Raw genomic sequence first — 55,998 nt, forward strand, 5'->3', positions numbered from 1 at the left:
GAAGCCGTCGAATCAGCGACGGCTAATTCAGCCAATCATCGTCATCGTCGTCCGCATTCGGGCCAATCGTGCCGTCGGCGCGGACGACGATGCGCGTCCCATTCTCGTGCTCGGCGACCGGGCGACCCTCTAGCCAGGTGAGCGTCCAGAACCCTTCGGGCACTGCGGCATCCTCCAGCTGCGAGACGAACGCTGGTGGCAATCCAGCAGGTGCCGGGGTGCCGGTGCGCCATCGCGAGCCAATGCGCATTAGCGCTCTGCCGTCATCGACTGCACCGGCATCTCGTAGACGCCGTAGGGCTGCGACTCGCCGAGTTCCTTACTGAACTTCACAGCTTTGCTCGCGCTTTCGGGGAGGAGCCAGCGCAGGCGCTCGGCTCCCGCGGCGGCGGCACGCTCGTGCAGGGCAAGGATGATTGCCTCGAGCGCCTCACCGTCGTACTCCACTCGTTCGACGAAACAGGCGTGCACGTCGAGCAAACGCGAGCCATCGAGTGCCGAGAACGTCGGCGACGAGATCGCGAAACCCACGAGGTTGCCCGAGCGCCCGACGACGATCGATTCGAGTCCGGCGATGGCGTGCGCATCCCCCGCGAAACCGAGCTGATGCCAGGTGCGCAGCGCGACTTCATCGCGGTACGACATCCCAAGCTCCTCGAGCGAACCGGCGTAGAGGCCGACCCAATCGAAGAAGTCACCATCGGCCAGCGGCCGCACTTCTGGGGTGGCGCGCACCGCGCTCTCGCGCCGCAGGCTTCGCGCGCTTCGGCGTGAGAGTGGGGGAGGAGTTTGCGTCATGCTGTTCGTTCCATCTGGACGTGAGGCCGTCAGTGTACGTGCCGGTGCTTGGAGTTCGAAGAGGTATCGCCCAATCGATATCGCTACGCCTTGACCGGCGGTTCGCCGAGCACGACGTCGCGCACCTCGAGGGCCTCGCCGGCGACCACGGTGAGCTGCTCGATGCGGCCCACCGCCTTGAGGTCGTCAGCAATGGCTTCGACAAGTTCGATATCGGCCTCGGCGGCCGCGATGGTCACGCTGAGAATCGGGGTCTTCGGCGAAACCTTTTCGGCCGTCTTGGCACCACGAATTGAGGTGAGCGCCTCCGAGGCCAACGCGAGCGCGCGTGCATCCGACACCTCGGGCAACTCGGCAACCGTCGGCCACGCGGCCTGGTGCACCGAACCCTGCTGCCACCACGACCACACTTCTTCGGTCGCAAACGGGATGAACGGGGCAAAGAGGCGTACGAGCGTCTTGATCGCGAGTCGGGTTGCGGCAACGGCCGACTGACGGGCTGCGTCATCGGTGCCGTACGCGCGCTCCTTGACGAGCTCGAGGTAGTCGTCACAGAACGCCCAGAAGAACGACTCGGTGGTCTCGAGTGCGCGAGCGTGATTGAACTCGTCGAGCGCACGCGTGGCCGACTCGACAACGCTGCGGAGTTCCGCGAGCATCGCGAGGTCGAGGGGATGCGTTACCGCCTCAGCCGTCGCGCCCTCAGCGTTGTAGCCGAGCACGAGCTTGGCGGCATTGAGCACCTTGATCGCGAGGCGACGGCCGATCTTGATCTGCGTCGGGCGCTGCGGGTCGAACGCCGCGTCGGTTCCGAGTCGGCTCGAGGCTGCCCAATAGCGAACTGCGTCGGAGCCGTGCTCATCGAGTAGCCCCGCGGGCGTCACCACATTGCCCTTCGACTTCGACATCTTCTTGCGGTCGGGGTCGACAATGAAGCCGGAGATCGTCGCGTGCTTCCAGGGCAGCTGGTCGTCTTCGAGCTGGCTGCGCAGCACGGTCGTGAACAGCCACGTGCGGATGATGTCCTGGCCCTGCGGGCGCACATCGAACGGCGACACGAGCTTCCAGAGCTCTTCGTCGCGCTCCCAACCACCAGCGAGCTGCGGGGTGAGCGATGAGGTCATCCAGGTGTCCATCACGTCGACCTCGCCGACGAATCCACCGGCCTCGCCTCGCTGCGACTCGTCGTAGCCGGTCGGAGCATCCGACGACGGATCGACCGGCAGTTGTTCGGGCGACGCCACGATCGGTGCGTCAAAATTGGGCTCGCCGTGCTCGTCGATCGGGTACCAGATCGGAATCGGCACGCCGAAGAAGCGCTGGCGCGAAATGAGCCAGTCACCCGAGAGCCCCTCAACCCAATTTTCGTAGCGCACACGCATGAACTCGGGCACGAAATCGAGCTCAGCGCCGCGCTCGAGCAGCTTCGCTCGCAGGGCCTCGTCGGTCGCGCCGTTGCGCACGTACCACTGACGGGTCGACACGATCTCGAGCGGGCGGTCGCCCTTCTCGAAGAATTTCACCGGGCGCACCGTCTTCTTTGGCTCACCCTCGAGTTCGCCCGAGGCCCGCAGCGCCTCAACCACGGTCTGCTTGGCGCTGAACACGGTCTTGCCGACCATCTGCTCGAACACCTCGACACCACGCTCGTTCGTGATCACCTCAGGGCGCTCCGCGAGGATGCGGCCGTCTTCACCGAGAATCGAGCGGTTCGGCAGCTTGAGTTCGCGCCACCACACCACATCGGTGACATCACCGAAGGTGCAGATCATGGCAATACCCGAACCCTTGTCTTTCTCGGCGAGGGGGTGCGCGAGCACCGGCACCTCAACGTCGAAGATCGGGGTGCGCACGGTCGTACCGAACAGCGGCTGGTAGCGCTCGTCATCGGGATGCGCGACCAACGCCACGCAGGCGGGCAACAGCTCGGGGCGGGTGGTCTCGATAAAGACATCACCGTCGTTACCGTGGAATGCAACGCGGTAGTAGGCGCCCTCTTGGTCGCGGTCTTCCAACTCTGCCTGGGCAACCGCGGTGCGGAAGGTGACGTCCCAAAGCGTCGGGGCCATGTCTTGGTAGGCCTCGCCGCGCTCAATATTGCGGATGAACGCGAGCTGCGAGGCGCGTCGGCTCGCATCGTCGATGGTGCGGTAGGTCTGGGTCCAGTCAACTGAGAGGCCGAGCTTGCGCCAGACATCCTCGAAGGTCTTCTCGTCTTCAATGGTCAGCGCTTCGCACAGCTCGATGAAGTTGCGGCGTGAGATTGGCTGCTGGTCGGCGGCCTTGATGCTCTTGCCGTCGCCGCCCTGGTGCGGCGGTTCGAAGCCCTCAACGTAGGGCAGCGTCGGGTCGACGCGCACACCGTAGTAGTTCTGCACTCGGCGTTCGGTCGGCAGGCCGTTGTCGTCCCAACCCATCGGGTAGAACACGCGCTTGCCCTGCATGCGCTGGTAGCGGCTGATGACATCGGTGTGGGTGTAGCTGAACACGTGGCCGATGTGCAGCGAACCGGATGCCGTGGGCGGGGGAGTGTCGACCGACCAGACATCTGCGCGGCTCGCGCCCTCGCGATCGAAGCGATAGGTGCCCTGGGTTTCCCAAGCCTCACCCCACTTGTCCTCTAGTCCCTCGAGTGCGGGACGATCGGGGAGGTTGGGCTGCTGGTTGGCGTGGGTCATCGTGGCCTTTCGCTGTGCGCGGCACCGAGTCGAGGGTGCCTTAGATGTGAACCACATCATCCTAGCCGCCCCAGCACATTGGACGCGTACCGATTCTCGTCGGCAGAACGCGCATGCTCAGGGGGCTGTGAGGTTGGCTTAATACGGTCGGGCAAAGAGTCGAGTCGCAGTGTGGCGGCTCGCGCGTAGGAGGTCACCATGCCGACGTACGAGTTCGTCTGCCCCGGGCGGCATCGCACCGATCGTGTGTTCAGCATGGCTGAAGTCCCCGGCACCATCGACTGTCCCGAGTGCAGCATCCGCGCACGCCGGGTCATTGGTGCCCCGCATCTGGGCCGCAGTGGCGCCGCGGGATTTGCCGCGATTGACACTGCCGCCAGATCGGCCCATGAGCCCGAAGTCGTGAGGTCCACGCATCCGGGCACCTCTGCGGTGGCGAGTGTGACGCACAACCCACTGCATCAACGATTGCCGCGCGACTGAGCGCGGCGTGCGGTCGAGCAACGATGCTCCACCGCCGAGAGGAGTTCTGCAACCATGCCCATGAGTATCTTCCCGCTTGACTCGAACAAGCCCTTCACCGAGCAAGCGAAGCTCGGCCACAATCGGTGGCATCCCGAGATTCCACCGGTCGAAACGGTTCGCCCGGGCGACGTGTTTCGGGTCGACTGCCGCGAGTGGTTTGACGGCGCCATTCGCAATGACGACAGCGCCGACGACATCTTGAATGCACCGTTGCTCGGCGTGCACAAGCTCAGCGGACCAATTCGCGTCGAGGGTGCGAAGCCGGGTGACCTGCTCATCGTCGACATTCTTGACGTCGGACCGATTCCACAGGAAGATTCCGGGCCGCTCGCGGGCCAGGGCTGGGGGTACACGGGCATTTTTGCGAAGCGCAATGGCGGCAGCTTCCTCACCGATCAGTTCCCAGATGCGTACAAGGCGATCTGGGACTTCACCGGACAGGTGGCGACGAGTCGGCACATCCCCGAGGTCGCGTTTGAGGGGATCATTCACCCGGGCCTCATGGGCACTGCTCCCTCAGCCGAACTGCTATCGAAGTGGAATGCACGCGAGGGCGCACTGATCGCAACAGATCCGCATCGGGTACCGCCTCTTGCCCTCCCGCCGGAACCGCAAGAAGCGGTGCTCGGCGGTATCCCCGAAAGCGACTTCGACCGGGTGGCTGGCGAGGCAGCTCGAACCGCCCCGCCGCGCGAGAACGGTGGCAATCAGGACATCAAGAACCTGTCGAAAGGCACCCGGGTGTTCTACCCGGTGTTTGTCGACGGCGCGAATCTCTCGGTTGGTGACCTGCACTTTTCGCAGGGCGACGGTGAGATCACCTTCTGTGGCGCGATTGAGATGGGCGGGTTCATCGACCTGCGTGTTGATGTGCTCAAGAACGGAATGGAGACCTACGGCGTGGCAGAGAACGCGATCTTCATGCCGGGTCGGGTTGAACCGCAGTTCAGTGAGTGGCTGGCATTCTCAGGCACCTCGGTGACGCTCGAGGGGGAGCAGCGCTACCTCGATTCACACCTGGCTTATCAACGAGCCTGCCTGCATGCGATCGACTACCTCACGAAGTTCGGCTACAGCCCGGAACAGGCCTACCTCTTGCTTGGTGCAGCGCCGATCGAAGGCCGGCTCTCGGGCGTCGTCGATATTCCGAACGCCTGCGCGACGGTGTACTTGCCGACGGCGATGTTCGACTTCGATGTGCGCCCGAGCGCTTCGGGCCCGCATCAGGTGACCCAGGGCATCCCGGCACCGCACGCGCCAGCGTAACTCGCGCGGGCGACACGACTCACATAAACACTTGGGGGCACCTCGTGCGAGGTGCCCCCAAAGTGATTACGTGCTTAGTCGATTGCCTTGAAGCCACCGCGCACTTCACCGAGCTGGATGAGCAGCTCGAAGGGAACGCGCGAACCGATCTCCTTGAAGTAATCGGTGGTGGTGTTGAGTTCCGACTTCCAGCCCTCGACCGGCACCGAGAAGAGCCTCTCGAGTTGCTCCGGGGTGATCTCGAGGCCTTCGACGTCGAGGTCTTCGACCTTCGGCAGGTTGCCGATCGGCGACTCGACGTAGTCAACCTTGCCTTCGAGGCGACGGATTGCCCAGTCAATGGCGCGGATGTTCTCGCCGAAGCCCGGCCACAGGAACGAACCGTCGTCGTCGCGACGGAACCAGTTCACCTGGAAAATTGCCGGAGCCTTGTCGCCGAGCTGCTCGCCCATGTCGAGCCAGTGGTCCCAGTAGTCACCCATGTGGTAGCCCGCGAAGGGCTGCATGGCGAAGGGGTCGTGACGCAGCTCACCGAGCGTGCCCTCAGCAGCAGCGGTGCGCTCCGAGCCGAGGGTCGCGCCCATGAAGCAACCGTGGTCCCAGTCCTTCGACTGGTAGACGAGGGGCACATTGGTGCGGCGGCGGCCACCGAACAGGATGATGTCGACGGGCACACCGTCAGCAGCTTCCCAATCGGGTGAGATGGTCGGGCACTGGTCGGCGCGCACGGTGAAGCGAGCGTTCGGGTGCGCGGCGGGGGTCTCCGACTCGGGCGTCCAGTCGTTGCCCTGCCAGTCGATGAGGTGTGCGGGCGTCTCATCGGTCATGCCCTCCCACCAGACATCCCCGTCGTCGGTGAGCGCGACGTTCGTGAAGATGGTGTTCTTCGCAATCGTCTCCATGGCAACCGGGTTGGTTGACCAGCCGGTACCCGGGGCAACACCGAAGAAGCCGTATTCGGGGTTGATCGCGTAGAGGCGGCCGTCGTCACCGGGGCGCATCCAGACAATGTCGTCACCGACGGTCTCGACCTTCCAGCCGTCGACCTTCGGGCGCATCATTGCGAGGTTCGTCTTCCCGGTCGCCGACGGGAAGGCGCCGGTGATGGTGTACTTCTTGCCCTCGGGGCTCGTGGCCTGGATGAGGAGCATGTGCTCGGCCATCCAACCTTCGTCGCGGGCCATCACCGAGGCGATACGCAGGGCGAAGCACTTCTTGCCGAGGAGGGCGTTGCCACCGTAGCCCGAGCCGTACGACATGATTTCGCGGGTCTCGGGGAAGTGCGCGATGTACTTCGTGTAGTTACACGGCCACGCCACGTCGGGACGGTCGTTGCCATCGGCGTCGGTGAGCGGGTAGCCCACCGAGTGCAGTGCCGGCACCCACTGACGGTCGGGCGTGATGTAGTCGAGGGCAGCCTTACCCGAACGAGTCATCAGCGCCATCGACACGACAACGTAGGGCGAGTCGGTGATTTCGACACCGTACTGCGTGATCTTGCCGCCGAGCGGACCCATGGCGAACGGCACGACATACATGGTGCGGCCGAGCATCGAGCCATCGAAGAGGCTCTTGAGTTCCTGGCGCATCTCAACCGGGTCGCGCCAATTGTTCGTGGGGCCAGCATCGGCCTCGATCTGCGAGCAGATGAAGGTGCGGCTCTCGACGCGGGCGACATCTGCGGCGTCGGAGCGAGCGAGGAACGAACCCGGACGAATATCTTCGTTGAGGCGGATGAGCGAACCCTGCTCCACCATCTCAGCGGTAAGGCGGTCAAACTCTTCCTGCGAGCCATCGCACCAGACCACGCGGTCGGGCTTGGTGAGCTGCGCCGTGGCCACCACCCAAGCGTTCACGTCGGCGTTCGCCGACAACTGGGGGATGTCGTCAATGTTCACGGGTGAGTGAGAAGTCATAGCGTGGCTGCTTTCACGTTCGGGCGGGCTGGCGGCGGAAACCCCTAAGCCGATATGACGCGCGCATCGCTGCACGCGGTCGCATGGCGAAGTTATCTGTCAGTATCCCACGCGTTCACTAACCCTTTCTCCACGGGATGCGTGGGGGATAGCCCCCGCACACGCTCCGGCGGGCCTCCTGCCACGGTGTTGCCCGCACTGACTAGCGTGAAGCTATGTCCCATCGTTTCGTGCAGATTCTCGCTGCGATCCCGCAACTTGTGCTCTACGGGTTGGTCGCGTTGCCGATGCTGCTCGTCTGGGTCACGGTCGCAATATTGGGCGTCAGCACGGCGCTCGTCGGCATCGGATTCGTGCTGCTCGCCATCAACGGATTCGTGCTGTTTGGCCTGGCCTGGCTCGAAGAGCGCCGGGTGGCGTGGACGTTCCGGCTCAATATTCCAGAGCATCGGATGCGTCGCTCGCAGCGCACCGACGGCTGGCGCGTCATCGACACCATCGGTCAGCAGTGGCTCGATAGTCGCTCGTGGATCGCGCTCGTACACGGCAGCATCATCGGCATTCTTGGTGTGCTCTCGGTACTCGCCGTTATCGGCCTCGGCATGTCGGTGGGTTGGATGACTGCGCCAATTCGCGGGGCAGATTTTTGGGTGGCGTTCTTCGATGTGCGCATCGCATCCTGGCAGGCGGGCCTGCTGGGCCTGCTCGGATTCGTACTCGCCGGTGGCACGCTCTTTGGCCTTGGTGCCGCCCATCGCGCAATTTCGCGCCAGCTGCTCGAGCCGAATCTCGAAGGCGAGTTGCGCGCGGTGGCTACTGAGCAATCGCAGCGTCGCACCCAGGCGATGAACGCCGCCGAAATCGAGCGCACGCGCATCGAGCGCGATCTCCACGACGGCGTGCAACCACGTCTGGTTGCGGTGGCGATGACGCTCGGTATGGCCAAGCGCAAGCTTCGTACCGACCCGGATGCGGCCGAGCGGCTCATCGACGAAGCGCACGCCTCGACGAAGACGGCGGTGACTGAACTTCGGCAACTTGTGCGGGGCATCCACCCCGCAGTGTTGCAGGACCGCGGGCTCGACGCGGCGCTCTCCGCGCTCGTTGGCCGCAGTGCCATTCCGGTCGAGATTCAGGTCGACCTGCACCGCCGTTACCCGAGCCAGGTCGAGGCGGCCATGTATTTCGCCGTCGCCGAGTCACTCACGAATGCCGCCAAGCACTCGGGGGCGAGCGCCGTGCGGGTACTCATCACTGAGCATGCGGGCAGTATCTGGGCGCGCATTGACGACAATGGCTGTGGCGGTGCGAGGATGCGACCAGGCGGCGGTCTTGACGGCGTGCAGAGTCGAATCACCGCGATTGGCGGCACGATCGAGGTGACGAGCCCCGAAGGCGGCCCCACCACTATTGATGTTTCGGTACCTATTGAAGGGATCAGCTGATGCGCATCCTCATTTGTGAAGACAACGTGCTCCTGCGTGAGGGCCTGCAGCGCTTGCTGATTGAAGCCGATCACGAGGTGGTCGCGGCGCTACCCGATACCCGAGGGCTCGGCGAAGCGGTGCGCGACCAGCGGCCCGATCTCGTCATCCTCGATGTGCGGCTCCCGCCCACCTTTACCGATGAGGGCATTCGTGCGGCGCTCGCCCTGCGCAAACACTGGCAGCAACTCCCCATCCTGGTGCTCTCGCAATATGTCGAGGAGCGCTACGCCACCGATCTCATTGCCCAGAGTGCTGGCGCGCTCGGCTACCTCCTCAAAGACCGCGTTGCTGATGTCGATGAGTTCCTCGACTCGATCGACGAGGTTGGTTCAGGTGGCACGGTGCTTGACCCCGAGGTCGTGAGCCAGTTGCTTGGCCGCCGTCAGCGCGATAGCCGCCTCGACGAACTCACCCCGCGTGAGCGTGAGGTGCTCGAACTCATGGCCGAGGGCCGCTCGAATGGGGCGATCGCGAAGCACATGTTTATCTCGGAAGGTTCGGTCGAAAAGCACATTTCGCAGGTGTTCCAAAAGCTTGGGCTGCAGCACGGCGCGAGCGGGAACCGTCGGGTACTTGCCGTGCTCGCGTTCCTCGGCGTGGAAATGCCCGAGGATGCGGACGACGCCGGGGGAGGAAGCGCATGATGACGGCATCCACACTCGAAGCTGAAGCGCCGATCACCGCGACCGAACCGCCTCGCAATGACCTCGTGCCGCACCAGCCGCACAGTTGGGTCGCCATCCTGTGCATCGTGCTCGGTCTGTTCCTGGCCGTGGGACTCGGCATTGCCGCGTTCATGAACGTGGGGTTCAACTCGCAGCGCACCATGGTCTCGGCAACTGCCGTTACTGAAGCCACCGAGAAACTCCTCATCAGTGGTGGTCGCGGCGATCTCGTCGTGCAGTTCTCAGGCACCGAGAATGTTGCCTCGTTTACCTCAGAGTCGCGTTCGGCCACGGGTCAACCGATCATGGAGTTGATCACTGAAGGCGACACGATGGTGCTGCGTTCGACTGGGAATGACAGCGGACTCGGCGGCGTATTCGATGCCGTGACCGGCACGCTCACGTTGCCAGCGACGCTCCAAGGCGTGCTTGACCTCCAAGTCGATCTCAACGGTGGTGCGGTCCTTATTGACGGCCCGGTTGCCGCGCTCCACGGCACGATGAACGCCGGTGTCCTGACTGTGCTCAATCATGTGCGTGACGTCAATCTCAGCACGAGCATGGGCACAGTCGACCTTGCTGGCGGCGGATCCAATGTCACGCTCGATATCTCGGCCGGATCGGCCTACCTGGATGGCGACTTTGACACCATCAACGTCACAGCAGATGCCGCCGACATCCACGTCGACGGACAAACGCACCTCGCGTTCACCGCGCAGATGAACCTCAGCGAACTCTCGTTGCGCCTGGGGCCCACCCCACCGGCTGACATCACCATCAGTTCTGAGACCGGATCGGCGTTTCTTGACCTGCCTCCGGGCACCTACCAGCTGGCGCACAACGAAGGCGCGGCAGTGACGACGACCATCGATCCGTCGTTCAACGTGAATGGCGGCGCAGACTCACCGCGGATCACCCTTGAAACGTCGTGGTCCGACGTGACGATCATGCCCTGGTGACCGCGGCTGACTGCCGCGGCGATTACTGGCCGCGGCAGTAGTCGCTCACTGCGGTGAGCGCGTTTCCGATTTCGGTGACCTGCTCACTCAGCGGACCGAGCTGCTGCAGCAGCGAGTTGTCCTGAATCGCAGAGTTGAGCGTCGACAACAGCGTGTCGAATGCCGACTTCACCCCGTCGAGCTTGGTGCGCAACTCAGGGTCGCTCGTCGCATCCGCAAGCCCACCAATGCGGTTGACGAGCCCCGAAATGCGTTCCACCGCAGCCGGTGCATCCGTCGCGAACTGATTCGCCACCTCGCCGATCTCGTCACCAATCGCTTGCAACTCCGGCGTGATCGTCTCGCAGGTAATCGACCCCGAGGGCAACGGCGTGGCGGGAGCGGCCTGCGTGGTGCTGGTCGTCGTCCCTGGGCCCATGGGGGCGCATCCGGCCAAGAGCGCCGCGGTCACGAGCGCGGTGGTCATCAGGATGCTGGTGTGGCGAGTGCGCATGAGATCTCCTGGTGCGTTCAAACTGCAGGGGCATTCAATCTGCAGGTGGTTCGGGCGTGCCCCGAGTCTTGTGCTCTCGGCTGAACCAAGCCTGACCAGGTGCCGAAAAGCTGCCGAAACGGCGTAAGATGTGCGCAGCGACGATGATCCGCCATCAACGGGGAGTCTTCGGAAGAACGGTGCCGCAGGGTGCTCAGTAGAACCGAACGGGGCTGGCCCGTCACAGCCAACGAACGAGCGGCCACCGGAAAAGGTGGCAATCGGGGTGGTACCGCGCGAAAGCGTCCCTGAACGAGACCACGCCCAGGGCCAAAGCCCGGGCACGAATCGCAGGAGCCCGCATCCCATGACCTACCCGAGAAGCGCGTTCGGACCCGGAGCCGACGCCGTCAACGCCTCGCCCTCGTTCCCGCGCCTCGAAGAGCAGGTGCTCGAATTCTGGCGCGCCGATGACACCTTCCAGGCGTCAATTGATCACCGCGAAGGTGACGACGAGTGGGTGTTCTACGACGGCCCACCCTTCGCCAACGGTCTGCCGCACTACGGCCACCTGCTCACCGGCTACGCAAAGGATGTCTTCCCGCGCTACAACACCATGCGCGGCAAGCAGGTCAAGCGCGTCTTCGGCTGGGACACCCACGGGCTGCCCGCCGAACTCGAGGCAATGAAGCAGCTCGGCATCAACACCAAGGACGAGATCGAGTCGATGGGCATCGGCGAATTCAACGCCGCCGCCAAGGAATCGGTGCTCCGCTACACGCAGGAGTGGCGCGACTATGTCGAACGCCAGGGCCGCTGGGTCGACTTTGAGAACGGCTACAAGACGCTCGACCTCGGCTACATGGAGTCGGTGATCTGGGCGTTCAAGCAGCTCTTCGACCAGGGTCTCGCCTATGAGGGCTTCCGTGTGCTGCCGTATTGCTGGCACGACGAGACGCCGCTGTCCAACCACGAACTGCGCATGGACGATGACGTCTACCAGGATCGTCAAGACAACACCGTCACGGTCGCCTTCCCGCTGCGCGGCGGTATCGCCGAAGAACTCGACCTTGAGGGCGTGCGCGCGCTCGCCTGGACGACCACGCCCTGGACGCTCCCGACGAACCTCGCGCTGGCTGTTGGGCCGCAGGTGGAGTACGCGCTCATCTACGCCGGCCCGAACGGTGCCGCCGACGGTGGCGAGGCCGGCCGCACCCGCTATCTGCTCGCGACCGAACGCATCCCTTCTTATGCGAAGGAACTCGGCTACGAGTCGGCCGACGCCGCCGGCGAAGCGATCCGCGACACGATCCGCGGCCGCGAACTCGAAAACCTCGAGTACGAGCCGCTCTGGGACTTCTTCACCGACGACGCGAAGTGGGGCACCGGCCGTGCCTTCCGCATCCTCGTTGATGACTACGTCACCACCTCGGACGGTACCGGCATCGTGCACCAGGCCCCCGCCTACGGTGAAGACGATATGCGAGTGGCTTCGGCCGCTGGCATCCCGACCATCATCTCGGTGGATGCGGGTGGCCGCTTCCTCGACACCGTGCCGCCGGTCGCCGGGGTGCAGGTGTTCGAGGCGAACCGCACGCTCATCCAGCTGCTCAAGGCCGATGGTCGCCTGCTGCAGCAGAAGTCGTACGTGCACTCCTACCCGCACTGCTGGCGCTGCAAGAACCCGCTCATCTACAAGGCGGTGTCGAGCTGGTTCGTCAAGGTCACCGATTTCCGCGACGAGATGATTGAGCTCAACGAGCAGATCGAGTGGGTGCCCGAGAACGTCAAGCACGGCCAGTTTGGCAAGTGGCTTGAAGGTGCCCGCGACTGGTCGATCTCGCGCAACCGGTACTGGGGTTCGCCCATCCCGGTGTGGCGCAGTGACGACCCGAACTACCCGCGCGTCGATGTCTACGGCTCGCTTGACGAACTCGAGCGCGATTTCGGTGTGCGCCCGACCGATCTGCACCGCCCCGCGATCGACGAGCTCGTGCGCCCGAATCCCGACGACCCAACCGGCAAGTCGATGATGCGTCGCATCCCTGATGTGCTTGATGTCTGGTTCGACTCGGGTTCGATGCCGTTCGCGCAGGTGCACTATCCGTTCGAGAACGGCGAGTGGTTCGACACGCACTCGCCCGCCGACTTCATCGTCGAATACATCGGCCAGACCCGTGGCTGGTTCTACGTCATGCACGTGCTCTCGACCGCGCTTTTCCACCGTCCGGCCTATCGCCGCGTGGTCTCACACGGCATTGTGCTCGGCTCCGACGGTCGCAAGATGTCGAAGTCGCTGCAGAACTACCCCGACGTCAACGAGGTCTTCGATCGCGATGGCTCGGATGCGATGCGCTGGTTCTTGCTCGCGAGCTCGGTGCTGCGCGGTGGCAACCTCGTCGTCACCGAAGAGGCGATTCGTGAATCCACGCGCCAGTTCCTGCTGCCGCTGTGGTCAACCTATTACTTCTTCACCACCTACGCGAATAGCGCCGGGGGCCCGGGGGAGAGCTACGAAGCCCAGTGGCGCACCGATTCGACTCACCTGCTCGACCGCTACATCCTGGCGAAATTGCGCGACACGATCGAGGCGGTGACCGTCGACCTCGACGCTCTCGATGCCTCGAACGCCACGGCGCGCCTGCGTGACTTCGCCGACCTCCTCACAAACTGGTACGTGCGTCGCTCGCGCGACCGCTTCTGGGTGGGCGTTGACGCCGAGGCCGATAGCCGCGACGCGTTCGACACGCTCTACACGGTGCTCGAAACGCTTTGCCGCATCGCCGCACCGCTCGCGCCGTTCGTCACCGAAACCGTGTGGCGCGGACTCACCGGCGAGCGCTCGGTGCATCTCGCCGATTGGCCGAACCCGGCCGACTTCCCGGCCGATGCTGAACTCGTTGCCGCCATGGACGGCGTGCGCGAGGTGGTGTCGGGCGGCCAGGCACTGCGCAAGCAGCACCACCTGCGGGTGCGGCTGCCGCTGCAGTCGCTCACCGTGATCACGACGCGGGCGGCCGAACTTGACCCGTTCGCGAGCATCGTGGCCGACGAACTCAACCTGCGCGAGGTGCGCTTCGTGCCGCGCACTGATGAGACCGCCGCCGAATACGGCGTCTCCAAGGTGCTGCAGGTCAACGCGCGTGCTGCGGGCCCCCGTCTCGGCAAGCAGGTGCAGCAGGCGATCAAGGGCTCGAAGTCGGGCGATTGGCAAGAGGTCGACGGCGTGGTGACCGCCGGCGGCATTGTGCTCGAGCCGAGCGAATACGAACTGCGGCTCGAAATCGCCGATGCCCAGGGCGACGATGTGCTCGACCTCCTCGGCGACGGCTCGATCCTCGTGCTCGACACTGCAGTCTCACCGGAACTTGCCGCCGAAGGCGTCGCTCGCGACGCGGTGCGCGCGGTGCAGGATGCGCGCAAGGCTGCTGGCCTGGAAGTGAGCGACCGCATCCGCCTCGCCCTGCGTGCCGACGACGCATCGGTCGCTGCGCTCGAATCGCAGGCTGCTCTCATCCAGGGCGAAACGCTTGCGCTCGAATATTCGGTGACCGGCGGTCTTGCCCCCGAAACTGAGCGAGCGGGCATCCCGCACTCGTATGGTGCGCTCGAAATTGAACTGGAAAAGGTGCAGGCATGAGTGGTCGGGATGCATTCGGTCGCGACGACGAGCGCGACGAAGAATTTGACGGCAACGAGCGTGAGGGCGGAGCTGTTGACTCGAGCGAGATGACGCCGGAGGAACTCATCGCGCTCCTCGGCGGCAGCCCCTTCGACCCGACGCTCGACCCGGAACTCGCTGAACTCGACGAACTCGACGACGACGATCTCAGCGAGTTCGGTGGCGCCGCGCCCGACGAGGCGCTCTCAGAGCGCGAACTCGCTGAACGCCGTCGCGCCCTCGACACCGATTGGGCAGCCGAGGCCGAGCGCGTCTATGACGAACTGCTCGAGCGCGTCGGCGAAGCACAGCCCGAGCCGCGCCTCGAAGCCACTCGGCGTGCTTGTGAACTCCTCGGCGATGTGCACGATGGCTGGTCGATGGTGCACATCACCGGTACGAACGGAAAGTCGTCAACGGCGCGCATCACCGAGTCGCTCGTGCGGGCCCACGGGTTGCGCACGGGACTCCTCACGAGTCCGCACCTCGTGCGGGTCAACGAGCGCATCTGCCTCGACGGCGAGCCCATTTCCGACGAACGCCTCGTCACAGTTTGGCGCGATATCGAACCCATCCTCGGGCTCGTCGACGCCGAACTCGAAGCTGCGGGTGACCCGCCGCTCACCTTCTTCGAAGCGCTCACGGCGCTCGCCTATGCGGCCTTCACCGACGCGACCATTGACATCGGCATCGTTGAGGTCGGCATGGGCGGCGAGTGGGATTCCACCAATATCGCCGATGGCGATGTGGCGGTGTTCGCACCGATCGCGCTCGACCACCAGGGCCGACTCGGTTCGACTCTGGCCGAGATTGCGCGCACGAAGGCCGGCATCATCAAACCGGGTGCCGAAGTGGTCACCGCCGAACAGGCCCCCGAAGTGCTCGACGAGCTTCGCCGTGCCTGCGAAATTCAGGCTGCAGAACTCTTCACCGAACCAACCGACTTTGGGGTCGCATCCGACCAACTCGCGGTCGGCGGGCGACTTGTCGAAGTGCGCGGCTTGCGCGGCACTTACCCGCCGTCGGCCGTGCGACTTTCTGGCGACTACCAGGCCCACAATGTCGCGCTCGCCGTCGCCGCCGTCGAGACGCTCCTTGGGGAGCGGCTGAACGACGAGGCGCTCGCGGCGGGCCTGCTTGACGCGAAGTCGCCCGGCCGCCTCGATCTCATTGGCACTGAGCCGAGCGTGCTCATCGACGCCGCCCACAACCCGCACGGTGCCGAGCACCTCGCCGTCGCCCTGCGTGAGTCGTTCGCATTCGACGACCTCGTCCTCGTGCTCGGTGTGCTGCGTGAAAAGAACGTCGAGGGCATCATCAAGCCGCTCGCTGAGATTGCCTCGCGCATCATCATTACCGAGTCAGACTCGCCGCGAGCGATTCCAGCGTGGGAGCTCGCCGAACTCGTTCGCGATGCCATCGGTGACGAGGCCGCCGAAGCGAAGCGTGTCGAGGTCGTGGAGCGTTCGTATGACGCCTTCGACCTCGCGCGTCGCGAGGCCGTAGAACTTGGGATGCGAGGCTCAGCAGGTGTGCTCATCACTGGCTCAATCACCCTGATCGGTGAGGCCGCGGGGATCGCGGAAGAAGATGGCTGGCGCACTGGCGGGGGCGACTCACCGCTCTCAATCGGCGCTGGACCGGAGGGGAGCCAATGAGCCGCCGCCGCTATCGCTCGATGATTGAACAGCTCGGTTCGATCCTGGTTGCGTTCGAACTCGTTGCTGTGCTCTGCGCTGGACTGGCACTGTTCGGATTGAGCGTCTTGCCGCCGGCACTTGCCCTCGGTGGCACCGCCGTGTTCATGCTGCTCCTCGTTATCAGTGTGCGCACGCTGCGTCAGCCCTGGGGTAAGTGGTTCCTGCTCGCGCTGCAGATCGCCCTCACGCTCACCGGTTTTCTCCACGGCTCGATGTGGTTTGTCGGCGGTGTCTTCCTCGCGGCGTGGATCTACTGCTTGCGCCACGGCATCCGCATTGATGCCGAACGCGCCCCGATCATTGCCGAATATGAGCGGGCGCTTGCCGCCGGCGAAATTGACGAGTCGGGTGCGCCGATGAGCGGCGCATCCGTTGATCACGACGACGCACGGTAGCGTCGTGGGTAGTGCGCCACGAGCGCCGCACTTAGATAGGAGCCACTATGACTAACGCAGTCGAAGCCACCCTCGTACTTGTAAAGCCTGACGGCGTTCGCCGTAACCTCACCGGCGAGGTGCTCGCCCGCATTGAGCGCAAGGGCTACACCGTCACCGGCCTCAAGATGGTCAACGCCGATCGTGCGCTGCTCGAGAAGCATTACGAAGAGCACATTGAGAAGCCGTTCTTTGGTGCCCTCTGCGACTTCATGGAGTCGGGCCCGATCGTCGCGGTGCGCGTTGAGGGCAACCGCGTGGTCGAGGGCTTCCGCTCGCTCGCTGGCGAGACGAACCCCACTGCGGCGCGTCCGGGCACCATCCGTGGCGACTTCGGCCGCGATTGGGGCACCGTCGCGATCGAAAACATCGTGCACGGTTCCGACTCGAGCCTCTCGGCTGAGCGCGAGCTCGGTATCTGGTTCGCCGAGTAGACGTACCGGCCAACTGGAGCAAAAACGGGGGTCATCCGGCGCATAGCGCCGGATGACCCCAGTTTTTGCACCGATCGGCCGACGCATCGTTCACCAACGGTGCTTGCGCAGCTTGACGAACTCGAGAATCTCGCGTTCACACGCTTCCCAACGCTCCATGATGTCGCGCGAGGTAAACCGCAACACAATGTAGCCATTCGCGTGCAGGGTGCGATCCTTGCGCCGGTCGCGCTCATAGTCAGCCGGGCTCGAATGGTAGGCAAAGCCGTCGACTTCAATGATGAGACGATCGCCAATGAGGAAATCGACGGGCCACCCACACACCCACTCTTGCTGGCGTACTGCAAGCCTTCGAGCCGCAAGTCGGAGCCGCACAAGTGTTTCGAGTCCGGATTCCGATTTCAACTCCGGATCAACGAGGCGCAGCGCTTCGCGCAGCCGCGCGTTGCCGTACAGCCCGATCGCCAGCGCCTGCTCGTAGGTCATGCCACGACGCATCGCCGATTCGATGGTGGCCACGAGGTCATCTCGTTCGAGACACTGCGCTGAAGTGAGAATTGCAACCGCGACGCTATCAATGGCACCGGTTGGTGGCGGTGCCGCATGCGCCACATGCGCGACGCTGAGCGGTGCGAACTGTTTGCGCACCGTACTTGCGGCCCAATCAGCCATTCGCTTGCGACTCATGCGTAAATGAGCTCCCTCAGCGCGTTTCGGAATCCATAGTCCGTAGTGTTCGAGGGCAGAAATACAGGTCAAGTTGCTACCGGCCATGCGCGCGATGCTGAGTTGGCTGAGTGGGCGATCGATTGCGCAGTACATGCCCTTGCGCATTCGAAGGAGGATTCCCTCGGAAACTGCCTGGGCAATAGCGTGCTTGGTGAGGCCCGCACGTGTGAGATGACCGGTGCTGATGACGCCGTGGTGGTCGATGAGGAGTTGATGCAACTGATTCACGGGTGGATATTGACTGCGCCAACCCGCTGAGGCATGGACACGCTCGTGAGTCTGTGGATATTCGACTTTCCACAGGGGGCGCGGTTGCTACGCGGTTGAAGCCCCGGTGCTCGGCCAGACTCGCGGCGTTCGCGGATCTACCGAGCGAAGAAGGCCGCCGACCGGCCAATCAAGCTCGTGGCGAACGAGCGCGGCGCCGACTGCATTGAGATCGTCCTCTTTCACGACGATCACCGGCGGCCGCACTTCGAGGATGTAGACGCGCCGCCACACGCCATCAATCAGTAGCTCGTACGGGTCGGCAAGGTAACCGATGCCAAGCTCCTCAAGCGTCGTTTCGGCGGTCATCCAATCGACTGGCTCGGTGCGACGACGCCCGAGTAGGTCGATGACGCGGAAGTCGTCGCCTACAGGCTCGATCCAGCCGAGGAGTTCGCCGTCGATTCCGCGGCGGTGGGGGATGAGGTCGATCGACATGCGTTGAGCCTACGAGGCATTGGTGGTGGTCTCGATCACCTCCGCTTGGCTCCGGCACTCGACCTCCCAGGTATGGCCGGGGATACAGATGACGCTCAGCGTCGACACCCAACGAGGATGCGTGGACCGTGAGATACTGTGACGGTGCGCGCAAGCGCATCAAGACTTTTGGGGCAGATGCCTCGACCTGCCGCACCTCGCGGCGACGCCGCCCAGCGGCGCACAGAATTCCCGCGGCGCGCCCGCGGCACAACATGATCGACCAGGACCGCTGAGCGACTGGTCGAAGTAGGAGAGCCGGAATGGCCACGACACCGAACGACCCCATGAACACCCCGGATGCACCTGCGGCAGACTCTGCGCCGCTTGCGTCGGCCGATCAGGTCGCTGAACAGCAGGATGCAGGAGCCGAATCTTCGGCGGCGGACCTGAACGAAGCTACCGAAGACAGCATCGAAGACGCAGCCACTGATGGCGCCGCGGCGGAAGCCGAAGTAGCCGACTCCGACGCGGCCGACACCGACGCGGCCGACACCGACGCGACTAGCACCGACGCGACCGACGCAGACGCGACCAACACTGACGACGCCGCAAGTGACGAGCCCCAGGGCGACCCGCGCATCCCCGCGGTGATCACCACCCGCACGCTCTTCTTCCTCGCTCCCGACCTACCCGAGCCGGTCGCACGCCCGCGCCAGCAGTACAGCGACGAGAGCGACGACGACCACGAGCCTCGCGGCCGTGGCCGCTCGCGCCGTGGCCGCCGCGGTGGCACCGCATCCCGTGAGCCGCAGCAGCACCAGCAGCGTCAGCAGCGTGAGGAAGAGCCGGAGGAAGAGCCCGAGCTCATCACCGAGCCGCAAAAGGTGCACGGTTCAACCCGCCTCGCCGCGAAGCGTCAGCGCCGCCGCGACGGCCGTGACACCGGCCGCCGCCGCACCGTCGTCACCGAGAGCGAGTTCCAAGCTCGTCGCGAGGCGGTCGACCGCAAGATGCTCGTGCGTTCGCGCAATGGCAAGGTGCAGATCGGCGTGCTCGAAGACAATGTGCTCGTCGAGCACTACGTCGCCCGCAGCGAAGAGTCGTCGCTCATCGGCAATGTCTACCTTGGCCGTGTGCAGAACGTGCTGCCGAGCATGGAAGCCGCCTTCGTCGACATCGGTCGCGCCCGCAACGCCGTGCTCTACTCGGGTGAGGTTGATTGGGCCGCCGCCGAGATGGGTGCCAACCAGCCCCGCAAGATCGAGAACGCGCTGAAGCCCGGCGACAAGGTGCTCGTGCAGGTCACGAAGGATCCGATCGGCCACAAGGGTGCCCGCCTCACCAGCCAGGTTTCGCTGCCCGGCCGCTACCTCGTGTACGTGCCCGGCAACACCATGAACGGCATTAGCCGCAAGCTCCCCGACACCGAGCGCAACCGCCTGAAGAAGATCCTCAAGGAAGTGCTGCCCCCGGGCGTCGGCGTCATCGTGCGCACCGCAGCCGAAGGCGCCACCAAGGAACAGCTGCAGCTTGATGTTGAGCGTCTTACCAAGCAGTGGGCCGACATTCAGGCGAAGTCGCAGGGTGGCAAGGCCCCGCAGACGCTGCACGCCGAACCCGACATGCTCATCAAGATCATCCGCGACGTCTTCAATGAAGACTTCGACAAGCTGATCATCCAGGGCCAATCGGAACTCGACACCATCAAGCACTACCTCGGTCAGGTCGCTCCCGACCTGCTCGAGCGCGTCGAACGCTACGACGGTGGTGGCGACATCTTTGCCGACTTCCGCGCGAACGACATGATCGACAAGGCGCTCGCCCGCAAGGTGTGGCTGCCCTCGGGTGGTTCGCTCGTGATCGACCGCACTGAGGCGATGACCGTGGTCGATGTGAACACGGGTAAGTTCGTCGGCTCCGGCGGCAACCTCGAAGAAACCGTCACCAAGAACAACCTTGAGGCGGCCGAAGAGGTTGTGCGGCAGCTGCGCCTGCGCGATATCGGCGGCATCATCGTGATCGACTTCATCGATATGGTGCTCGAATCGAACCGTGACCTTGTGCTGCGACGACTCGTCGAGTGCCTGAGCCGTGACCGTACGAAGCACCAGGTCGCTGAGGTTACGAGCCTTGGCCTGGTGCAGATGACACGTAAGAAGATCGGCCTGGGCCTGCTCGAAACCTTCTCTGAGGGTTGCGACACCTGCGATGGCCGCGGCGTCGTCATCCAGAGCGAGCCGGTCAACCACGGCACCTCGTCAAACCGCAATAACCGCTCGAAGCGTGGCCGCGGTGGCCAGGAGCAGCAGTCGAACCAGCGTCAGCAGCCGCGCCAGCAGCAGTCGAACCAGCCACAAGCTTCGAAGCCAGCTAACGGTGGCACTCACGAGATCACCGAGGATGCACGCAACGCGCTCACGAAGATCGCCGCGTCGATCAATAGCGCCGCAAAGCCCGATGCTGAGCCGCTCGCCCTCGAAGCCGTGACCGAACGCCTCGCGATTGTCGCCGAAGCGGTGTCGGGGCCGGAACTTGCCGAAGAACTCACGCAGGTCGCGAACGCAGAGCCGAAGCCTGCGGACTCGGATGCTGGCGCTGAGTCGGCGAGCACGCCGGCGCCAAGCGACCAGAGCACCGAGGGCAACGAGGAATCGGGCTCGCGACGCTCGCGTCGCGGTCGTCGTGGCCGCGGTCGCGGCAACCGCAACGAGCAAGACCAGCGCCAGGATGCATCCCGTGACGACGCCCAGCAGTCAGGTGCCAAGCCCGACACTCCGCCTGCGGCACCCGCGGGGGAGCAACCGCAGGAGAAGCCGGCGGAGCGCACTCGCGAAGAACGTGCATCCGTGTCGATTGAGCTGCCTGAGCCGGTGACCGAGCGTCGTCAGGAGACGAAGTCGGCCGCCTCGCTCGGGGCGCTGGATGCCGCACTCGACTCGCTCGTGGCCGCGCCGCCACAGGAGCGTGCCGAGCGACGTACCCGCGGCGGCCGCCGCCGGGTGACTACTGGTCCGATCTCGACGGGGAACGAGAACGGGTCTGAATAAATCCGCGCGGCATCCTGGTTGACTCGACGCTCAGCGTTCGGGTAGAGTAGGGCGCTGTTGCACGTTCGCGTCGGTGGCATTCCGGTCGATGGAAAGCCCGAAGGGTCGGACGAAGTACTTCCTCGTCATTGAGACAGTTTGCTCAGGGCATCAGCTCGTGGGCACGAAGAAAAGGTAACTAGAAGTGGTATTCGCAGTTGTGCGCGCCGGAGGACGGCAAGAGAAGGTCGAGGTCGGCTCGATCCTCGAAATGAACCGTGTCGTCGCAGACGACAACGGCAACGTGACGCTGCCTGCCGTGCTCCTCGTCGACGGTGACAAGATCACCTCCGACGCAGACAAGCTCGCGAAGGTCACCGTCACCGCTGAGGTCCTCGAAGACCTCCGCGGCCCCAAGATCAACATCATCAAGTACAAGAACAAGACCGGTTACCGCAAGCGCCAGGGCCACCGCCAGGAGCTCACGCGCGTCAAGGTCACCGACATCAAGTAGCACCTGAGGAGCTGAGAACTCATGGCAACAAAGAAGGGCGCGAGCTCGACCAAGAACGGTCGTGACTCGAACGCGAAGCGCCTCGGTGTGAAGCGCTTTGCTGGTCAGGTCGTCAATGCGGGCGAGATCCTCGTCCGCCAGCGCGGCACCAAGCTCCACCCCGGCGTCAACGTCGGCCGTGGTGGCGACGACACGCTGTTCGCTCTCGCGGGCGGCACGGTTGAGTTCGGCGCGAAGGGCGGCCGCAAGGTCGTCAACATCGTCGCCGGCGAATAGCCGGAAGACCGGGTTCATCCCGGAATCGACTTCACGAAGAGGGGCGGACAAGATCCGCCCCTTTTCGCGTATCACCACGAGGAGAGGACTGACATGACCACGTTCGTCGACGAGGTGACTCTGTACCTGCGAGCGGGCGACGGCGGCAATGGCTGCATGTCGATCCGCCGCGAGAAGTTCAAGCCGCTGGCTGGGCCCGATGGCGGCAATGGCGGCAATGGTGGCGACATTGTGCTCGTCACCGATCCGAATACGACGACCCTGCTCAGCTACCACCACTCGCCGCACCGCCGTAGCGAGTCGGGCGGGTTCGGCATGGGCGACTATCGCAACGGCACGACCGGCGTCGAGCTTGAACTTCCGGTGCCCGTGGGCACGGTCGTGCGCGATGCTGACGGCAATCAAATCGCCGACCTCGACGAGCCCGGGATGCGCCTGGTCGTCGCCGAAGGCGGCCAGGGTGGCCTCGGCAACAACTCGCTCGCCACATCGAAGCGCAAGGCTCCCGGTTTCGCCCTCCTCGGTACCCCGGGTGATGAGCTGCAGATCATCCTTGAACTCAAGTCGGTCGCCGACGTCGCACTCGTGGGCTACCCCTCGGCGGGCAAGTCGTCGCTGATTGCCGCGATGAGTGCGGCCAAACCGAAGATCGCCGACTATCCGTTCACGACCCTGCACCCGAACCTCGGCGTTGTCGAGACGCCCGCGAGCCGATACACGATCGCTGACGTGCCCGGCCTCATTGAAGGGGCCAGCGAGGGCCGCGGTCTTGGCCTCGACTTCCTGCGCCACGTTGAGCGCTGCTCGGCGCTTCTTCACGTGCTCGACTGCGCGACGCTCGAGCCGGGGCGTGACCCGATCAGCGACCTCGACGTCATCCTCGCCGAGCTCGATGCCTACCCGGTGCCAGAGGGCCAGGTGCCGCTCACGCAGCGCCCGGCGCTCATCGCACTCAACAAGATCGACGTGCCCGAGGCGCGCGAGCTCGCCGAGTTTGTGAAGCCCGATCTTGAGGCTCGCGGCTTCCCCGTGTATCTCATTTCGGCGGTGGGTCACGAGGGTCTGCGCGAGCTCAAGTTTGCGCTGGGCGAGGTGGTCGAGCGCGATCGCGCCGAACGTGCCGAGGCTGAAGAGGTGCGCCCCCGCGTGGTCATTCGCCCGCGCGCGGTTGACGAGAAGCCGTTCGAGATCAAGGTTGAGGGTGGCAGCTACGGCAACCTCTACCGCATCCTGGGCCGTAAGCCGGAGCGCTGGGTGCAACAGTGTGACTTCCAAAACGATGAGGCCGTGGGCTTCCTTGCCGACCGCCTCGCACGCATTGGCATCGAGGATGCACTGGTCAAGGCGGGTGCGCAGGCGGGCTCGACCGTCGTCATCGGCCCTGGCGATGGTGTGGTCTTCGATTGGGAGCCGACGCTCGCTTCGGCGGCAGAGGTGATGACGGCGCACGGCACCGACCCGCGTCTTGACGAGCGCACGCGCTCCACTCGTAAGGAAAAGCGCGAGGCGTATTACGACTGGATGGACGCCAAGGCTGAGGCTCGAGCCGAGTTGGAGCGCGAGCGTGAGGCTGGCCTTTGGCAGGACGACGACGCGGGCCAGTAGCCGTGTAGTGCATCTGATAATCATTCGCAATATGCATTTTTGGGCAGTATGGAAATATAGTCACAGTCTGAGAGCTTGGTGGGGATCATCGCGGAAGCTCCAACAATGGACGTTGTTTAGCCGGCGGGGGTAGGGTTAGTAATCGGTAGCGCGGCCATTGGCCGGAATGCAAAAACGATTCATCAAGGTGACAACAAGTGATTGAAGACGGGGCGAATATCGGCCTTCGAGAGTTGAAGCGGCGGGCAACGGAGAACGCGATCGAAGAGTCCGCGATCCGAATCGCACTCGAAGAGGGCCCTGACGCAGTTACGGTCGAGCGCATCTGCCACGAGGCATTCATCTCGCGCAGCACATTCTTCAACTATTTCCCGACTCGTGACGCTGCGATCTTCGGCCGCCCACTCACTTTCGAGTCGTCCCCACGGGTCGACGAAATCTTCAACGCGTGGGGACACGACCTCATGGTCGGCATTGCCCTCGCGGTGCTCGAATCGTTGGGCGCTGAGCTCGTGAATACGGATGTGGCGCGCAAGCGCATGGCGCTCTACGCGAAGTACCCAGACACTGCCGATCGCATTTCGTGGGAGATTGGTGCCGCCCGTCGCAACGTGGAAGCGGTCGTGTCGGATTGGCTCGTGCGTCACCCCGAACATCAGAAGCTTGATGACCCGTACGAAGAGGCGCACGTCGTCGTCACTATGTCGGCGATGGTCGGCGAGGAGTTGTTCAAGATCTGGATGCAGCGCGAGAACGACCTCGTCATCACGCTGGAGGACATTGTCGGGGCCCGCGAACGCGTGCGGGAATTGACCCGTCCCTATAGCGGCTAGGATGGTCGCTATGTTCGAACTCTCCAGCGCAATCCAGGCGGCCGAAGAAATGATCATCACCCCCGGGCCGATGGTCTTTCCGCCGATCGTGTTCGGTCTGCTCACGCTCGTGATCCTCGTGGCTCTCGTCGGTCTCACCTTCTCGTTCCGCAACATGTCTGCGGCACACACAGAGCACAACAAGGTGATTCAGGCAGAGCCGGTTGGTCACCCGGGTCAGCCGATCATCGAATCAGGTCACAGCGCGCACTAGGCGCCACTGCGTGAGCGCTTCTGATTCCACGCCGACGCCGCCGCCACGACGGCGGCGCATCGGCATCATGGGTGGCACCTTCGACCCCATCCACAATGGTCACCTCGTAGCTGGCAGCGAGGTTGCCCAGCACTGCGAGCTCGACGAGGTCTACTTCGTCCCGACCGGCAACCCCTACATGAAGTCAGGGGTGTCGGCCGCCGAAGACCGCTACTTGATGACCGTCATTGCCACGGCGTCGAACCCGCGGTTCAAGGTCAGCCGCGTCGATATTGATCGACCGGGGCCGACCTACACCATTGACACACTGCGCGACTTTCGCGAGAAGCTGCCGGATGCAGAACTCTTCTTCATCACCGGAGCCGACGCGATTGCGCAGATTCTCGAGTGGAAAGATGCCGCCGAGATGTTTGAGATTGCGCAGTTTGTCGCCGTTTCGCGTCCTGGACACGAGATGGATCTCGCGAAACTGCCGAGTGAGCACGTGTCGGCGCTCGAGATTCCGGCGCTGGCCATCTCGTCTACTGATTGCCGCGCGCGCGTTCGTGGCGGTAGCCAAGTTTGGTATCTCGTGCCCGATGGTGTCGTGCAGTACATCGCCAAGAATCGCCTCTATCGACCGGATGAGCAGCCTGCGCTGTAGCGGTCACCCAACCTTCAAGGAGACCCTCCCCACATGACGGCAACTGACGACGCTCTCAACCTCATCCGCCTCGCCGCGAAGGCGGCCGACGACCGGAGTGGTTTCGACCAGGTCGGACTCGACGTGAGCGAAACGATGCCGCTCACCGACGCTTTTCTCATCGTGTCGGGACGCAACGAGCGCATGGTGCTCTCGATCGCTGAAGAAATCGAAGACCGCCTGCGTGAGGAGCTTGGCGTCAAGGCGCTTCGCCGCGAGGGTCGCGATCTGGGGCGCTGGGTGCTCATCGATTTCGGTGACCTTGTCGTGCACGTTTTCCACGAAGAGGACCGGCTCTACTACAGCCTCGAGCGCATCTGGCGCGATGCTCCCGTCATTGACCTGCAGCTCGAGTCGGCCGGCGAAGAATCAGCCAGTGATGCGGCTGGTGCCTCCGACGAGTAGCGTCATATACCCCTAGGGGTATATTCTCGAGGGTGAAGGGAGTCTCGTGACTACTGCATCCGCGCCCTCGCGCAACTGGTTTGCCCTGATTGCCATTGGCCTCGCTGTGGGCCTGGCGTCAGGGCTTTTCGGTATCGGTGGGGGACTACTCATCGTGCCGGCGCTCGTCTATCTGCTCAAGTATGAGCAGCGGCTTGCGTCGGGTACTTCGCTCCTTGCCATCGTTGCGCCATCGATCGCCGGTGTGATCTCGTATGCGCTCGCCGGTTATGTGGATGCGTTGCTCGCGGCCATTCTTGCCGCCGGGTCAATGCTCGGGGCACCGATCGGCACGTGGCTGCTCGCGCGGCTGTCGAAGCGCGCCCTGCAGTGGTCGTTCATCGGCTTCCTCGTTGTTGTCATCGTGATGCTCTTCATCGTTGTGCCGAATCGCGACTCAGTGGTGCACATCACCTGGGTGAGTGGGCCGCTACTTGGTCTCGTGGGGTTGTTTGCCGGGATGCTCGCGGGACTGCTCGGCGTCGGCGGCGGTGTCGTCGTTGTGCCCGCGCTCGTGTTGCTTTTTGGGGCGAGCGATCTGGTGGCGAAGGGAACGTCGTTACTCATGATTATCGCGACTGGTTTTGCGGGCACAATCAGCAACCTGCGTCGTGGCAATGTCGACCTGCTTGCCGCGGCGATTATCGGCGTGAGTGCCGCCCTGCTCACGCCGCTCGGGGCGTGGATCGCGCAGGCGCTTGATCCCTTTGCTGCGAATGTGGCATTTGCCGTGTTCCTCGTCTTTGTCATCGTGCGCATGGCCGTCGACGCTTGGCCCCGCCGCCGCAAGTAGCCGCACTCTCGCTGGGCGAGCGGTGCACTGAGGCTCTCGAAGTGCAGGCCGTGGGCCGCATCGAGACCATCGCGCACCTCAGCGATTTGCACCCACCCAGAGATCCGCGCTATGCTCTTCAAGTTGCTTAAAGCACGGGGCTATGGCGCAGCTGGTAGCGCACCTGCATGGCATGCAGGGGGTCAGGGGTTCGAGTCCCCTTAGCTCCACGTAAGATGAGAAAATCGAAACTTGCCCCGCCTGATGGCGGGGCAGTTTTGTTTCTGCGGTGACGTGGGCCGGGGCATCGATGTTGGTGTGGGCGAGGACGCTGGCGGTGGTCTCGTCGGGGGTGTAGGTGGCGTTCTCTTCGTCGTCGATGGTGATGCGGGTGAACAGGGCGCGGTTGAGGATGCGTCGTTCGGCGGGTTCGCACTTGTTGTAGAGGTCGTCTAGGTCGACCAGGAGTTCGGTGAGCTGGTCCAAGCCTGTTCGGGCCTCGGCGTAGGTGTCGGTGAGGTTGTCGAGCCGGGTGGTGATCTGGTCGAGGCTGGCGCGGATGCGGTCTTGTTCGCTTTTGAGGAGGTCGAGTGGGATCGCGTCGGCGTAGTGGGCTTGGACGAGTTTGAGGCGTTCGGCTTCGAGCTTGTCGCGCTGGGCGGTCAGGAGCTTGCGTTCGTCCTCGCTGGATCCTTCGAGCTGGTCGAACACGTCGTTGAGCACTTTCCGGACGTGCTCAGCCTGGGCTGGATTCAGGGAGTTGCGCTGGTAGGTGCGTTCGATCTCGGCTTCGGCGCGTTCGGCGAGGATCGCGGAGCGAGTGCAGTTGGTGGTCTTGCGGCGTCGTCCGGAGCAGGTGAAGTACTCGTAGCGGTCCCCGGCCTTGTCGCGGGGGCGTTCGATCATGAGCTTGGCTCCGCAGGCGCAGTACAGCGTGCCTTTGAGGTAGTGGTCGTACTTCTGTGGCCGTTCGCCGCGGGCGTTGTTGGCGTCCAGGTTAGTTTGGACGCGCAGCCAGGTCTCTGCGTCGACGAGGGGCTGGTGGGTGCCGTCGTAGGTGACGCCGCGGAAGGTGACGGTGCCCTGGTAGTAGGGGTTGGTCAGGATCTTGTGCAGCCCGGTGGTGGTGACCGGTTTGGCCGGCTGCGAAGGGGTGGGCCGGGTGGTCAGGCCGCGGGCTGTGAGTTCCTTGGCCAGGCGCGACAGGGACCAGTCTCCGGTGGCGTAGGCGGTGAAGGCGAAACGGACGAGGTCGGCGCGTTCGGGGTCGATCTCGATCTCGCGGGACTCGCGTCCTCGGGCGTCGGTGGTGCGGACGTTGAGGTAGCCCAGAGGCGCTTTGGTGGGGGTGCCGCCGATCGCGGCCTTCTGGGTCATGCCTTTGAGGACTTCCTGGGCCAGGTTCAGCGAGTAGAACTCGGCCATGGAGGCCAGGATGCCGTGCATGAGCATCCCCGAGGGGGTCTCGTCGATGTTCTCGGTGACCGAGACCAAGCTGATGTTCGCATCCCGCAGCGCGGCGTGGATCTTGGCGTCATCGAGCCGGTTGCGGGCGAGGCGATCGACCTTGTTGATGATGCAGTACCGCACCGGGTGCGTGGTGGCGTAGTCGAGCATCTCTTGGAGCGCGCGTCGTTGGGCGGTCTTGGCTGACTCGCCGGGCTCGATGAACTCCTTGACGATGACCGCACCGAGCTGTTCGGCCTTGCGCTGCGCGGCTTCGCGCTGGGCCGGGATCGACAGGCCCTCTTCCAGCCCGTTGCGGGTGGCCTGATCCTTGGTCGAGACCCGCAGGTAGCTGATCGCCGCCAGCTTCCCGTCACCCGTAGGCGCTGTGGCGTCTGGGCGTGGTGTGGTGCGGGCGAGCCGTCGAAGGCCTGAGATATCGAGGCCGGAGAGCTGATCGAGTGTCATGGTGACCGCCTTTCACAAGCCCCCACACAACTGGGGGCGGGTGGGGCGCCGGAGGCGGTCACGTCAGAGTCGAAAAGAACACCCCGCGAACGGGGCTTAGCAAGGCAGGTGCCAACAGCGCCGAAACTTGATGTGGACCCAGTCTAGCGATCGGCTACGAGCAGGCGACGAAGATGGGCACCGGACTGCCCCACGGGCTGGTCGCCAGCGGTGCGCAGCGCGATCCGGATCAACACCTCGGCAACCTTCGCGACATCGATCTCCTCGCGCGGCTCATACCGCACGCGCAGGGGCCGATCCGCTTCGACCCGGGCGGTGGTGCGGTGATACCTGCGCACCATCCTCATCCACCCTCAGGACCCAGAACATCGTCACGAACCTCACCGGTCGCCGGGTCGATCCGGTCATCCAGACTCGCGTAGAAGGCGTCTTCGGCAGCCTGTCGTTGGCTGACTTGGTCGAGGACGTATTGGACGAAGTCGGCGTCTCGGTCGGTGATGACGGTCTCGTCGTGGGTTGGTTGGGGTTCTTCGCCGGGCCAGGTGGTCTGTCGGGTGGGTCGGTCGCGGTCGAGGCGGGTGCCGGAGGCGGTGACCCAGTCGCGCAGGCGGTGGCGGGCGTCGGCGAAGTCGCGGTGCCAGCCCAGGGGTGCGGAGCCGTTTTGTTCGGGGTCGTAGGCGCATAGCCAGTGCAGGTGCAGCGCGGACAGCTCCCACAGAAGTTCGGGGTGGCGGTGCCAGTAGGGCGGGATGACTGAGGCGGGTAGGCCGTAGGTGTGGCGGAGCCAGTCGACCCACCGGTTCAGCTCCAGCAGTTCTGCTTCCAGATCCTGCGCCGATAGCAGGTTCCAGTTGATCGGGTGCGGTGGTTCTGGCAGCGCGCTGGTGTCGGGGAGGTGGGGGTGGTCGTCGAGGATGCCGGGGTCCTCGTACTGGTCGTCGGGCTCGGGGCCGTGAGTGCTCATAACAGGTACCCCCGGGTCACATGCTGAGGCTGTCGGCGGCCGGTGCGGTTTGCTGCTGCTGGGGTGGTTCGAAGGCCTGCCCAGCCGCCTGGCGTTCGAGTGCGTGGCGGGGTGTGCGGTCGACGTCGTAGCGGGTGCGGGCGGTGTCGTGGCCGATCTTCTTGGCGACGAACTCTTCGCCGGCGATGCGTTGGCCGTCGCGTTCGTAGGTGTAGTCGTGGGCGTAGCCTTCGGCGACGAACTGGTCGCCTTTGGTGAAGCGTTCGAAGGCGCGTTCGGCGGTGGCGCGGTAGAGCACGAGGTTGCCGAAGGAGGGCTCCAGTTTGGTGAAGGTGCCGTCTTCCTCGCGCTGGAAGTTCTCCTGGCCGTAGCGGGCGTAGAAGCGGGCATCGCCGCGTTCGGTGTAGGTCAGCTGCGGGTCGGATGCGATGAACCCGGACAGGGATTCCTGGGTGCGGATGGCCATGACGCGGTACCTCTCAACTCGTGGACTGCAGCCCGCTCGTGGTGTGGGGTGCTGGTACCGGTCAGGTGCACCCCGCGACCCCGGTCACGCACGGGGGTCTGCAGGAGCTGTTCCAGTTCGCGGCGGTCGTGTTTGAGGGTGTCGGCGTCGGGTCGGGTGGGCCAGGCGGTGAGGTCGGTGATGATCGGTGGGGCGGAGCGGAGCAGGGTGACGCCGGTGCCGAAGCGGAGGGTGCGGATGCGGTCGGGTGGCAGGATCGGCACCCTCCGCACGGAGCGCTGGTTCGACCGGGTGCCGTGGTCACCGAGCGTGATCGAGTCGGTGTATTCGTCGCGTTCCCCGATGAGGGTGGTGAGGTCTTGGAGGTCGCGACTGTTGGAGGCGCCACCGAGGATGAGTTTCACGATGGCGGCGTCCCAGATCGCTCCGGCTTGGTGTTCGGACCACTTGTCGCGTGCCTGGGCAAGTGATTGGAGGACGGGCAGGGTGGTGATGCCGGTGCCGCCACCTTCGGCCATCAACGTCGGCAGGGACGGCAGCGGCGCGAGGTTCCCGATCTCATCTAGGGCGAGCAGCAGGGGTGGGTCGAGACGGGCGCCGGGTGAGCGGGCGGCGAGACGCCGGGCGGTTTCGATGAGGTCTTCGATGAACGCCGCCACCAACGCCGCGGACGCCCCAGCTCCTGCACCTGTGGCGAGCAGGTAGAGGGTCCCGGACTTGCGCAGGAAGGTCTCGGGGTCGAAGGGGGTCTCGTTGTCGCGGGGCGTGACTGCGTCGAGGACGCGGGGGTCGGCGAGGGCGCCGAGGGCGAGGGCGACGCCTTGCCAGATGGAGTCGCGGGTTTTGGGGTCGGCGTCGATCATCGCCCCCAGCGAGTCGGCCCACCCGGCGGCCGCATCTGGGTGGTTGGTGAGGATCGCGACGGCTTCGGCTGCGGCGGCGGGGTCGAGGGTCCAACGGAACAAGTCCGCCGGCTTTCGAGAGTCCAACGCGGCGGCGTGGAGGAGGGCTTGGAGGGCGGTGCGGGTCTTGCCTTCCCAGAACCCACCCGATTCGACTCCGCCGGCTGACAAGCCGGTGGCAGAAGCCAGTCCCGTGGCGCGGATCATCGCCGTCAGCGGGTCTTCACAGCCGCGGACGGGTGACCAGCGCATCCCCGCCGGGAGCCCTTCGGCCAGGTGCTGGGGATCGAACACCGCCACCGGGCCACGACGTTGCCGGGCGCGCAGGGTGGCGGTGAGGTTGTCGGGGCGCGTGCTGGTGGTGACGACGGGGCCGGGGGCGTCGAGGATGGCGGGGATGACGACGTGCAGTCCTTTGCCGGAGCGGGGCGGGCCGATCAGCAGGATCGAGTCCTCCACACTCGCCCACACCCCGACACCCTTCGAGGTCCCGAGCCGATACCCCACCTCACCCGGCTTCGGGTCCTTCAGCGACGGCCGCAACGTGGATGCCCGTTTCAGGAGAGTTTTGTCGGAGGCGACCTGGGCGACCTCGTGCCGTGTCGCCGTGCCCGCCAACCGATGCGGATCCACCTCCTGAGCGTGAGAACGGCGCCGCCAGGCGACCCATCCCCAGCCCGCGAGTGCGACCAGCCCGCCCAGAGCGACGATGGTGGTGACCCAATAGGCGACGGGGCTGAGACCAGGCGCCCCCAACGCGACTGCGGGGTTACCGGGGTTGAACAACACCCCGGCACCGGCGGCCCAGCTCGCTGTCGGTTGCGGTGTTCCGGTGAGGAACGCGGCGACCGACCCGGCCGCGCGGAGGACGATGGTGAGGAGGAACAAGGCGATGAGGCCGATGAGGGCGGCGTTGGTCAGTTCCTCACCCATCGACCCACTCTGCCGCTGCGAGGTACTCATCGCGTCTCCTGCACGATGACGGTTCCGGAGGCCCGTCCGACCACCACCACCGGCCCCGTGCTCGTGTGGGGTGGGGTGATGGTGCCGTTCTCATCCGCCGCCACTTCTTCAACGATCTGGCCGAGGAACACCGTCTCACCGGGCAAGAACCCCACCAGCCGGCCCGAATCATCTGTCGGGGGCGCTGGAGTGTCCGCGGCGGCTTCCTCGTCGGCAGGGGCCGGGACGTCCGGCTCGGGTTCGGGGGCGCGGCGTGGTCGGTGGGCGTGGATGATGTCGGTGAAGTGACTCCCGTCGGACTCATACACATCCACCCGCACGGGAATACGGCGCTGCTCGGTCAGGTCATCAAGGATCGCTCCGAAGTCACCCCGACCCCACACCTCACCCGCCGGCGGAAGATGCGGTTGCTGGTCGACGGTCACCGTCAGGGTGCCGGTGATGTCGACGGTGATGACCACGTGCCGCAACACCACCGGCACCGTCTCGCTCGTGTCGTTGCGGCGGTGTCGCAGGGCGGGAAGCTTGGGCATTACTTGACTCCTGCGGTGAGGCGGCTGCTGGTGTCGAACAGCTCCAGCTCGCCGGGGTGGAGCTGGTGCTGGATCACGAACGAGCGGTTCTTGATCCGCCACAGCCCCTGACCCACCCCGAGGTTCGGTAGCAGGGTCTGTTCGGTTCCGGTCAGGCCGAGGGCGGTGGCGGTGGGGCCGAGCTGGTCGGATTCCTGGCGGTAGACGATCCGCGTCTCCGCATTCGCCAACAGACTGTTGGCCAGCGAGCGCATGGCGGAGCCTTCGTCGCCGACGTTGTCGAGGTCGGAGAGTTTGTGGAAGATCAGCATGTTCGCGATCCCGTAATGCCGGGCCAGACGCCAATGCGCATCCATCCGCTTCAACAACGCCGGATGGGACATCAGCCGCCAGGCCTCGTCATAGATCACCCACCGCTGCCCACCATTGGGGTCAAGCAGCGCCGATTCCATCCACGCCGAGCTACACGTCATCAACACACTGATGAGGGTGGAGTTCTCGGTCACCCGGGACAGGTCGAGGCTGATCATCGGTAGATCCGGATCGAACGCCACGGTTGAGGGGCCGTCGAACAACCCGGCGAGGTCGCCGGCGACCAGACGCCGCAAGGCGTGTCCGACCAGGCGTCCGTCTTCAGCCAGGCGCCCGCCGGGGTCGTGGCTGGGGGTGAGGATGTGGTCGACGACCATGGGCAGGATCGGCACCTCGTTCTCCGCCACGGTGGCGGTGAGGGCGAGGTCGATGGCGGTGTGCTCCAACGGCGTGAGCCCCCGCGCCAGCACTGTTTCGGCCAGCGCGCCGATCAGGTCCCGGCGCCGGGAGGCGACGGTGCTCGCCCACTCTTGGTCTGTGAGTCCGCCGGGGCGGTGTCCCTCATCGAGCGGGTTCAGGCGGGTGTGGAGGCCGTGGCCGAGCACGATCGCCTTCCCACCCACCGCTTCGGCCACCACCGTGTGTTCGCCCTTGGGGTCGCCGGGAACATAAACGCGGCGCCCGAACGGCAACGACCGCGTATACAGCGATTTCGCCAACGACGACTTCCCCGACCCGACGATCCCCGCCAGCACCAGGTTCGGGGCGGTGATGACCCCGCGGGCATACAGGACCCACGGGTCGTAAACGAAACTGCCACCCGAGTACATGTCCTGCCCGACGAACACCCCATCCGACCCCAGGCCCCCTTCGGCCATGAACGGATACGCCCCAGCCAACGTGGCCGAGGTGTCCTGATGCCGCGGCACCCGCAACCGGCCAGGCGACCGCAACGCCGCCGGCCCCGCCTCACCCGCCGCCGGCAGAAACGTCGTCGCCTTCCGTTCCTCCCGTTCCGCCGAAGCTTTCGCCTTCGCAGCCTCCCGCTCAGCCCTGACCTGCTCAGCCTGCAGCCGCGCAGCAGCCTGCCGACGAGCCTTACGCGCCGTGCGCCGCTCCGCAGCCGGGGAGACCAGCACCGCAGCGTGCAGGCGTTCCTTCTCGCCACTCACAGCGACCGCCCCACCGAAGACGACGCCCCATGGGCCGAAGTTGGTGCGAACCAATCCGTGCCCTCAGCTGCACGAGGCGGAGACTCAGAGGTGACACCGCTGAAAGCGTCCCGTGCAGCGACGACCTCCTCCTCGTCGGGTGTGGGTGTGGTGTCGGGGTGTTCGCGGACCAGTCCGACATACCCCATCTGCGGGTTGTAGGTCAGCACATACCCGTCGGCCTCGAAGCTGCGATCCCACTGCCCGGCCGGTAGCTCGTCGTACACCTCACCGTTCACGAACGCCGCGCCAGTGGTTTCGTCGCCGAAGTCCCACTGCGCCAGATGCGCGATCCCCGCCTGCACCCCCTCCACATCAATCAGGTCCAGTACCTCATCGGCCTCACTGCCCTGGAGGAACACCACATTCACCCACCGCCGCGAACGCTCGGGCTCAGGGATGGTGTGGGTGTGCCAGGCGATCCGACCGGAGGCTTCGTGCGCGCGCATCACCCGGTCAGCGACCTCATCCAGTCCGTCGGCGGCCTGATGCAACTCATCCGCCGCCGCCAACGCCACCGCCTCCGCCGGCACGCGGTCATCGATGAACGCGATATCGCGGTGATCAGCATGAGCACGAGACAGCTGGTCCAGCACCTGCCGCAACAGCCGCACCGACCCCGACACCTCGCCCAACACCCGGTACATGTCAGCCGGATCCTCAAAGGCCCGGGTCGCGTGCGCCAACCCACGCAAACCCTCACAGGCCTCAGCAGCATCAGCAACCGGATCAACAAACGTCGCCATCCCAACAGTCCTCTCTACCTAGCGGCGGTACGCCTATGAGGGAGGTGTGCGATGGTGTCCTCTAATGGCTGTAATGGAGGAGAGCCGAATCGACGGATGCGAGGTGCTCATGGAGTTGTCAGTTCCTGTGTGGATGCCCGCGTTCTGGTGGAGGGGTGCAGCGCAGCATGTCCGAGAATGGGTGCTCGAAGACCCGGACCAGGAGGATCACCGTGAACCTCGTTGGAGTGACACTTCCGAGCAGCGCTGGAGACTGATTGCCTCTGCCGTTGCCGTCGTTGGAGACGAGCTTGCCGCGGGGCGGTGGACCATCGATGAAGATGACGACACGTACTACGGCATGGTGGCGGCTCCGGTACCGGAACCACTGACGAAGACTGAGCGGCACATCGTGACCTCATGGTTCTCTGCCGGCGAAGCAGTGTGCGTCGACCCCTGGTTCGAGCCCATCACCAACGGGCGGCACCGTCTCTGGAACACGTTGACGCACTTTGGCGATCGGTTGGTTCCCGTCGCCAGCGATGCACTGGGATACGCGACACCGACCAACACCGAAGTTCTTGGCGAAGCGTGGCCTGAGCTGTATCGAGCGCACGTCGACGACCTCGCAGCGATCGAGTGGTTCGACCTGCACGACCCGATGAACTCCCGCTTTGCCCATGCGATCGATCAGGCAGCACGCGGTGAGCACCCTGCACCCCGATAGAACCGTTCGGCTGGTCAGGTAATGCGTCCTAGCATGGAGAGATGCCAGCAATCGGACGCTTCACGCAACTCGTCTTTGAGTGCAAGGACCCCACAGCGGAAGCACTCTTCTGGCAGAAAGTCCTGGATCTTGCACCGGCCACCGGTGATGACCAGTGGTTGACGCTGGAGTGGGAGCCTGTTGGACGCCTCTCTTTCCATCGCGTCTCCGATTACGAACCCCCGCAGTGGCCGGGCCACAGAGGCGAGCTGCAGGTTCACCTTGACCTGCTAGTCGATGACCTCTCGGAGGCATGTGCCGCCGTCGAGGCAGCAGGCGGCCACCCACTCACTGACGTCTTGGACCAAGGCCCGAAAGCCTGGCGCATCTACGCTGACCCCGCAGGCCATCCCTTTTGCCTCGTCACAGTGCCCGAATGACCCCTTCCTAGTCGTCGTCAGACCTGGCGGCAGAGTGGGAGGGCTGCGGCGGTGAAGGCTTTGGCTTGTTGTCCGGCGAGGAGTCGGGTTTCGCAGTTGGCTTGGATGGCGGCTTGTTCGAGGGCGGCGACGTGGGCGTCGAGGTCTTCGATCGTGGTGGCGGTGACGGTGATCAGGCCGGTGTAGCGCAGAATGCCGTGGCCGGCGGTGAGGTCGGCTTCTTGCTGGAGGACATCGTGGTACTCAGCCGTCTGGGAAGCGTCCTCGATCTGCCCGATTTTGGCGCGTTGGGCTTGGTCGGAGATGTGCTCGACCTTCTTCTTGCGGATGTCGCGGGCGGCCTGGTCGGACCGCATGGGAGTGCAGATCAGGGAGAACGATCGTTGGATTCCGCTGGAGAGCAGGATGGGTGAGAGGAAACCTGGGTAGACCATGGAACGGGGCCATTCGCTGATCCACAGCACAGCGTGGTGGGCGGAGTCGGTGCGGATACGACCCCAGGTCTCGTTGACCGCGACCGGTCCGGCGGTGGCGAGCTGGTGGCCGATCTGGCCGTGGCGTTCCAAAGTGGCGGCGATGGCGGGGTCGTAGGCCGAGCGCAGGATCACCGCAATCTGTCCGGGGGTAAGCCAACCGGACGGGGTGAGGTCGGCCGAGCGGAGCGCGGCGGTAAGGGTGTTCATCTCTTGACGCAGGACGGCGGCGGCGCCGCGGATACCGCCGCCCGCGGTGCGGATCTGCCTCGCCGCGTTCTTCATGTCGAGGGAGATGGACAGTGTGGTGGCGTGGCGTTCGCCGGCGGGTCCGGCGCGGTCGATGAGTTCGGCGTAGGTGGTGGCAGCCCAGCTCGTGTCATCAGGGTGGCCGTGGGTGGTCCACCATTCGGCCAGTCCGGTGCCGGAGTCGGGCAGGGTGCGTTCCAGAATCTGCAGGGTGGCGATCCTGCCGGAGCGGCAGACGGTGGCCAGGACGCGGCCCCAGGCGGTGACGCGTCGTTCTTGTTCGGCGGGGTCGAGGAGCACGAATGCGGGGTGGGTGATCTCGCAGACCACCGTGAGCGTGTTCTGGTGGGGGTCGTGGATCATGCCCGCCCCGGTGGTCGGGTCCTCGTATTCGCGGAGTCGGGCTTGGTCGCCGGGTAGGGCGAGGGTTCCGGCGGGGCGTGGGGTGACGATGCGACGCCGGTAGAGGAGTTGGCCGATGGTGGTGCGGTAGACCCACCAGCCGGCCACGGGCACCCACTCGATGACCGGGCGTCCAGCGACAGGGACCCAGGTGAGCAGGGCGGCGGTGGCCCAGATGGGGGCGGTGTAGGCCAGCCACATCCCGCCGCCGGCGTAGAGTGCGGTGATGATGGTGGCGATCGCGATCCCGACGGTGACCAGCTGGGCCGAGGACAGGCCAAGCAGGATGCCGCGGCGGGTGAGCCGGGAGAACTTCACCGGCACCAGCTCCGAACCGGTCGCATCCGGTTCGTGGCTGTTGTTCTTGTTGCGGCGGCTCATGACTGCGGCTCCTTCCCTGCACTCGACGGCGGTGGCGGATTGTCGGCTGGGGGCGGGTTCGGCACCGGGGCGGACGGCGCGACCTGCTCACCCGCGCCCGGTGAGGACGACCCCGCGGGTGCCTGCGGCTGTGACCCCGGTGTGGGCTCCGCACCGGCCGACGGAGTGCCCTGCTGTGGCGGCGTCCCACCGGGCGCAGACGCCGGCGGAGTACTCCCACCATTGCCACCGCCTCCGTTGGGGCTTGGGGTGTGGTCGGCGGCGTCTGCCGCGGTCTCGGCCTGCTGACCGAGTTCGGCGCCGGCTTTCGGGCCCGCGGTGGCAGCGTCCTTGGCCACCTGCACCCCGATCACTGCCGCGGCCGCAGGACCCGCAGCGGCAGCAGACCCACCCGATGCGGCACCCGACCCGGAGGCCCCAGATCCTGCTGCTCCGCCAGTGCCAGCTCCGGCCTCGGTTCCGCCCTGGGAGGCCGAGGGGTTCGGGCTGCTGGGTTTCGGCGGCTGCTTCCCGCCACCACCGCCGTTGCCGCTGTTGTTACCGTCGAGGACCTGTTGGGGGTTGCCCGGCTGGCGGTCGGGGAGGGGGATGGGGCGGTTGAGGGAATTCTTGGCGTCTTGTTCGGCGCCGATCGCGTGGTACATGTCGAACCCGACGAAGCTGATGAACCGGTAGGTCAGGTAGGGGGCGAACGCGGCCATCGCCATGAGCACCACCCCGGCCAGCGGGTCGCTGATCGAGGATAGGTCTCCATCGATCGGGGCGGCGACTTGGGTGATCGCGACCAGGAACATCACGACCAGCACGAGCTTGGAACAGATCAGCGCGACCACGAACATCGCCCACTTGCTGATCCACCCCCTGGTGGCGTCCCACGACGAGCCCGACAGGGCCAGGGGTGCGAACACGATCGCGACCAGCAGCAGCGCCTTGCGCACCAGCAGCGATAGCCACACGATCGCCGCGGAGGTGATCGCGAGCCCGGCGAGGAAGATCGTGATGATCGCCCCCACCCCGGGGGCGGCGATGTTGATCGCGGTCAGTCCGCCGGCGAGGATCGTGATCTTCTCGCCCATCGATTCGGTGGTCTCGCCGGCGGCTTGGACGATCCCGACACACAGCTGGTCGACCACCTCCAACAGCAGCCCGGTCAGGGTGATCACCACGAACGACCCCAACACGCTCTTGGCGAGGCCGAGGGCGGCCCGGGTGAGGGCCGTGGGGTCACGTCTGATGAGGCCGGTGATGAGTTGGAGGCAGAAGAACAGCAGCATCACGAACACCGCGATGCCGAACAGCAGGTTGTAGACCGACAGGTATCCGTCACTGGTGATGTCGACCAGGGTGGTGGCGTCGAAGACGTTCCACACGGCCTCGAACAACCAGCCCGCGGCTGAGCCCATGGCTTGGGCGAGCCAGTCGAACGGAGCCGACACCAGTGAGGCGGCTGCTTCGCCAGCGGTTTCGCAGACACCTGAGATGACGGGCAGATCGCACACACCCACCGCAATCACTCCTCACACGTGGGGTTGGAACGGTTGGGTAGGGGTTAGACGGACTGGCCGACGTTCCAGAAGAAGTTGATCAGCGTGACCGCGGCACCGCAGATGATCGCTGCCCCGCAGGAGACCAGGACACCGACCTTGCCGCGGCCGGCCAGGTGCGGGTTGGAGGAGTTCGCGCCGAAGCCCCACACGATCGCGGAGATGATCAGCGCCAGCACCGACAGGATCAGCCCGATCGTCATCACCGCCCCCACGATGTTGCGCAGCTGCGCGATCCCCGGCAGCCCATCATCGTTCGGCGTGATGTCCACCTCCATCGGCAGCATCATCGGCAGCGTGGGCAGGACAGACGTCATCAGATCAAGCACAGCAAGCTCCTCACAGACAGAAGGACGAAAGGGACCCGCCCCCGGGACGACCGGGAGGGCAGGCAACCAGGGGAGGTCTGCCTGTCAGGTGTGCAGCCTGCTCCTGTTGTGATCGACGGCCCTCGGTGCTGCTGCGATACTTCGAGGGTGAAGTTCAAGCGCAGGAATCTGGTCGCGTTGGCTGACTTGGTGGTCGGTAACGTGGGACGTGACGATGCCGAGACCGAGGATGAGGCCAAGTACTTTCCCTACCGGTCGAGTTCCCGGATTACGGAGTTCTTTCAGGACCTTGATACCGAGTATCGACACGACGGCTCGACGCGCAGGGAGTGGGTTGCGGACGTTCTCGACGACATTTTGGCTCAACCGCACGAAGGTCCGAGCCATCCTCCGGAGTTGTTCTGCCGCTTGATCGATCAGCTCATGAGTCCCGCTGATCGCCTCAACGAAGGACCTGACCGGCCCCGCGCTCTGGCTCTCCTCAACGCTGTTCTGGAGCGCGAGGGGTTTCACGCGTTCTACGCGGAGGACAACCACTGCTACCTCCGGCACATGGGTACCCAGTCAGTGACCGTGCTGGCCGCCAACCCGCATCGGCCGTTCAGCAAGGCAGAGCAGGAGCGCCGCAAACTCCTTGCTGCCTATCTGGACTCGTGTAGCGAGGACGACCTCATCGAGAAGATCCTGCTCCCGATGTTCAGACAACTCGGCTACCACCGCATCACTGCGGCAGGGCACAAGGACAAATCGTTGGAGTATGGCAAGGACGTGTGGATGCGTTACACGCTGCCTACGCAACACGTCTTGTACTTCGGCCTTCAGGCCAAGAAGGGCAAGCTTGATGCCTCGGGCGTCACCAAGGCTGGCAATGCGAATATGGCCGAGATCCATAACCAGGCCCTCATGATGCTCGCCCACGAGATCTTCGATCCCGAAGTCAACCGTCGAGTGCTGGTCGATCACGCGTTCATCGTGGCTGGCGGCGAAATCACCAAGTCAGCTCGAAACTGGCTGGGCAACGCCCTTGACGCATCCAAACGTAGCCAGATCATGTTCTTGGACCGTGACGACATCTTGAACCTGTACGTCGTCAGCACCCTCCCGTTGCCGGATGAAGCACAGCCGTCCTCGCCACCCAACCCTTGGCTGAAGACCGACGAACCACCGTTCTGACAGCTGTCTTCGAGCTGCTCACAGCTGGTCGCCGAGGTTGATGAGCCAGTTGAGCCAGGTGATGCCGACGCCGGCGAGGGTGGCTGTGCCGAGGGCGACGAGGAGTCCGGTGCGGGCTTTGGTGGCGGTGGTGTGGTTGCCGTTCGCTGTGGCGATGGCCCAGGTGATGCCGCTGATGAGCATGGTGAGGACGGCGGTGACGAGGACGAACGTCAAGAGGGCGCCGATCACGGTGTGGAGGGTGGTGTTGTCGCCGAAGGCGCCGAAGTCGGGGTAGATGTTCACGGGTATCAGCTGCCTTCTTTGACGGTGATGTGGACGTGGTCGTAGTGGCCGCCGGTGACGTCGGTGGGGTCGTGCATGCCACCGCCGTTGTAGGGGCGCCAGCCCTCGGCATCGCGAGCGAGGGACCAGATCTGGCCTTGCCAGATCAGGTACTCGACGCCGAGGGTTTCGGCGTTGTCTTGGAGCCAGTTCGTCAGCGCCCATCCGGCTTCGAGCTGCTGGGGTGTGGGTCGGGAGCCGATGGCGTTGCCGAAGGTGACGTCACAGGCTCGTCCGACGGGGTGTTCGGATTTGGTGCCGGGGCGGGGTGAGTAGCAGGCCCAGGAGCTGTCGGGGTAGGCGGTGAGGGCTTGGGTGTAGACGTGGAGCATGCGGGCGGTGATCTGTCCGTCGGTGGTGGGGTCATCGACCTTGCGGTCCGGGTCTCCGGCATCGGGCCCTTGGGGCGGCGCGGGCTGGGTCGCGGCCGGGTTGCAGCCTTCCTGCTCGACCGGTGTGGTGGGGGCTGGAAGGTTGCCGCTGGTGTGTTGGTCGAGCCAGGGCTGGGGGTCGGTGAACTCGCCGTCGCTGCCGCCTTGGCGGAGTTCGAAGTGCAGGTGTGCGCCGGTGGAGTAGCCGGCCGAGCCGACATCGCCGATGTGTTGTCCGGCGGTGACTTGGTCGCCGACATTGACGTGGATGCCGGTCTCCCACAGGTGGGCGTAGGCGGTGGCGATCTTCTGCCCGCCGATGGTGTGTTCGATGATGATCAGCCCGCCGTACCCGCCGGACATCGAGGCGTGGGTGACGATGCCGTCGGCGGCGGCGAGGATGGGGGTGCCGTCGGGGGCGGAGTAGTCCGCGCCGGTGTGGAGCTTGTTCTCCCCGGTGATGGGATGGACCCGCATCCCAAATGGCGAGGTGGCGACCCAGGTGCCCTCGGGCAGCGGGAAGACCACACGCCCGGTCTCGGGCAGCTGGGGGCTGTCGGCTGTGGGGGTGGTGAGGGTGGTGAGGATGTGTTCGGCGACGGGCTCGTAGTTCGCATACCGGTCGGGGTAGGCCGACACCTCGACGGCTTGGGCGGCTTCGCCCTTGGACAGGGTCTGCCAGCCGGGGATGTCGAGCAGTCCGCGGGGTGAGGGGTGGTTGGGGCCGGTGGGTCCGCCGAAGAACGCGCGCGCCTGGTAGCCAGGGTCCATGAGGTCAGGGACGGTGCCCCATCCGGCTTGGGGTCGCATCTGGAACAGACCGAGGCTGTCGTGGTCGGAGGCGTCCCCGTCATTGGGGTGATTCCCGGAGTCGGGGTAGACGCTGGTGTTGGCCAGCATCCGCAGATTCGACTCGGTGAGCGCGGCCATGAGCGCGATCTGCAGCCCGTCACGCGTGACGCCCTCGATCTGGGATCCGGTCTGGATGATGGTGGCGGCATGGGTGAGCTGGGTGGTGTTCAGCGTGAAAGTCTGCCCGTCAGCGGTCGTCACTTCCAGCGAGTCCGGCACCGGCCCCACCACTGACGGGCCAGTGGTGCTGGTGGTGCAGGAGGCGTTGGCGCCGGGGCTGAACATCATCCCAACCCCCAAGAGCAGGAGGGCGGGGCTGAACAGCACGAGTACGGTAGCGAGAACGGCGAGCTTCTTCACGACCAGGTCACCGCAGCGGGTTGTCCAGCTGCGACAGGCGCAGCAGATGGCAGGTGTCGTAGGTCGGCGCGCAGACCACGAACACCGTGAACTCCACCTTGTGGGCCGAGGTGACCGGTTCCCCGTTCCAGGTCCCGGCGCGGTGCCGGGTGCCCTCGATGGTGTAGGCGACCGTTCCTGGTGCGAGCTGCCCCTCGGGTGCCTGGGCGACCGCGTCCCCCCACTGGTCGGGGATGTAGGCGCTGTCGATCGTCAGATGCTGACTGGTGCTATAGGTGCGCAGGTCCTGCCAGGCGGTCCGCGAGGGCAGGTAGGCGGCGACGTCGGTGGCGAGGCCGGCTTGTTCGGCGCCGCTGGGGTCCCCGACGGCGAGGATCGCCGAGGTGTAGTCCAGCGGCAGGAGCCCGGTGGTGGTGTCCCACGCGAATAGCGTGGTTGCGACATTGCGAGCGAACTGCTCCGGATCAGCACTGCGCGCCACCGGTGGCACTGCCGGCGCCCCCGAGGCCGAAGGCTTGGCGGTGGTGGGTGCGGAGGGTGACGGGCTGGTGGTGATGGTCGGTGACGTGCCCGGGGTGCTGGTGGGAGTGTGGGGGCCGGTAGCGAGGCCGTAGATCCCGACCCCACACACCAGGGTCGTGACGGAGCCGGCAGCGATCAGCACGAGCCGGCGACGCGACGAACGATCAGAAGTGTCCATGCCCAGCAGGTGCACCCACCACAAACACCGGCGGGCGATTTCCAGAAGGAGACCGCCCGCTGAGGGACGTTGACGAGTCTTTGGAATCAGAGCACCGGGATTAGTTCCTCGTGGATCCAGCTGGTCAGAGTTGTGGGTGTGGTCGTTGCCAGAGTTCTCCGCTGTTCGGGGCGGAAGCCATCGCGCAGTCCGGTACTCATGCCGAGGACGGCGTCGGCCATCATTGGAGGCATCCCTACGGCGAGGTAGCGCTGGAGCATCTCGGTGTCAGTGATTTGCTCCGCGTGGACCGGGTGACCGACATGGGCAGTCAAGGTCTCGGCCACCTGACGCCAGGACAGGTCCTGTGGTCCGTGGACGGCCTGGACTCGGCGGCCGCGCCACTGCGTGTTGAGCAGCGTGAGGCTGGCGACCTCGGCGATATCGCGTGGGGCTACCCAGCTCATCGGCTGGTCGAGTGGCAGCACTGTCGTCACTTGCCCCTGCCGAACGGCATCAATGTCCAGCAGCAAATTGGTGAAGAAATAGCCGCACCGCAGGTGGGTGACATCCACATCGAGGGCATCAAGCGCGACCTCGGTGACTGCCAGGCCGTCAATCTCGCCGACACCGTGACGCTTCTCGGCACCGATGCTGCTTTGGAACACGACACGGCCGATTCCGTTGGCGGTAACCGCCTTCACCAGAGCTTTCGTGGCTAGGGTGTAGTCGGCCACGGGATCAGACGACATCACACTGGGATCGACCCAATAGATTGCGTCTACGCCCTGTGTCGCCGCGGTGACCTGCGCAGGATCAGTGGAGTTCGCCTCGACGATGTCAGCGTGTTCCCACAGCTCAGGGGCGACGTTCGTGGGCTTTCGTGCCAGGAGGAGTGGGCGCACTCCTGATCTGATCAGCATGGATGTGACGTGCCGCCCGACGTGACCCATCGGCGTCGTGACCGCAATGCGCATGTGATCTCCTTTCGTGAAGTCTTACACGGCACGCTAACGACAGATCCGGCCTGTCTTGGTCCTCATCTTGGTTGATAATGGCCTTGTGGAGAGTCCTTCATCACGCGCCCTGCTCCTGCTGTCACTGTTACAGACCGGACGCGCCTGGACGGCAGCCGACCTCGCCCAGCGACTCGATATAGCAGATCGGACGGTGCGCCGGGACGTCGCCAGGTTGCGATACCTGGGATACGACATTCGGTCCGTGCCCGGACCTGGCGGAACATATCGACTGGTGCCGAGCGTGAAGATCCCGCCCCTGTTGCTAGACGCAGACGAGGTCTGCTCACTCGTCACCGGGCTGCTCCTCCTGGAAGCCGGCGGCGTAGATGAGGCAGTGACGACGGTGCGCACCAAGCTGGAACAGCTTCTCCCGCCGAAGCTGCGTCAACAGGCAGCAGCGACGGCATTGGCGACCCAAGTGATCACTCCCGTCGCCGAGCCGGTTGATTGGCGGCTGCTCGGCGTGCTGGCAGAGGCCGTGGCCCAGGGGCAGGACCTGCGCTTCACCTACACAGACCAGCATGGCAAGGTGAGCGAACGCCACGTACGCCCCTACCGGCACGCGCTGCGCCAAGGCGCCTGGTACCTGATCGCCTACGACATTCTCCGCACTGACTGGCGACTGTTTCGGCTCGACGGCATTCAACGCGCCACTCCCGAGCCGGCTGCCGCCGGCATCGACGTCCCCGACTTCCCCAGCCCCTCTATCGAGGACTGGCTCACCACTGATTTTGGACGAGTTCGGGTCTCAAACGGCTAACACGTCCGGCCAGTGCGTCCAGATCAAACGGCTGTCCCGCGTCCTGCGCTGCTCAACGAACATCCACGGCTTGGTCAACTAGACCGCTCGTAACTGCGGACGCCCATCCGCAGCCTCCTCGTTCCTCTCGTCGTCGACGTCTACAGGGCCGGAGGCGGTGGTGGTCTCGTCGGGGTTGGTGAGGGCGGCTTGGAGGGCGTCGGCGAACGCGACCGTCTGTTCGATCACGCGCAGGAACGTGGCGACCTGTTCGTCGGTGAGTTCGGCGGCGAGCACGGCCGGGTCGTAGTGGGTCCACCACTGATCCAGTTCGGTCCACGTCACCACGAACGCCCGCACCGGGTACTGCACCGGCCCGCTCTCGGGGGTGCTGTTGGGTTTCTTGGCCGGGGCGGGCTTCGGTTTGCCACTGGATTGGATGCGGGCGAGGGCGTCGGCCGCGGCCTGATGCAACGCCTCATCGCCAGCATCGGGGCTGGCGGTGTGGTTGCGGATGGTCTCGTAGATCGGATGGATCGGGCTGCCCGCGTCGATCTGCTCCAACCCCCGCTGTGCCGCGGCCCTCACGTGATCGGGCAGCGCCTCGTCGGTGGCGGCCTGTTCGAGGAAGCCGATCTTGTCCAGCGTCTTGTACGAGGTCCCACCGGGAATCATTCCGGCAGCCTGCTCACGAGCCTCACCGGCGGCTCCCGACGGTTCCGGAAATTTTCCGGGACCGTCGGTTCCGGGCTGATTGTCACTGCGGAACTGGGTCGCGGCCTTGCGACGCGCAGCATCCTCGGCCATGAGGGATTTCAGTTCGCGGTAGAGGGCGGCAGCTTCCAGCGCGGTCAGTGGCTTGTGCAGGACGTTGTCGTCTTGTTCGGCCAGCAGGTGGCCGAGCCGGTCGGAGATGCCGGAGCGGACCCACACGTTGACGGTGCGCCAGCCGAGCTGCTTGATCGCCGCCAGCCGGCGTGCCCCACAGATCAGCACCCCGTCAGGGCTGACCGTCAACGGCTGCAACAACCCGTCGCGCTCAATCGAGGCCGCCAGCGCGTCGATGTCGCCCAGATCGGCACGGTGACGTCGGCCCACATGCAGGGAGTCGACGGCGCGGTCCAGCTCGATGTGCCCCGGGGTACTCATGACCGCACCCGTTCCCGTCCCGGTGTGGCACGAACGATGGAGGCCACCAGGGCGTCATCACCCAACAGGTCCGGCAGGGACTCCCCGAGCAACAGACGCAGCAGGATCCCGCGCCCGGCCGTCGTGGTGGCGTAGGCAGGTTCGGGATGTCCCAGCAGAACCCTCAGCAGACACGTCCAGGCCGGGGCGGGGAGGTCGAGCAGGGCGCGGGCGTGTTTGTCGCGCCGCAAGGCTTCGTAAGTGCCGCGCCGGGACCCGATCCGGGCCAGGGCGTTGGTGACGTGATCCACCCCTGCCCGGGCGGAGGCTTCGGGCCAGCCCAGCAGCACGAACAAACGAGTCGCATCCGCGACTGCTGCCTGCACGCTCGCATCCACATCCGCGCTTGGCTTCGCATCCTCACGGTGGTGGGGGTCGGTGAGCTGGAACGCGGGGTGGTATTCGTACAGGGGTGTTTCGCGGTCGGAGAACCGTTCGGGGTCGTGGTGGGCGGAGATGTGGGCGCGGCGGGCTTGGTGGACTGAACACAGGAGCCCTTGGGCGCGTTCTTCGTAGATGCAGGTGATCCGCACCGCATGCGTGACCACCGCCCATGGGTCTGCGGCCTTCCTTGCCGCAGGCGTTCGCATCACATCAAACGCCGCCGACGCGGCCTCCCACACATCCAGGCCGTGCTTGCGCGCCAACGGTGCGAACCGCTCCGCCGCGAACTCCAACAGCTCACTGGCTTGGGGGTTGTTGCGCCATCCGTGCTCGGCCAGATGCTCCAGCAAGGCCCGCAGCCCCTCGCTGGTTCTGAAGTCAGCCCTGTCGGGGCGGGGTGTCGACGGCGTTGTCGACGAGCTCCCGGTCTCAGTGGCGGTGCCGGTGGTTGGTGTTGTGGTGTGGGTCATGGTGGTGCCTCCTGACAAGCAGGTGCGCACCCCCACCCCAGACAGTGGCGGCAGCGGTGTCGTGGTGGTGCTGGCAAGTCGTGTCATTGCTGGTCACCACGCTCAACTCATCCCCACCGCGGACCGACCCGACACCGACTGGCCTCGCCCGTGGCCGAACGCCGACAACGGCGCCAACCGCGCAGCCCGATCACCGACGCGCCGCGTACCTACCGTGATGCCGTGGCGGGTCTTCTGGCTCAGTGCGGTCTGGAAGTGGATGCCGCGGCCAGCGACTGTGGCGCCACGCCGGGCCAGCAGATCGGTCGGACGCACCCACTCCACACCCCGCCCCACCTGCCGACCCACAGGCCGGCCTGCGACCTGGGTGGTGCGGGCCTTGACCGCCTCAGGCACCCCCTCCGCACCCTCATCCAGCTCCGGGAAGCCCGCGTCTGGTCCGTCGATGTCGGGGGCGAGCTGCTCGTTGAGTTCTTCCGCCGGAGTCTCGGGTGGGACAAGGTCGCCTCGCTCACTCACCGTCTCCTGGTCGAGGTTCTCGGCGTGGGCGCTCAGGGTGAGTTCTTCGGGATCGGGTGGGCCGTAGTCGTCGAGGACCGGCGGCTCCACCGGGTCGTGCTCGTGCTCGTGGGTGCTCATGATTCCTCCTTCATCGATGGGCTGGTGTCAGGTTCAGAACTCCTCGTTGTTGGGGAGGTGAGCCAGCGGCCCACCGTGGACGGATGCACGCCCAGCTCGGCGGCAATCTGCTTGTTCGACCACCCCTCACTCCGCAGCCCGGCAGCCCGCTCTCGCCGACCCACCCCAGCCGTCCCCGACGCGGAAACGTCAGGTCCGGTTGACCCTTCACAATCCGGCGGGGCGGATCGGTCGGCCTCGGGTGCTTCCTCGGCGTGCTCGGCAGCGGGATCTGGTGCAGGCGAAGTCACCGGTTCGTCGTCAGCGCCGATGGGATGGGCGCTGACGGTCCCCGGGAGTGCCGCCGGTGGCCGGCCTGACTCGATGCCCGGCCCTGGGCCGGGTGTGGGCCGGTCGTGCTGTTGGGTGACGGTCTGCCAGATCACCGGCTGTGAATCGGTGGTGCGGGTGAGGATGACGGTGAGGTGGGTGATCGCCAGCAGCACCACGGGCGGAACCGCGGCAATCGCTGCCGCCAACAAGGCCGGGACGTCGGCATCAGCGGCGACGATGGCGTGCAGGGCGTTGGCGGTGACCGAGACGACGGCACCGCCGATCAGCAGGGCCCAGGGATACCAAGCGGCCTTCTGCCCAGCCAGAGCGACCACGGCGACGGTGGCGACCACGATGATGCCGTCGACGATCAAGGGCCATGCCCACGCCTGACCCGCCCCGATGCCCGAACGGGCCGCGAGATCAGCCAGAGAGGTGAAGGACAGCCAGAACGCCCCGATCGCGATGAACACCGTCCCCGCGACCGCTGCCCGCACTGCCCACCACCGCGCCCTCACGCCAGCCCCCAACCCGCACCCACCGGCACCCGCACCGGCGATGCTGCCGCTGGTTCGGTGGGCCTGGGTGCTGTGGACGTGGTGGGGTGGGTGGTGCGGTAGGCCGACCGCACGGTGGCGGCGATCTCCCGCGGACCCAACCCCGCCTCAGCGGCAGCCGCGCCCAGCACATCTACCGCCGTGGCAGGTGCGATGTCGTGTTCCGCAGCCCGACAGGCCGCCCAGAACGACCCCCGATTCCGCTCGCCCTCACCCAAACCCGCCACCCACGCAGCCAGCCGCGACACCACCACCCCAGGCTCGCTCTGATCCATGCCGCGATCAGCAGCGCGCGGCTTCAGGGCGGGCCGGGGGTCGAGGAAGTCCCGCAGCGCGTCGCCGTCGATCCCGGCCGACGCCCCTTGCCGAACAGTGGCCAGCCGATACGACCCGGCAGCGGTGTGTGAGGGTGGGATGACGATGTAGCCACCATCCCCGCGGAAATCCACCCCGACCCGGGCAGCCTGCCACGACCGCTGCACCACGCCCGGTGTGGCCGGGTAGTAGCCATGCCGTCCACCAGAGGGGGAGACCACCGTGAACACCGGCACACCTGCCCGCCCCGCATCGAGGGCGCGGCGCATGCTCTCCCGGCCATCGACGTGCTCGCGGACATCGACATCCACGACCACGACACCGGAGACCGCCCCGGTCGGCAGCCCGAGATTCGCGTCGGGCCACCGCGTCCACCATTGCGTGATCTGGGCGAGGTCGGTGGTGGCGTCGTGGAACCCCCGGGCCGTGAGAGGGCGCTTCTGCCCGGGCACGCACGGAAACACCGGCACACCCGCCGAAGCAAGATCACCCGCCACCCGCCCCAGCAGACGATCTTGGCGAGAGGCGAGAAGCCGGGCCAGGCGGTAGAGGTGCGGGCTCATAGCGCCACCGCCTCAGGCTCGGACACCACCCGCTCCATCGACTCCGACACCGCCGGCGCCGTCGGGGCCTGCCGCGTTGCGGGGTCGTGAGCGGGGGTGTCGCGTTCCAGACCGGGCGGGGTGCCGTTGCCGACCTGGGTGGTGTCGAGCTGCTCCAAAATCCCCAGCGCGGCTTTGCGCACCCGTTCCCCGGTGGTCTTGACCACCTCGACCGGGTCCTGGCCCTCCACCCGGGCCGCCCACGTCGAGACATACGGGACGGTGTAACCGGAGGTGTCCATGCCATGCGCGGCACCCACCATCAACGCGACCGATTCGGCCTCCACCTCACCGATCCCACGATGCTGCCGCGCATCACTGGAGTCCGGGCCATGCAGCAGGACGTGGCCGAGTTCATGGGCCAGGGTCTTCACCTGCGCAGCCGGATCCATGTCACTACGCACCGACACCACCCGACTGCCGTAATCGGTCAGCCCATTCGCCCCGAAAATCTCCGACGCATCCGCAACCAGCCGCAGCTCGAACCCGGCCTTCGCGACCTGGGCGGCGAGGCCCTCCCACAACCCGGCAGGAGCCTGCCCCTCCAACAACCGCGGCGCCGGCGGCTCAGGAATCGGCTCACCGGTGGTCTGTGAGGCGTCCCAGACGTAGGCGGGGCGGACGCCGACCATCTTCGTGCGCACCGTCTCACCCGCACGCGGCTTCTCACCCTTACCCAGCCTCCGCCACGACTCAGCATCCTGCGGGGTCGCCGAGGCGAACCGTCCCGTCACCGGCGCCAGAATCTGATACCCCGGCTGCCCCTTCGACACCTGGCGACCCAACTGCTGCCACTGCCGATACCCGGCGACATGCGACGGCACCGGGTCCGGCACCAGACCCAGCCCGTAGGCCTCCTGGTGCTGGGTGAAGATCAGAATCGTGTTCGCGAACGACCGCGCGCGGAACCGGGCCGCGAACGCCAACGCCCGGGCCCAATCCTCACCCGAGACCAGCTCCTCGACCGCACCAGTCAGCCGGTCATGCAGCGCATCAAGCTTCGCCTCCCGATCCGCCCGAGCATCCTTGCCCGACGTCGCCATGCCGGTCTCCTTCCGCGAACCTGCCCACCGGGTCGAAGAACCGACCCGGTGACCATCAGGTACGCCGGAACCACCAGCACTAGAAGACGGACAACAAGGAACCCCTACAGTGACCGCCAGGAACTCCTGCGAACCTGACGTGTCATACCGGACCTACCAAACCTCACCTGGCAGGGTCCAGAAAATGCGGCAGATCAGCGCAGATCGCAGTGACGTTCTGTCATATCACCGTCACAGCGCGTGCGAATCCTCCATCAGCTGCCCGCACCACAAACACACCACCACAGCCGCCTGACGGACCTCGCTTCGGTACTCGGTCGGGCTCCGTCCGGTGAGCTTGCGGAACTGCTGCGCTGCGTGGGCTTGATTGGTCCAGCCGACGGCTCGGGCGATGTCACGCACGGGTTGATGGGTCTCGCGTAGAAGCTGGGTCATCATTCGGACACGTCGGTGGATTAGCCATTCGATCGGGCTGACTCCTAGTGCGTCGTGGAAGACACGGTTCAGGCGTGACGGCGAGAGCTTGGCGGTGGTTGCGAGATCACGCAGCGACCACGGCCGGGACAGGTCATGCTCCATCGCGTTCATCGCCACGATGACCTCTTCTCGTAAAGCGGGTCCAGCGGAGATCCGCTGGCTCTCCCTGGAGCGGCCTTGAGGGAACGGCCGCGGTGCCTGAGCCAAGATCCGGCTCGCTCAATGCCCGTTCCCGGCGACCGCTGAGGCGCGGGAAGGGAGAAGCCAAGCGATGCTGATGAGTCCGAGTACCGCAGCGGTGACCCCCATCAGCAGAATGGTTCGGTAGCTTGACTCAGTGCCGAGGGGAGTGAGGGCCACGGAAGCGTAGGCGCTTCCGAGGATGGTGACTGACAGCAAGCTGCCGAATTCGTAGGCGACCTCTTCGACTCCGGATGCCATGCCGGCACGTTCCGGGGAAACGTTGGTGATGATGGTGGAAGAAGCCACCGTGATCAGGACACCGATGCCAGCCCCAGCTGCGACAAGGGCGATTGTGAATACCCCGAGGCTCACCGGGAGGAGGAGCGCCCCAACCGCGTAGCCAACGGCAGCAAGACCTGCCCCGCCAAGCAACATCGGGCGTGGGCCGATGCGGGAGAGCAGCGAACCACTCAGCAGCGATGTGACTGTCGCTCCGACAGCGATACACCCCACCAAGAGCCCACTGTGTAGCGGTGAGTATCCCTCGGCTGTTTGGAAGTGCTGAGAGGTTACGGCTCCGACTCCGGCGAAAACGAAGGTGCTCAGCCCGGCCGCCACCACTCCCGCGGACACGCCGCGGTTACTGAAGATGCGGAAGTCCAGGAGCGGTGTCTTCAGCCGTGCTTGTCGCCGGGCGAACAGAGTAAAGCTCACCGCGGAGACCAGAATCGCGCCAACAAGCAGGACCGCGGACGGATCCGGCAGCGTGACCTCCTTGATCGCAGCAACCATCCCGGTCAGACCAGCGAGCGCGAGCAGCGACGAGAGCAGGTCCCAGGGCACCGCCCCCGACTCCTGAGCCTTTGGCGCATAGAGCCCTGTCAGCACAAAGGTGGCGATCACGATGGGCACATTGATCAGAAACACAGAGCCCCACCAGAACCACTCCAAGAGCAGTCCGCCCACAAGCGGCCCGAACGCGATCCCGCCGATCGACACGCTTGACCACACGGCGATAGCGAAGTTCCGTTCCTTCTCATCACCAAACGTGACTCTGATGATCGCCAGGGTCGCGGGAAGCATGAGCGCCGCTCCCACTGCCAAAAGCCCTCGCGCGAAGATCAACACACCGGGGCTCGGTGAGAAGGCCGCAACCAGCGACGCCACTCCAAACAAGACGATTCCATACTGGAAGACCCGCTTATGGCCATACCGATCGCCGAGAGTCCCGGTTCCCAAGAGCAGCCCAGTCATCACCAACGGGTACGTGTTGATGATCCAGAGCGACTCACTCGTGGTCGCACCCAGATCCACAGTCAACGGTGGGACTGCGATGTACAGGATCGAAGTGTCGAGCGTTGCCAGCAGCAGTCCAAGTGAGACCGCTGTCAGCACCAGCCAGCGCCCGTCGGGACGAACCGCAGCATCTGCCGCGGCGGTGTTTCGTGAGGTCATCCGATCGTGGGTCCTTTCTCCGCGTGGAGGAAGTCGGCATGTCATGACTGCCGAGACGGCCAAGAAGCAGCCCCCGCCGCAGCATCGTTCTGCGTAGCGCTTATCTCGTTACGTGGGTCGATTCACGTCGAAAACCGGCGGACGAGGGTCGTCCAGGAGAGAGGCAAAGACGAGTGTGTCGGTCCATTCGCCCTTGTTCCACCAGTCCAGACGCAGGTGGGCCTCCTGCTGCATGCCCACGGCAGAGGCGAGCCTCGCTGAGGCCTTGTTGCGGGCATCCATCTGAGCGACCACGCGGTGCAGTTGGTGGTGCTCGAAAGCAATGCGGAGGACCTCGGCGACCGCCTCGCGCGCGAAACCATGGCCGCCGTGGGCTGGATGGAGTACCCAGCCGATTTCCGCGACGCGGCGTTCCTTGTCGGTCAGCCACAGCAGGACGTCCCCGATCGGGACGCCGCCATGCTCGATGACCAGCGCAAGCGCATTAGTCTCGCCATCGAGGCCGGTCTTGCTCAGGCGCTCGGCGAGCTTGTCGCGGGTGACTTCCGCGGTCCACGGCTCATCCAGCAGGTAGCGGGCAACGTCAGGTCGCGAGTACAGCTCATGAAGCCACTCGGCATCGCCTGTCCCATGCAGACGGAGCCGAAGCCGCTCCGTCGCCAACGGCCCCTGGGCGCTGAGCACGAGATCGCGCCGGTAATGGAACAACTCCTCGTGCTGTCCTGCGGGCGTGGTCCCGACGGCTCGCTCGACCTCACGGAACCCCGCGTTGGTCAAGCACCGCTGGGAGTCCTCGTTCTCCGGAAGTGTGCGTGCCGTCAAGGTTCGAAGTCCACTGTTGCGCGCGAAGCGCGCTGCCAGCTCCAGGCCCCGACGAGCGTGCCCTGCTCCGCGTGCATCGGGATGAATCCAGAACCCGACCTCGGCAGCCTCAGAGCTGACGTCGAAGAGCACCAAAGAGCCCACAAACCGGTCCGTCTCGGCGTCGGCAAGTGCAAGGACTGCCAACGTGCCCGACGACAGACCCTCAGCAACCTCGTCACGGATCATCCGTCGCACGGACTCGGGGGTGTAGTCCGGCTCCGGCAGGTGGCCGAAGCGCCGCACAGCCTCATCCTTGGTGCCGGCTGCATACGCTTCCGCGTCCAGCTCAGAGAGGGGGCGTAGGCGAGTGTCCTCAAAGGTGATCGGAAGGGTGGTGGCATCCAACATGCGCTAAACCTAACATAGAATGGATAGCTAACTGAAGCGTGTTTGGTTAGGCTGGTGGGGTGAGCTACTGGGAACACCGAAAACCTGTGCAACGCCTCCGCGCAGTGGACATCGTGGAGGTTGCGAGGGCATCGGTGAGGCTGCTGGACGAAGGCGGGTTGAGGGCCCTCACCCTGCGATCTGTGGCGCAACAGGTGGGTGTCGCTCCAGCCAGCCTGTACTCCCGCGTCGAATCCGTCGACGATCTGTTCGACCTCGCCCTCGACACAGCGCTTGCAGACGATCCCGTGATGTCCGAGTCGATCCGCAACGCCGACCTGCCTGCCCTGATGCACGCCTTCTTCGCGCACCTCACGACCCACCGGTGGGCCGGTCAGGTCATCGGTATGCGCGCTCCCAGGGGCCCGGCGTACCTGGCCCTTTCCGAGCGGATGTGCGTCCTGCTGGAACAAGCGGGTACCCCGGATCCGCTGGGAACTGCCTACCGATTGTCCAACCTGGTGATTGGCGCCTCGCTGACCGCACCCATGGCGTCTGACGAGAAGCGCGTCGCCATTGACCCTGACCAAGCTCCTACCTATGCGCGGCTACACGCGACGCACCACATCAGCCCACGCGAGATTCTCTCCGACGGCATCACGGCACTCCTGTCGTGAGGGGGCCTTTTGATTCGGGGCTGCCCTGCGTTGCTGATGGCCACGGGCTGGTCTCCGTGAGAGTGCGCCCAATCGCAGTGCGCCGATATTCGGACGGGCTGATCCCGACGAAGTCGGTGAACTGCCGTGCGGCATGCCCACGGCTGCGCCACCCGACTTTTGTCATGGCGACGCCGATTGGAAGATCAGTCTCGACCAGGAGCTCAGCCAGCCGATGGGCCCGAATGTGAGCCAGGTACCGCATGGGCGGCATCCCGAATCGTTGTGTGAACGCTCTGCCCAGCTGTGACACCGAGAGGTGAACCAGCGCGGCAAGTTCACGGAGCCGCCAATCCCGTTGAGGTGCTTCTGCGAGCAGCCGCGCTGCCAGTTCTGTGGATGTTTCACCGGAACGGTGCTCCGTGGCACTCCTAGCTGTTGACGTGTAGCGGCAGGCTTGATGCCGCGCAGCGATGGTCATCGACGGCGCCTCCTCGACTTCACCTGCTGCGTCTGCGCACGGTGCGCAGGCGGTGAAGAACCGGTGGTCTTGAACAAGTCCACCCATGCCTCGACGGGCATGTCCTTCGGGAGTCCTGCAGCGGTCATGCCGTGGCGTGTCAGCCACGCCTGTGCGGTCTGTGGTGACCCGAGTGAGGTGTTGCGTGCGAGGATCTGGGCCAGCCCGCGGCCGGGGCCGGTGTAGACGCGGTGGACTAGGGCATGGAACTGGCGTCGCCGTGTCGGGGACAGCAGCGGGTGTTCGCGGCGGTGGATGGTGAGGATTCCGCCGTCGACGCCCGGACGTGGGGTGAACGCGCGAGCGGGAACACGACTTTGCAGCGTGAACTCGTACCAGGGCGCCCATTGCGCGGTCATCAACGTGGCACCGCCGACGCCTGCTCTGCGCCGCGCGACTTCCCATTGCACGAGCACGATGGCATCGGTCCATGCCGGGGAGTGCAGGATGCGGCGCAGTATGGCTGTGGTCTGGTGAAACGGCAGGTTGCCGACGAGCACATGCGCAGATGTTGGAAGCCGGTAGGTCAGGAAGTCGTCGGCGACGACCTCCACGTGCGACGGGAGACGTTGGGCCAAGCGTTGGGCGAGCCTGGTGTCGATCTCGACGGCAGTCACCGGTCGCCCGAGCTGGGCCAGCGGGGTGGTGAGTGCTCCGTCACCGGGGCCGATCTCGATGATCGGGCCCTCGGTGGCAGCCACGAGCCGTGTGATCGTGGCAATGGTGGATGGGTCAGTCAGGAAGTTCTGGCCGTGCTCATGACGGCCACCTCGATAGGTAGGCACTGTTTGCTCCGTGGTTGTTGCGGAGCCGGGCACGCTGAAAGAGCCGCCCGGCCGTGATCATCGGGTGCGGGAGCAACAACCTGTGGAGGGTGCCCGCCGCTGTTAGCGGCTGCGCAGACGCAGCGAAGCAGTGCCGTAGAACAACATGCCCACCAGCGTAGGTGACCCCGCTGCCGGTCAGCGACTCAATATCCCGCCTCTGCCCAAAGACGCGGAGATCCGTATCAATGCTGGCCAGTACCAATCCCGAGCTAACCCACGGCCGCAGAGCCTCGGCATCATCGAGATTCGTTCCGTGAGAGACCTCGACAGATCTGCCACGCCTCTTGCAGATCGAGGCTTGCTTGGGTTGCCGGGTCGGTACTCTGACTGCG

The 55,998-nt window shown here is 65.3% G+C and carries 56 protein-coding genes, 1 tRNA gene and 3 pseudogenes; 26 read left to right on the forward strand and 34 right to left on the reverse strand.

The genetic code is table 11. The annotated features are described in order from the left end of the window. Positions 1–22: 22 nt before the first annotated feature. The 3 genes from EG850_RS02845 to valS all read right to left on the reverse strand — a co-directional run bounded on the left by EG850_RS02845 (position 23) and on the right by valS (position 3,476). Positions 23–250, reverse strand: a complete 228-nt coding sequence (locus EG850_RS02845) for a hypothetical protein (protein ID WP_124969684.1) — start codon at positions 248–250, stop codon at positions 23–25. Next, positions 250–798, reverse strand: coding sequence for a hypothetical protein (locus EG850_RS02850; protein ID WP_124969687.1), 549 nt, complete (start codon positions 796–798; stop codon positions 250–252). The genes EG850_RS02845 and EG850_RS02850 overlap by 1 nt, the downstream gene beginning before the upstream one ends. Positions 799–881: 83 nt before the next feature. Beyond that, positions 882–3,476: a valine--tRNA ligase gene (valS, locus tag EG850_RS02855; RefSeq protein WP_124969690.1), complete on the reverse strand. Its 2,595-nt coding sequence runs from the start codon at positions 3,474–3,476 to the stop codon at positions 882–884. A gap of 198 nt (positions 3,477–3,674) precedes the next feature. Here valS and EG850_RS02860 point away from each other — a divergent pair, with 198 nt between their 5' ends. Both EG850_RS02860 and fmdA read left to right on the forward strand, forming a co-directional pair. After that, positions 3,675–3,959, forward strand: coding sequence for an FmdB family zinc ribbon protein (locus EG850_RS02860; protein WP_124969693.1), 285 nt, complete (start codon positions 3,675–3,677; stop codon positions 3,957–3,959). Between the two features lie 54 nt (positions 3,960–4,013). Continuing rightward, complete coding sequence (gene fmdA, locus EG850_RS02865; protein ID WP_124969696.1) at positions 4,014–5,267, forward strand: formamidase; 1,254 nt, start codon at positions 4,014–4,016, stop codon at positions 5,265–5,267. A gap of 74 nt (positions 5,268–5,341) precedes the next feature. Here the strand turns inward: fmdA and EG850_RS02870 are convergent, their stop codons facing one another. Beyond that, positions 5,342–7,183, reverse strand: a complete 1,842-nt coding sequence (locus EG850_RS02870) for a phosphoenolpyruvate carboxykinase (GTP) (RefSeq protein ID WP_124969699.1) — start codon at positions 7,181–7,183, stop codon at positions 5,342–5,344. A gap of 215 nt (positions 7,184–7,398) precedes the next feature. On the opposite strand from EG850_RS02870, the gene EG850_RS02875 reads away from it, so the two are divergent. The 3 genes from EG850_RS02875 to EG850_RS02885 are packed head-to-tail and all read left to right on the forward strand — an operon-like array spanning position 7,399 to position 10,294. Next, the gene (locus EG850_RS02875) at positions 7,399–8,628 is read left to right on the forward strand and encodes a sensor histidine kinase (RefSeq protein WP_124969701.1); all 1,230 of its coding nucleotides are present in this window, start codon (positions 7,399–7,401) and stop codon (positions 8,626–8,628) included. Then, positions 8,628–9,314 carry a response regulator gene (locus EG850_RS02880; RefSeq protein ID WP_124969704.1) on the forward strand — a complete coding sequence of 229 codons (687 nt, stop codon included), beginning with the start codon at positions 8,628–8,630 and terminating at the stop codon, positions 9,312–9,314. The genes EG850_RS02875 and EG850_RS02880 overlap by 1 nt, the downstream gene beginning before the upstream one ends. Continuing rightward, positions 9,314–10,294 carry a DUF4097 family beta strand repeat-containing protein gene (locus EG850_RS02885; RefSeq protein ID WP_124969707.1) on the forward strand — a complete coding sequence of 327 codons (981 nt, stop codon included), beginning with the start codon at positions 9,314–9,316 and terminating at the stop codon, positions 10,292–10,294. The genes EG850_RS02880 and EG850_RS02885 overlap by 1 nt, the downstream gene beginning before the upstream one ends. A gap of 22 nt (positions 10,295–10,316) precedes the next feature. Here EG850_RS02885 and EG850_RS02890 read toward each other — a convergent pair whose 3' ends face one another. Continuing rightward, positions 10,317–10,787 carry a hypothetical protein gene (locus EG850_RS02890; RefSeq protein ID WP_124969710.1) on the reverse strand — a complete coding sequence of 157 codons (471 nt, stop codon included), beginning with the start codon at positions 10,785–10,787 and terminating at the stop codon, positions 10,317–10,319. A gap of 346 nt (positions 10,788–11,133) precedes the next feature. Here EG850_RS02890 and ileS point away from each other — a divergent pair, with 346 nt between their 5' ends. From ileS to ndk, 4 genes are read left to right on the forward strand one after another with little or no spacing between them, the layout of a single operon-like run. Beyond that, the gene (gene ileS, locus EG850_RS02895; protein ID WP_124969713.1) at positions 11,134–14,406 is read left to right on the forward strand and encodes an isoleucine--tRNA ligase; all 3,273 of its coding nucleotides are present in this window, start codon (positions 11,134–11,136) and stop codon (positions 14,404–14,406) included. Next, positions 14,403–16,085, forward strand: a complete 1,683-nt coding sequence (locus EG850_RS02900; protein ID WP_235829184.1) for a bifunctional folylpolyglutamate synthase/dihydrofolate synthase — start codon at positions 14,403–14,405, stop codon at positions 16,083–16,085. Before ileS ends, EG850_RS02900 begins: the two co-directional genes overlap by 4 nt. After that, a complete protein-coding gene (locus EG850_RS02905; protein WP_124969716.1) occupies positions 16,082–16,522 on the forward strand; it encodes a DUF4233 domain-containing protein in 441 nt (146 codons plus the stop codon). The genes EG850_RS02900 and EG850_RS02905 overlap by 4 nt, the downstream gene beginning before the upstream one ends. A 47-nt stretch (positions 16,523–16,569) precedes the next feature. Beyond that, positions 16,570–16,995 carry a nucleoside-diphosphate kinase gene (ndk, locus tag EG850_RS02910; protein ID WP_124969719.1) on the forward strand — a complete coding sequence of 142 codons (426 nt, stop codon included), beginning with the start codon at positions 16,570–16,572 and terminating at the stop codon, positions 16,993–16,995. Positions 16,996–17,085: 90 nt separating this feature from the next. On the opposite strand, the gene EG850_RS02915 is transcribed toward ndk, so the two are convergent. From EG850_RS02915 to EG850_RS02920, 3 genes and pseudogenes are all read right to left on the reverse strand, one after another. Next, positions 17,086–17,682, reverse strand: coding sequence for an endonuclease domain-containing protein (locus tag EG850_RS02915; RefSeq protein WP_235829185.1), 597 nt, complete (start codon positions 17,680–17,682; stop codon positions 17,086–17,088). Positions 17,683–17,820: 138 nt separating this feature from the next. After that, positions 17,821–17,952 (reverse strand): annotated as a pseudogene (locus EG850_RS13735) (type IV toxin-antitoxin system AbiEi family antitoxin domain-containing protein); the annotation flags it as partial. An 87-nt stretch (positions 17,953–18,039) separates the two neighbouring features. Then, complete coding sequence (locus EG850_RS02920; RefSeq protein WP_124969725.1) at positions 18,040–18,429, reverse strand: hypothetical protein; 390 nt, start codon at positions 18,427–18,429, stop codon at positions 18,040–18,042. Positions 18,430–18,731: 302 nt separating this feature from the next. Between EG850_RS02920 and EG850_RS02925 the strand changes: the two genes are divergently transcribed. The 11 genes from EG850_RS02925 (at position 18,732) to EG850_RS13390 (ending at position 27,272) form a co-directional block, all read left to right on the forward strand. After that, positions 18,732–21,458: an Rne/Rng family ribonuclease gene (locus EG850_RS02925; protein WP_124969728.1), complete on the forward strand. Its 2,727-nt coding sequence runs from the start codon at positions 18,732–18,734 to the stop codon at positions 21,456–21,458. 184 nt (positions 21,459–21,642) lie between these two features. After that, positions 21,643–21,951, forward strand: coding sequence for a 50S ribosomal protein L21 (rplU, locus tag EG850_RS02930; protein ID WP_124969731.1), 309 nt, complete (start codon positions 21,643–21,645; stop codon positions 21,949–21,951). 21 nt (positions 21,952–21,972) lie between these two features. After that, on the forward strand, positions 21,973–22,227 hold the full coding sequence (gene rpmA / locus EG850_RS02935) for a 50S ribosomal protein L27 (protein WP_124969733.1): 255 nt from the start codon (positions 21,973–21,975) through the stop codon (positions 22,225–22,227). A gap of 93 nt (positions 22,228–22,320) precedes the next feature. Beyond that, the gene (obgE, locus tag EG850_RS02940; RefSeq protein WP_124969736.1) at positions 22,321–23,832 is read left to right on the forward strand and encodes a GTPase ObgE; all 1,512 of its coding nucleotides are present in this window, start codon (positions 22,321–22,323) and stop codon (positions 23,830–23,832) included. Between the two features lie 197 nt (positions 23,833–24,029). After that, complete coding sequence (locus tag EG850_RS02945) at positions 24,030–24,665, forward strand: TetR family transcriptional regulator (RefSeq protein ID WP_124969739.1); 636 nt, start codon at positions 24,030–24,032, stop codon at positions 24,663–24,665. Between the two features lie 10 nt (positions 24,666–24,675). Beyond that, on the forward strand, positions 24,676–24,918 hold the full coding sequence (locus EG850_RS02950) for a hypothetical protein (protein ID WP_124969742.1): 243 nt from the start codon (positions 24,676–24,678) through the stop codon (positions 24,916–24,918). Positions 24,919–24,928: 10 nt separating this feature from the next. After that, positions 24,929–25,561: a nicotinate-nucleotide adenylyltransferase gene (nadD, locus tag EG850_RS02955; RefSeq protein ID WP_268878150.1), complete on the forward strand. Its 633-nt coding sequence runs from the start codon at positions 24,929–24,931 to the stop codon at positions 25,559–25,561. Positions 25,562–25,594: 33 nt separating this feature from the next. Continuing rightward, positions 25,595–26,005, forward strand: a complete 411-nt coding sequence (gene rsfS, locus EG850_RS02960; protein WP_124969745.1) for a ribosome silencing factor — start codon at positions 25,595–25,597, stop codon at positions 26,003–26,005. Positions 26,006–26,051: 46 nt separating this feature from the next. Then, positions 26,052–26,837 carry a sulfite exporter TauE/SafE family protein gene (locus EG850_RS02965; protein WP_124969748.1) on the forward strand — a complete coding sequence of 262 codons (786 nt, stop codon included), beginning with the start codon at positions 26,052–26,054 and terminating at the stop codon, positions 26,835–26,837. Between the two features lie 136 nt (positions 26,838–26,973). After that, positions 26,974–27,046, forward strand: a tRNA-Ala gene (locus tag EG850_RS02970). A gap of 22 nt (positions 27,047–27,068) precedes the next feature. Then, the gene (locus EG850_RS13390) at positions 27,069–27,272 is read left to right on the forward strand and encodes a hypothetical protein (RefSeq protein WP_214609498.1); all 204 of its coding nucleotides are present in this window, start codon (positions 27,069–27,071) and stop codon (positions 27,270–27,272) included. Between the two features lie 375 nt (positions 27,273–27,647). Here EG850_RS13390 and EG850_RS13740 read toward each other — a convergent pair. The 8 genes and pseudogenes from EG850_RS13740 to EG850_RS03015 all read right to left on the reverse strand — a co-directional run. Then, positions 27,648–28,730, reverse strand: a pseudogene (locus EG850_RS13740) (recombinase family protein); the annotation flags it as partial. 143 nt (positions 28,731–28,873) lie between these two features. After that, a complete protein-coding gene (locus EG850_RS02985; RefSeq protein ID WP_124969751.1) occupies positions 28,874–29,071 on the reverse strand; it encodes a hypothetical protein in 198 nt (65 codons plus the stop codon). A gap of 2 nt (positions 29,072–29,073) precedes the next feature. Then, a complete protein-coding gene (locus EG850_RS02990; protein ID WP_124969754.1) occupies positions 29,074–29,694 on the reverse strand; it encodes a hypothetical protein in 621 nt (206 codons plus the stop codon). A 16-nt stretch (positions 29,695–29,710) separates the two neighbouring features. Then, the gene (locus tag EG850_RS02995; RefSeq protein WP_124969757.1) at positions 29,711–30,160 is read right to left on the reverse strand and encodes a single-stranded DNA-binding protein; all 450 of its coding nucleotides are present in this window, start codon (positions 30,158–30,160) and stop codon (positions 29,711–29,713) included. Then, positions 30,103–32,025 carry a TraM recognition domain-containing protein gene (locus tag EG850_RS03000; RefSeq protein WP_124969760.1) on the reverse strand — a complete coding sequence of 641 codons (1,923 nt, stop codon included), beginning with the start codon at positions 32,023–32,025 and terminating at the stop codon, positions 30,103–30,105. The genes EG850_RS02995 and EG850_RS03000 overlap by 58 nt, the downstream gene beginning before the upstream one ends. Further along, positions 32,022–32,558, reverse strand: a complete 537-nt coding sequence (locus tag EG850_RS03005) for a hypothetical protein (RefSeq protein ID WP_124969763.1) — start codon at positions 32,556–32,558, stop codon at positions 32,022–32,024. Before EG850_RS03005 ends, EG850_RS03000 begins: the two co-directional genes overlap by 4 nt. Beyond that, complete coding sequence (locus EG850_RS03010) at positions 32,558–34,042, reverse strand: ATP-binding protein (RefSeq protein WP_124969766.1); 1,485 nt, start codon at positions 34,040–34,042, stop codon at positions 32,558–32,560. Before EG850_RS03010 ends, EG850_RS03005 begins: the two co-directional genes overlap by 1 nt. Beyond that, the gene (locus EG850_RS03015; RefSeq protein WP_124969769.1) at positions 34,039–34,827 is read right to left on the reverse strand and encodes a hypothetical protein; all 789 of its coding nucleotides are present in this window, start codon (positions 34,825–34,827) and stop codon (positions 34,039–34,041) included. Before EG850_RS03015 ends, EG850_RS03010 begins: the two co-directional genes overlap by 4 nt. Before the next feature lie 73 nt (positions 34,828–34,900). On the opposite strand from EG850_RS03015, the gene EG850_RS03020 reads away from it, so the two are divergent. Together EG850_RS03020 and EG850_RS03025 are read left to right on the forward strand one after the other, a co-directional pair. After that, positions 34,901–35,533: a hypothetical protein gene (locus EG850_RS03020; protein ID WP_214609499.1), complete on the forward strand. Its 633-nt coding sequence runs from the start codon at positions 34,901–34,903 to the stop codon at positions 35,531–35,533. Between the two features lie 41 nt (positions 35,534–35,574). Then, positions 35,575–35,952, forward strand: a complete 378-nt coding sequence (locus EG850_RS03025; protein ID WP_124969775.1) for a VOC family protein — start codon at positions 35,575–35,577, stop codon at positions 35,950–35,952. A gap of 17 nt (positions 35,953–35,969) precedes the next feature. Here EG850_RS03025 and EG850_RS03030 read toward each other — a convergent pair whose 3' ends face one another. Genes EG850_RS03030 through EG850_RS03040 form a run of 3 tightly spaced genes read right to left on the reverse strand, consistent with a single transcriptional unit; the run spans position 35,970 to position 39,318 of the window. Beyond that, positions 35,970–37,457 carry an SCO6880 family protein gene (locus tag EG850_RS03030; protein ID WP_106506947.1) on the reverse strand — a complete coding sequence of 496 codons (1,488 nt, stop codon included), beginning with the start codon at positions 37,455–37,457 and terminating at the stop codon, positions 35,970–35,972. Continuing rightward, entirely contained in the window at positions 37,454–38,962 is a 1,509-nt protein-coding gene (locus tag EG850_RS03035; protein ID WP_124969778.1) for a conjugal transfer protein TrbL, read from the reverse strand. Before EG850_RS03035 ends, EG850_RS03030 begins: the two co-directional genes overlap by 4 nt. 44 nt (positions 38,963–39,006) lie before the next feature. Continuing rightward, the gene (locus tag EG850_RS03040; protein ID WP_034375318.1) at positions 39,007–39,318 is read right to left on the reverse strand and encodes a DUF6112 family protein; all 312 of its coding nucleotides are present in this window, start codon (positions 39,316–39,318) and stop codon (positions 39,007–39,009) included. Between the two features lie 159 nt (positions 39,319–39,477). On the opposite strand from EG850_RS03040, the gene EG850_RS03045 reads away from it, so the two are divergent. Continuing rightward, positions 39,478–40,503 carry a hypothetical protein gene (locus EG850_RS03045; RefSeq protein ID WP_124969781.1) on the forward strand — a complete coding sequence of 342 codons (1,026 nt, stop codon included), beginning with the start codon at positions 39,478–39,480 and terminating at the stop codon, positions 40,501–40,503. Between the two features lie 18 nt (positions 40,504–40,521). On the opposite strand, the gene EG850_RS03050 is transcribed toward EG850_RS03045, so the two are convergent. The 4 genes from EG850_RS03050 to EG850_RS03065 form a co-directional block, all read right to left on the reverse strand. After that, complete coding sequence (locus EG850_RS03050; protein WP_124969784.1) at positions 40,522–40,788, reverse strand: DUF6112 family protein; 267 nt, start codon at positions 40,786–40,788, stop codon at positions 40,522–40,524. Positions 40,789–40,793: 5 nt separating this feature from the next. Then, a complete protein-coding gene (locus EG850_RS13690) occupies positions 40,794–42,410 on the reverse strand; it encodes a M23 family metallopeptidase (protein ID WP_235829187.1) in 1,617 nt (538 codons plus the stop codon). Positions 42,411–42,417: 7 nt separating this feature from the next. Beyond that, positions 42,418–43,110 carry a hypothetical protein gene (locus EG850_RS03060; RefSeq protein WP_124969786.1) on the reverse strand — a complete coding sequence of 231 codons (693 nt, stop codon included), beginning with the start codon at positions 43,108–43,110 and terminating at the stop codon, positions 42,418–42,420. A gap of 86 nt (positions 43,111–43,196) precedes the next feature. Next, on the reverse strand, positions 43,197–44,066 hold the full coding sequence (locus tag EG850_RS03065; protein ID WP_124969789.1) for an NAD(P)H-binding protein: 870 nt from the start codon (positions 44,064–44,066) through the stop codon (positions 43,197–43,199). A gap of 85 nt (positions 44,067–44,151) precedes the next feature. Here EG850_RS03065 and EG850_RS13495 point away from each other — a divergent pair. Both EG850_RS13495 and EG850_RS03070 read left to right on the forward strand, forming a co-directional pair. Beyond that, positions 44,152–44,313 (forward strand): annotated as a pseudogene (locus EG850_RS13495) (helix-turn-helix domain-containing protein); the annotation flags it as partial. Between the two features lie 36 nt (positions 44,314–44,349). Further along, positions 44,350–44,868, forward strand: coding sequence for a helix-turn-helix transcriptional regulator (locus EG850_RS03070; protein ID WP_235829200.1), 519 nt, complete (start codon positions 44,350–44,352; stop codon positions 44,866–44,868). A gap of 78 nt (positions 44,869–44,946) precedes the next feature. On the opposite strand, the gene EG850_RS03075 is transcribed toward EG850_RS03070, so the two are convergent. The 9 genes from EG850_RS03075 to EG850_RS03115 all read right to left on the reverse strand — a co-directional run bounded on the left by EG850_RS03075 (position 44,947) and on the right by EG850_RS03115 (position 53,684). Beyond that, positions 44,947–45,996 (reverse strand): ParB N-terminal domain-containing protein, encoded by a 1,050-nt coding sequence (locus EG850_RS03075; protein WP_124969791.1) that lies wholly within the window; start codon positions 45,994–45,996, stop codon positions 44,947–44,949. Then, positions 45,993–46,889, reverse strand: a complete 897-nt coding sequence (locus tag EG850_RS03080; RefSeq protein WP_124969794.1) for a hypothetical protein — start codon at positions 46,887–46,889, stop codon at positions 45,993–45,995. The genes EG850_RS03075 and EG850_RS03080 overlap by 4 nt, the downstream gene beginning before the upstream one ends. Before the next feature lie 102 nt (positions 46,890–46,991). Then, positions 46,992–47,528, reverse strand: a complete 537-nt coding sequence (locus tag EG850_RS03085) for a hypothetical protein (protein ID WP_124969797.1) — start codon at positions 47,526–47,528, stop codon at positions 46,992–46,994. Then, positions 47,525–48,337, reverse strand: coding sequence for a DUF2637 domain-containing protein (locus tag EG850_RS03090; RefSeq protein ID WP_124970169.1), 813 nt, complete (start codon positions 48,335–48,337; stop codon positions 47,525–47,527). Before EG850_RS03090 ends, EG850_RS03085 begins: the two co-directional genes overlap by 4 nt. Before the next feature lie 17 nt (positions 48,338–48,354). Further along, positions 48,355–49,275: a bifunctional DNA primase/polymerase gene (locus EG850_RS03095; protein WP_124969800.1), complete on the reverse strand. Its 921-nt coding sequence runs from the start codon at positions 49,273–49,275 to the stop codon at positions 48,355–48,357. Beyond that, positions 49,272–50,357: an ArdC-like ssDNA-binding domain-containing protein gene (locus tag EG850_RS03100; protein WP_124969803.1), complete on the reverse strand. Its 1,086-nt coding sequence runs from the start codon at positions 50,355–50,357 to the stop codon at positions 49,272–49,274. The genes EG850_RS03095 and EG850_RS03100 overlap by 4 nt, the downstream gene beginning before the upstream one ends. A gap of 231 nt (positions 50,358–50,588) precedes the next feature. After that, complete coding sequence (locus EG850_RS03105; protein WP_124970172.1) at positions 50,589–50,945, reverse strand: helix-turn-helix domain-containing protein; 357 nt, start codon at positions 50,943–50,945, stop codon at positions 50,589–50,591. Between the two features lie 108 nt (positions 50,946–51,053). Continuing rightward, positions 51,054–52,472: an MFS transporter gene (locus EG850_RS03110; protein WP_124969806.1), complete on the reverse strand. Its 1,419-nt coding sequence runs from the start codon at positions 52,470–52,472 to the stop codon at positions 51,054–51,056. A gap of 108 nt (positions 52,473–52,580) precedes the next feature. After that, positions 52,581–53,684 carry a GNAT family N-acetyltransferase gene (locus EG850_RS03115; RefSeq protein WP_124969809.1) on the reverse strand — a complete coding sequence of 368 codons (1,104 nt, stop codon included), beginning with the start codon at positions 53,682–53,684 and terminating at the stop codon, positions 52,581–52,583. A 59-nt stretch (positions 53,685–53,743) separates the two neighbouring features. Between EG850_RS03115 and EG850_RS03120 the strand changes: the two genes are divergently transcribed. Beyond that, on the forward strand, positions 53,744–54,340 hold the full coding sequence (locus tag EG850_RS03120; protein ID WP_235829188.1) for a TetR/AcrR family transcriptional regulator: 597 nt from the start codon (positions 53,744–53,746) through the stop codon (positions 54,338–54,340). On the opposite strand, the gene EG850_RS03125 is transcribed toward EG850_RS03120, so the two are convergent. Together EG850_RS03125 and erm are read right to left on the reverse strand one after the other, a co-directional pair. Beyond that, positions 54,321–54,887, reverse strand: a complete 567-nt coding sequence (locus EG850_RS03125; protein ID WP_124969812.1) for a helix-turn-helix transcriptional regulator — start codon at positions 54,885–54,887, stop codon at positions 54,321–54,323. The two genes, EG850_RS03120 and EG850_RS03125, sit on opposite strands and share 20 nt — an antisense overlap. Continuing rightward, complete coding sequence (gene erm, locus EG850_RS03130) at positions 54,797–55,624, reverse strand: 23S ribosomal RNA methyltransferase Erm (RefSeq protein ID WP_124969815.1); 828 nt, start codon at positions 55,622–55,624, stop codon at positions 54,797–54,799. Before erm ends, EG850_RS03125 begins: the two co-directional genes overlap by 91 nt. Positions 55,625–55,998: the final 374 nt, after the last annotated feature.

Source organism: Gulosibacter macacae, assembly GCF_003865375.1.
Lineage (GTDB): Bacteria > Actinomycetota > Actinomycetes > Actinomycetales > Microbacteriaceae > Gulosibacter > Gulosibacter macacae.

Excerpts from the sequence above, each read along its gene's own strand:
- EG850_RS02845 (WP_124969684.1), bottom strand. The coding sequence starts at position 250 with ATGCGCATTGGCTCGCGATGGCGCACCGGCACCCCGGCACCTGCTGGA.
- EG850_RS02850 (WP_124969687.1), bottom strand. The coding sequence starts at position 798 with ATGACGCAAACTCCTCCCCCACTCTCACGCCGAAGCGCGCGAAGCCTG.
- valS (WP_124969690.1), bottom strand. The coding sequence starts at position 3,476 with ATGACCCACGCCAACCAGCAGCCCAACCTCCCCGATCGTCCCGCACTC.
- EG850_RS02860 (WP_124969693.1), top strand. The coding sequence starts at position 3,675 with ATGCCGACGTACGAGTTCGTCTGCCCCGGGCGGCATCGCACCGATCGT.
- fmdA (WP_124969696.1), top strand. The coding sequence starts at position 4,014 with ATGCCCATGAGTATCTTCCCGCTTGACTCGAACAAGCCCTTCACCGAG.
- EG850_RS02870 (WP_124969699.1), bottom strand. The coding sequence starts at position 7,183 with ATGACTTCTCACTCACCCGTGAACATTGACGACATCCCCCAGTTGTCG.
- EG850_RS02875 (WP_124969701.1), top strand. The coding sequence starts at position 7,399 with ATGTCCCATCGTTTCGTGCAGATTCTCGCTGCGATCCCGCAACTTGTG.
- EG850_RS02880 (WP_124969704.1), top strand. The coding sequence starts at position 8,628 with ATGCGCATCCTCATTTGTGAAGACAACGTGCTCCTGCGTGAGGGCCTG.
- EG850_RS02885 (WP_124969707.1), top strand. The coding sequence starts at position 9,314 with ATGACGGCATCCACACTCGAAGCTGAAGCGCCGATCACCGCGACCGAA.
- EG850_RS02890 (WP_124969710.1), bottom strand. The coding sequence starts at position 10,787 with ATGCGCACTCGCCACACCAGCATCCTGATGACCACCGCGCTCGTGACC.
- ileS (WP_124969713.1), top strand. The coding sequence starts at position 11,134 with ATGACCTACCCGAGAAGCGCGTTCGGACCCGGAGCCGACGCCGTCAAC.
- EG850_RS02900 (WP_235829184.1), top strand. The coding sequence starts at position 14,403 with ATGAGTGGTCGGGATGCATTCGGTCGCGACGACGAGCGCGACGAAGAA.
- EG850_RS02905 (WP_124969716.1), top strand. The coding sequence starts at position 16,082 with ATGAGCCGCCGCCGCTATCGCTCGATGATTGAACAGCTCGGTTCGATC.
- ndk (WP_124969719.1), top strand. The coding sequence starts at position 16,570 with ATGACTAACGCAGTCGAAGCCACCCTCGTACTTGTAAAGCCTGACGGC.
- EG850_RS02915 (WP_235829185.1), bottom strand. The coding sequence starts at position 17,682 with ATGAGTCGCAAGCGAATGGCTGATTGGGCCGCAAGTACGGTGCGCAAA.
- EG850_RS02920 (WP_124969725.1), bottom strand. The coding sequence starts at position 18,429 with ATGTCGATCGACCTCATCCCCCACCGCCGCGGAATCGACGGCGAACTC.
- EG850_RS02925 (WP_124969728.1), top strand. The coding sequence starts at position 18,732 with ATGGCCACGACACCGAACGACCCCATGAACACCCCGGATGCACCTGCG.
- rpmA (WP_124969733.1), top strand. The coding sequence starts at position 21,973 with ATGGCAACAAAGAAGGGCGCGAGCTCGACCAAGAACGGTCGTGACTCG.
- obgE (WP_124969736.1), top strand. The coding sequence starts at position 22,321 with ATGACCACGTTCGTCGACGAGGTGACTCTGTACCTGCGAGCGGGCGAC.
- EG850_RS02950 (WP_124969742.1), top strand. The coding sequence starts at position 24,676 with ATGTTCGAACTCTCCAGCGCAATCCAGGCGGCCGAAGAAATGATCATC.
- rsfS (WP_124969745.1), top strand. The coding sequence starts at position 25,595 with ATGACGGCAACTGACGACGCTCTCAACCTCATCCGCCTCGCCGCGAAG.
- EG850_RS02985 (WP_124969751.1), bottom strand. The coding sequence starts at position 29,071 with ATGGTGCGCAGGTATCACCGCACCACCGCCCGGGTCGAAGCGGATCGG.
- EG850_RS02990 (WP_124969754.1), bottom strand. The coding sequence starts at position 29,694 with ATGAGCACTCACGGCCCCGAGCCCGACGACCAGTACGAGGACCCCGGC.
- EG850_RS02995 (WP_124969757.1), bottom strand. The coding sequence starts at position 30,160 with ATGGCCATCCGCACCCAGGAATCCCTGTCCGGGTTCATCGCATCCGAC.
- EG850_RS03000 (WP_124969760.1), bottom strand. The coding sequence starts at position 32,025 with ATGAGTACCTCGCAGCGGCAGAGTGGGTCGATGGGTGAGGAACTGACC.
- EG850_RS03005 (WP_124969763.1), bottom strand. The coding sequence starts at position 32,558 with ATGCCCAAGCTTCCCGCCCTGCGACACCGCCGCAACGACACGAGCGAG.
- EG850_RS03015 (WP_124969769.1), bottom strand. The coding sequence starts at position 34,827 with ATGGCGACGTTTGTTGATCCGGTTGCTGATGCTGCTGAGGCCTGTGAG.
- EG850_RS03020 (WP_214609499.1), top strand. The coding sequence starts at position 34,901 with ATGGAGGAGAGCCGAATCGACGGATGCGAGGTGCTCATGGAGTTGTCA.
- EG850_RS03025 (WP_124969775.1), top strand. The coding sequence starts at position 35,575 with ATGCCAGCAATCGGACGCTTCACGCAACTCGTCTTTGAGTGCAAGGAC.
- EG850_RS03030 (WP_106506947.1), bottom strand. The coding sequence starts at position 37,457 with ATGAGCCGCCGCAACAAGAACAACAGCCACGAACCGGATGCGACCGGT.
- EG850_RS03040 (WP_034375318.1), bottom strand. The coding sequence starts at position 39,318 with ATGACGTCTGTCCTGCCCACGCTGCCGATGATGCTGCCGATGGAGGTG.
- EG850_RS03060 (WP_124969786.1), bottom strand. The coding sequence starts at position 43,110 with ATGGACACTTCTGATCGTTCGTCGCGTCGCCGGCTCGTGCTGATCGCT.
- EG850_RS03065 (WP_124969789.1), bottom strand. The coding sequence starts at position 44,066 with ATGCGCATTGCGGTCACGACGCCGATGGGTCACGTCGGGCGGCACGTC.
- EG850_RS03075 (WP_124969791.1), bottom strand. The coding sequence starts at position 45,996 with ATGAGTACCCCGGGGCACATCGAGCTGGACCGCGCCGTCGACTCCCTG.
- EG850_RS03080 (WP_124969794.1), bottom strand. The coding sequence starts at position 46,889 with ATGACCCACACCACAACACCAACCACCGGCACCGCCACTGAGACCGGG.
- EG850_RS03085 (WP_124969797.1), bottom strand. The coding sequence starts at position 47,528 with ATGAGCACCCACGAGCACGAGCACGACCCGGTGGAGCCGCCGGTCCTC.
- EG850_RS03095 (WP_124969800.1), bottom strand. The coding sequence starts at position 49,275 with ATGAGCCCGCACCTCTACCGCCTGGCCCGGCTTCTCGCCTCTCGCCAA.
- EG850_RS03100 (WP_124969803.1), bottom strand. The coding sequence starts at position 50,357 with ATGGCGACGTCGGGCAAGGATGCTCGGGCGGATCGGGAGGCGAAGCTT.
- EG850_RS03105 (WP_124970172.1), bottom strand. The coding sequence starts at position 50,945 with ATGAACGCGATGGAGCATGACCTGTCCCGGCCGTGGTCGCTGCGTGAT.
- EG850_RS03110 (WP_124969806.1), bottom strand. The coding sequence starts at position 52,472 with ATGACCTCACGAAACACCGCCGCGGCAGATGCTGCGGTTCGTCCCGAC.
- EG850_RS03115 (WP_124969809.1), bottom strand. The coding sequence starts at position 53,684 with ATGTTGGATGCCACCACCCTTCCGATCACCTTTGAGGACACTCGCCTA.
- EG850_RS03125 (WP_124969812.1), bottom strand. The coding sequence starts at position 54,887 with ATGGGTGGACTTGTTCAAGACCACCGGTTCTTCACCGCCTGCGCACCG.